This is a genomic window from Pararhizobium capsulatum DSM 1112, from assembly GCF_030814475.1.
GTDB lineage: Bacteria > Pseudomonadota > Alphaproteobacteria > Rhizobiales > Rhizobiaceae > Pararhizobium > Pararhizobium capsulatum.
The window spans coordinates 632,677-689,759 of sequence record NZ_JAUSVF010000002.1 but is presented as its reverse complement, the minus strand read 5'-3'; the positions used below and the strand labels follow the sequence as shown (position 1 = coordinate 689,759).

55 protein-coding genes (2 of these 55 only partly in view) are annotated in these 57,083 nt (G+C 60.2%); 19 read left to right on the top strand and 36 right to left on the bottom strand.

The window, feature by feature from the left end:
* From QO002_RS23585 to QO002_RS23545, 9 genes are all read right to left on the bottom strand, one after another.
* Positions 1–1,566, bottom strand: the 5' portion of a protein-coding gene (locus tag QO002_RS23585) for a FecR family protein (protein WP_307234398.1). The gene continues 1,155 nt to the left of window position 1, outside the view; the window shows 1,566 of its 2,721 coding nt (coding positions 1–1,566); the start codon lies at positions 1,564–1,566; its stop codon lies off the left edge, out of view.
* 11 nt (positions 1,567–1,577) lie between these two features.
* Positions 1,578–2,963: a surface lipoprotein assembly modifier gene (locus QO002_RS23580; protein WP_307234396.1), complete on the bottom strand. Its 1,386-nt coding sequence runs from the start codon at positions 2,961–2,963 to the stop codon at positions 1,578–1,580.
* A 347-nt stretch (positions 2,964–3,310) separates the two neighbouring features.
* Entirely contained in the window at positions 3,311–4,204 is an 894-nt protein-coding gene (locus QO002_RS23575; protein WP_307234394.1) for an SMP-30/gluconolactonase/LRE family protein, read from the bottom strand.
* Positions 4,205–4,227: 23 nt separating this feature from the next.
* Positions 4,228–4,995 carry a 2-oxo-tetronate isomerase gene (gene otnI, locus QO002_RS23570; RefSeq protein WP_307234391.1) on the bottom strand — a complete coding sequence of 256 codons (768 nt, stop codon included), beginning with the start codon at positions 4,993–4,995 and terminating at the stop codon, positions 4,228–4,230.
* Between the two features lies 1 nt (position 4,996).
* Positions 4,997–5,911 carry an L-threonate dehydrogenase gene (ltnD, locus tag QO002_RS23565; protein WP_307234389.1) on the bottom strand — a complete coding sequence of 305 codons (915 nt, stop codon included), beginning with the start codon at positions 5,909–5,911 and terminating at the stop codon, positions 4,997–4,999.
* Positions 5,911–6,891, bottom strand: a complete 981-nt coding sequence (locus QO002_RS23560; protein ID WP_307234386.1) for an ABC transporter permease — start codon at positions 6,889–6,891, stop codon at positions 5,911–5,913. Before QO002_RS23560 ends, ltnD begins: the two co-directional genes overlap by 1 nt.
* Positions 6,888–7,856 (bottom strand): ABC transporter permease, encoded by a 969-nt coding sequence (locus tag QO002_RS23555; protein ID WP_307234384.1) that lies wholly within the window; start codon positions 7,854–7,856, stop codon positions 6,888–6,890. Before QO002_RS23555 ends, QO002_RS23560 begins: the two co-directional genes overlap by 4 nt.
* A complete protein-coding gene (locus tag QO002_RS23550; RefSeq protein ID WP_307234382.1) occupies positions 7,853–9,391 on the bottom strand; it encodes a sugar ABC transporter ATP-binding protein in 1,539 nt (512 codons plus the stop codon). Before QO002_RS23550 ends, QO002_RS23555 begins: the two co-directional genes overlap by 4 nt.
* 48 nt (positions 9,392–9,439) lie before the next feature.
* Positions 9,440–10,561, bottom strand: a complete 1,122-nt coding sequence (locus tag QO002_RS23545; protein WP_307234380.1) for a sugar ABC transporter substrate-binding protein — start codon at positions 10,559–10,561, stop codon at positions 9,440–9,442.
* A 161-nt stretch (positions 10,562–10,722) separates the two neighbouring features.
* Between QO002_RS23545 and QO002_RS23540 the strand changes: the two genes are divergently transcribed.
* Genes QO002_RS23540 through otnC form a run of 3 tightly spaced genes read left to right on the top strand, consistent with a single transcriptional unit; the run spans position 10,723 to position 13,647 of the window.
* Positions 10,723–11,724, top strand: coding sequence for a LacI family DNA-binding transcriptional regulator (locus QO002_RS23540; protein ID WP_307234378.1), 1,002 nt, complete (start codon positions 10,723–10,725; stop codon positions 11,722–11,724).
* A gap of 25 nt (positions 11,725–11,749) precedes the next feature.
* Positions 11,750–13,012, top strand: coding sequence for a 3-oxo-tetronate kinase (gene otnK, locus QO002_RS23535; RefSeq protein WP_307234376.1), 1,263 nt, complete (start codon positions 11,750–11,752; stop codon positions 13,010–13,012).
* On the top strand, positions 13,009–13,647 hold the full coding sequence (gene otnC, locus QO002_RS23530) for a 3-oxo-tetronate 4-phosphate decarboxylase (RefSeq protein ID WP_307234374.1): 639 nt from the start codon (positions 13,009–13,011) through the stop codon (positions 13,645–13,647). Before otnK ends, otnC begins: the two co-directional genes overlap by 4 nt.
* 79 nt (positions 13,648–13,726) lie before the next feature.
* Here the strand turns inward: otnC and QO002_RS23525 are convergent, their stop codons facing one another.
* From QO002_RS23525 to QO002_RS23495, 7 genes are all read right to left on the bottom strand, one after another.
* On the bottom strand, positions 13,727–15,007 hold the full coding sequence (locus QO002_RS23525; protein ID WP_307234372.1) for a TRAP transporter large permease: 1,281 nt from the start codon (positions 15,005–15,007) through the stop codon (positions 13,727–13,729).
* Positions 15,007–15,528, bottom strand: a complete 522-nt coding sequence (locus QO002_RS23520) for a TRAP transporter small permease (RefSeq protein ID WP_307234370.1) — start codon at positions 15,526–15,528, stop codon at positions 15,007–15,009. The genes QO002_RS23525 and QO002_RS23520 overlap by 1 nt, the downstream gene beginning before the upstream one ends.
* A gap of 83 nt (positions 15,529–15,611) precedes the next feature.
* A complete protein-coding gene (locus QO002_RS23515; RefSeq protein ID WP_307234368.1) occupies positions 15,612–16,583 on the bottom strand; it encodes a TRAP transporter substrate-binding protein in 972 nt (323 codons plus the stop codon).
* A gap of 61 nt (positions 16,584–16,644) precedes the next feature.
* A complete protein-coding gene (locus QO002_RS23510; RefSeq protein ID WP_370878571.1) occupies positions 16,645–17,526 on the bottom strand; it encodes an amidohydrolase family protein in 882 nt (293 codons plus the stop codon).
* 1 nt (position 17,527) lies between these two features.
* Positions 17,528–18,664, bottom strand: a complete 1,137-nt coding sequence (locus QO002_RS23505) for a mandelate racemase/muconate lactonizing enzyme family protein (RefSeq protein ID WP_307234364.1) — start codon at positions 18,662–18,664, stop codon at positions 17,528–17,530.
* Between the two features lies 1 nt (position 18,665).
* Positions 18,666–19,571 carry a 5-dehydro-4-deoxyglucarate dehydratase gene (gene kdgD, locus QO002_RS23500; RefSeq protein WP_307234362.1) on the bottom strand — a complete coding sequence of 302 codons (906 nt, stop codon included), beginning with the start codon at positions 19,569–19,571 and terminating at the stop codon, positions 18,666–18,668.
* Between the two features lie 70 nt (positions 19,572–19,641).
* Positions 19,642–20,385, bottom strand: a complete 744-nt coding sequence (locus QO002_RS23495) for a FadR/GntR family transcriptional regulator (RefSeq protein ID WP_307234360.1) — start codon at positions 20,383–20,385, stop codon at positions 19,642–19,644.
* Between the two features lie 169 nt (positions 20,386–20,554).
* Between QO002_RS23495 and QO002_RS23490 the strand changes: the two genes are divergently transcribed.
* Positions 20,555–21,352, top strand: coding sequence for an NAD-dependent epimerase/dehydratase family protein (locus QO002_RS23490; protein ID WP_307234358.1), 798 nt, complete (start codon positions 20,555–20,557; stop codon positions 21,350–21,352).
* Positions 21,353–21,398: 46 nt separating this feature from the next.
* Here QO002_RS23490 and QO002_RS23485 read toward each other — a convergent pair whose 3' ends face one another.
* A complete protein-coding gene (locus QO002_RS23485; RefSeq protein ID WP_307234356.1) occupies positions 21,399–22,325 on the bottom strand; it encodes a helix-turn-helix transcriptional regulator in 927 nt (308 codons plus the stop codon).
* A 465-nt stretch (positions 22,326–22,790) separates the two neighbouring features.
* On the opposite strand from QO002_RS23485, the gene QO002_RS23480 reads away from it, so the two are divergent.
* Positions 22,791–23,702, top strand: coding sequence for an AraC family transcriptional regulator (locus QO002_RS23480; protein WP_307234354.1), 912 nt, complete (start codon positions 22,791–22,793; stop codon positions 23,700–23,702).
* A 1-nt stretch (position 23,703) separates the two neighbouring features.
* On the opposite strand, the gene QO002_RS23475 is transcribed toward QO002_RS23480, so the two are convergent.
* The 6 genes from QO002_RS23475 to QO002_RS23450 all read right to left on the bottom strand — a co-directional run bounded on the left by QO002_RS23475 (position 23,704) and on the right by QO002_RS23450 (position 29,845).
* Complete coding sequence (locus QO002_RS23475) at positions 23,704–25,320, bottom strand: MFS transporter (RefSeq protein WP_307235053.1); 1,617 nt, start codon at positions 25,318–25,320, stop codon at positions 23,704–23,706.
* A gap of 118 nt (positions 25,321–25,438) precedes the next feature.
* Entirely contained in the window at positions 25,439–26,275 is an 837-nt protein-coding gene (locus QO002_RS23470) for an alpha/beta fold hydrolase (protein WP_307235051.1), read from the bottom strand.
* 152 nt (positions 26,276–26,427) lie between these two features.
* Positions 26,428–26,862, bottom strand: coding sequence for a DoxX family protein (locus QO002_RS23465; protein ID WP_307234352.1), 435 nt, complete (start codon positions 26,860–26,862; stop codon positions 26,428–26,430).
* Positions 26,863–26,873: 11 nt separating this feature from the next.
* Positions 26,874–28,856, bottom strand: coding sequence for an amidohydrolase (locus tag QO002_RS23460; protein WP_307234350.1), 1,983 nt, complete (start codon positions 28,854–28,856; stop codon positions 26,874–26,876).
* Positions 28,856–29,131, bottom strand: coding sequence for a XapX domain-containing protein (locus QO002_RS23455; RefSeq protein ID WP_307234349.1), 276 nt, complete (start codon positions 29,129–29,131; stop codon positions 28,856–28,858). Before QO002_RS23455 ends, QO002_RS23460 begins: the two co-directional genes overlap by 1 nt.
* Before the next feature lie 66 nt (positions 29,132–29,197).
* Positions 29,198–29,845, bottom strand: coding sequence for a hydrolase (locus QO002_RS23450; protein ID WP_307235049.1), 648 nt, complete (start codon positions 29,843–29,845; stop codon positions 29,198–29,200).
* A 349-nt stretch (positions 29,846–30,194) separates the two neighbouring features.
* Between QO002_RS23450 and QO002_RS23445 the strand changes: the two genes are divergently transcribed.
* From QO002_RS23445 to QO002_RS23420, 6 genes are all read left to right on the top strand, one after another.
* Positions 30,195–30,449 (top strand): hypothetical protein, encoded by a 255-nt coding sequence (locus QO002_RS23445; RefSeq protein ID WP_307234347.1) that lies wholly within the window; start codon positions 30,195–30,197, stop codon positions 30,447–30,449.
* A gap of 155 nt (positions 30,450–30,604) precedes the next feature.
* Positions 30,605–30,751, top strand: coding sequence for a DUF1127 domain-containing protein (locus QO002_RS23440; protein ID WP_307234344.1), 147 nt, complete (start codon positions 30,605–30,607; stop codon positions 30,749–30,751).
* Positions 30,752–31,224: 473 nt separating this feature from the next.
* Positions 31,225–32,178: a DUF1403 family protein gene (locus QO002_RS23435; protein WP_370878570.1), complete on the top strand. Its 954-nt coding sequence runs from the start codon at positions 31,225–31,227 to the stop codon at positions 32,176–32,178.
* Positions 32,179–32,180: 2 nt separating this feature from the next.
* Positions 32,181–32,876, top strand: coding sequence for an SMC-Scp complex subunit ScpB (scpB, locus tag QO002_RS23430; protein WP_307234340.1), 696 nt, complete (start codon positions 32,181–32,183; stop codon positions 32,874–32,876).
* A gap of 386 nt (positions 32,877–33,262) precedes the next feature.
* The gene (locus QO002_RS23425; RefSeq protein ID WP_307234338.1) at positions 33,263–34,585 is read left to right on the top strand and encodes a type II toxin-antitoxin system HipA family toxin; all 1,323 of its coding nucleotides are present in this window, start codon (positions 33,263–33,265) and stop codon (positions 34,583–34,585) included.
* Between the two features lie 17 nt (positions 34,586–34,602).
* Positions 34,603–34,890, top strand: a complete 288-nt coding sequence (locus QO002_RS23420) for a helix-turn-helix transcriptional regulator (RefSeq protein WP_307234336.1) — start codon at positions 34,603–34,605, stop codon at positions 34,888–34,890.
* Positions 34,891–35,155: 265 nt separating this feature from the next.
* Here the strand turns inward: QO002_RS23420 and pepT are convergent, their stop codons facing one another.
* From pepT to uxuA, 9 genes are all read right to left on the bottom strand, one after another.
* Positions 35,156–36,388, bottom strand: a complete 1,233-nt coding sequence (pepT, locus tag QO002_RS23415; protein ID WP_307234334.1) for a peptidase T — start codon at positions 36,386–36,388, stop codon at positions 35,156–35,158.
* Positions 36,389–36,478: 90 nt separating this feature from the next.
* Positions 36,479–36,985, bottom strand: a complete 507-nt coding sequence (locus QO002_RS23410; RefSeq protein ID WP_307235047.1) for a regulatory protein RecX — start codon at positions 36,983–36,985, stop codon at positions 36,479–36,481.
* A gap of 191 nt (positions 36,986–37,176) precedes the next feature.
* On the bottom strand, positions 37,177–38,253 hold the full coding sequence (locus QO002_RS23405) for an ABC transporter ATP-binding protein (protein WP_307234332.1): 1,077 nt from the start codon (positions 38,251–38,253) through the stop codon (positions 37,177–37,179).
* A gap of 1 nt (position 38,254) precedes the next feature.
* A complete protein-coding gene (locus tag QO002_RS23400; protein ID WP_307234330.1) occupies positions 38,255–40,183 on the bottom strand; it encodes a glycoside hydrolase family 127 protein in 1,929 nt (642 codons plus the stop codon).
* 18 nt (positions 40,184–40,201) lie between these two features.
* Positions 40,202–41,065, bottom strand: a complete 864-nt coding sequence (locus QO002_RS23395) for a carbohydrate ABC transporter permease (RefSeq protein ID WP_307234327.1) — start codon at positions 41,063–41,065, stop codon at positions 40,202–40,204.
* Complete coding sequence (locus tag QO002_RS23390) at positions 41,062–41,973, bottom strand: carbohydrate ABC transporter permease (protein WP_307234323.1); 912 nt, start codon at positions 41,971–41,973, stop codon at positions 41,062–41,064. Before QO002_RS23390 ends, QO002_RS23395 begins: the two co-directional genes overlap by 4 nt.
* Before the next feature lie 123 nt (positions 41,974–42,096).
* Complete coding sequence (locus QO002_RS23385; RefSeq protein ID WP_307234321.1) at positions 42,097–43,335, bottom strand: ABC transporter substrate-binding protein; 1,239 nt, start codon at positions 43,333–43,335, stop codon at positions 42,097–42,099.
* A 41-nt stretch (positions 43,336–43,376) separates the two neighbouring features.
* Complete coding sequence (locus QO002_RS23380; protein ID WP_370878589.1) at positions 43,377–44,411, bottom strand: LacI family DNA-binding transcriptional regulator; 1,035 nt, start codon at positions 44,409–44,411, stop codon at positions 43,377–43,379.
* Between the two features lie 159 nt (positions 44,412–44,570).
* Positions 44,571–45,758 carry a mannonate dehydratase gene (gene uxuA, locus QO002_RS23375; protein WP_307234319.1) on the bottom strand — a complete coding sequence of 396 codons (1,188 nt, stop codon included), beginning with the start codon at positions 45,756–45,758 and terminating at the stop codon, positions 44,571–44,573.
* Positions 45,759–45,961: 203 nt separating this feature from the next.
* Here uxuA and QO002_RS23370 point away from each other — a divergent pair, with 203 nt between their 5' ends.
* The 4 genes from QO002_RS23370 (at position 45,962) to QO002_RS23355 (ending at position 50,567) form a co-directional block, all read left to right on the top strand.
* Entirely contained in the window at positions 45,962–47,437 is a 1,476-nt protein-coding gene (locus tag QO002_RS23370) for a mannitol dehydrogenase family protein (RefSeq protein WP_307234317.1), read from the top strand.
* A 279-nt stretch (positions 47,438–47,716) separates the two neighbouring features.
* Positions 47,717–48,268, top strand: coding sequence for a MaoC family dehydratase (locus tag QO002_RS23365; RefSeq protein WP_307235041.1), 552 nt, complete (start codon positions 47,717–47,719; stop codon positions 48,266–48,268).
* A 5-nt stretch (positions 48,269–48,273) separates the two neighbouring features.
* The gene (locus QO002_RS23360) at positions 48,274–49,434 is read left to right on the top strand and encodes a CaiB/BaiF CoA transferase family protein (protein WP_307234314.1); all 1,161 of its coding nucleotides are present in this window, start codon (positions 48,274–48,276) and stop codon (positions 49,432–49,434) included.
* Positions 49,431–50,567: an extracellular solute-binding protein gene (locus QO002_RS23355; protein WP_307234312.1), complete on the top strand. Its 1,137-nt coding sequence runs from the start codon at positions 49,431–49,433 to the stop codon at positions 50,565–50,567. The genes QO002_RS23360 and QO002_RS23355 overlap by 4 nt, the downstream gene beginning before the upstream one ends.
* A 64-nt stretch (positions 50,568–50,631) precedes the next feature.
* Here QO002_RS23355 and QO002_RS23350 read toward each other — a convergent pair whose 3' ends face one another.
* Genes QO002_RS23350 through QO002_RS23340 form a run of 3 tightly spaced genes read right to left on the bottom strand, consistent with a single transcriptional unit; the run spans position 50,632 to position 52,670 of the window.
* Positions 50,632–51,342, bottom strand: a complete 711-nt coding sequence (locus tag QO002_RS23350; protein ID WP_307234310.1) for a Bax inhibitor-1/YccA family protein — start codon at positions 51,340–51,342, stop codon at positions 50,632–50,634.
* A gap of 22 nt (positions 51,343–51,364) precedes the next feature.
* Entirely contained in the window at positions 51,365–52,144 is a 780-nt protein-coding gene (locus tag QO002_RS23345) for an anti-sigma factor family protein (RefSeq protein ID WP_307234308.1), read from the bottom strand.
* Positions 52,131–52,670, bottom strand: coding sequence for a sigma-70 family RNA polymerase sigma factor (locus tag QO002_RS23340; RefSeq protein WP_307234306.1), 540 nt, complete (start codon positions 52,668–52,670; stop codon positions 52,131–52,133). The genes QO002_RS23345 and QO002_RS23340 overlap by 14 nt, the downstream gene beginning before the upstream one ends.
* Positions 52,671–52,901: 231 nt before the next feature.
* Between QO002_RS23340 and pncB the strand changes: the two genes are divergently transcribed.
* Positions 52,902–54,206: a nicotinate phosphoribosyltransferase gene (gene pncB, locus QO002_RS23335; protein WP_307234304.1), complete on the top strand. Its 1,305-nt coding sequence runs from the start codon at positions 52,902–52,904 to the stop codon at positions 54,204–54,206.
* A 77-nt stretch (positions 54,207–54,283) separates the two neighbouring features.
* Here pncB and QO002_RS23330 read toward each other — a convergent pair whose 3' ends face one another.
* On the bottom strand, positions 54,284–54,538 hold the full coding sequence (locus QO002_RS23330) for a hypothetical protein (protein ID WP_307234302.1): 255 nt from the start codon (positions 54,536–54,538) through the stop codon (positions 54,284–54,286).
* A gap of 157 nt (positions 54,539–54,695) precedes the next feature.
* On the opposite strand from QO002_RS23330, the gene QO002_RS23325 reads away from it, so the two are divergent.
* The 3 genes from QO002_RS23325 to QO002_RS23315 form a co-directional block, all read left to right on the top strand.
* The gene (locus tag QO002_RS23325; protein ID WP_307234300.1) at positions 54,696–55,301 is read left to right on the top strand and encodes a TetR/AcrR family transcriptional regulator; all 606 of its coding nucleotides are present in this window, start codon (positions 54,696–54,698) and stop codon (positions 55,299–55,301) included.
* An 86-nt stretch (positions 55,302–55,387) separates the two neighbouring features.
* Positions 55,388–56,275: an N-formylglutamate amidohydrolase gene (locus QO002_RS23320; RefSeq protein WP_307234298.1), complete on the top strand. Its 888-nt coding sequence runs from the start codon at positions 55,388–55,390 to the stop codon at positions 56,273–56,275.
* On the top strand, positions 56,272–57,083 hold the 5' end (the start) of the coding sequence (locus QO002_RS23315; RefSeq protein ID WP_307234296.1) for a flavohemoglobin expression-modulating QEGLA motif protein. It continues 1,084 nt past the right edge of the window; 812 of the gene's 1,896 nt are visible here — the first part of the coding sequence; the start codon lies at positions 56,272–56,274; its stop codon lies beyond the right edge, outside the window. The genes QO002_RS23320 and QO002_RS23315 overlap by 4 nt, the downstream gene beginning before the upstream one ends.

Below are 57,083 nucleotides of genomic sequence, written 5' to 3'. Positions count from 1 at the left end.
TCGAAATGTGCGGGCAATTTCCGTGGATGAGCCTTTCACACTGCCCCGTCGGCCAAAGTCGACCGTGTAGACACCGTTATTATCGGAGAATTCGCCGACGTTGACGCCGATCTCACTGACCTGATCGGCCCCCTTTCCGCTGATGAGGAGCGATGTCTGCAGGAATTTGATCGACCCAGCGTCTCCCGGCTCTATGACATGGAAATCCGATACGGAAGCAGAACTGTCGCTGATCGGCAAGGCATTGGCCAGTGCGAATGGAATGGCGGCGTTCTGCAGCATGTCCTTGGTGAACGAGTAGGTGCGCACGTCGCTATTGCGCATCACGTTCATATTCTTTGTCGGAGTGCCGGCAATGGCAATGAGCGGGTCGGTGAGGTCGCCGTCTATCGCCATGAGATAAGCGGCAAATCCGTCTGCTCCTCCATAGACCTTGCCACTCAGCGGCACGCCGGCGATGGTATAGCCATCCGCAGCGGAAATGACATGCTCGCTGAAATCGGTCTGCGCATAGACCGGCAGGACCAGATCGCCGTGGGTGCCGGTGCCATCTGTTGCGGAGACGTCGAGAACCACTGTCTGGTCAGCCGTCTCGGAGCCGCCGATGAGGCCAACCTCGCCGGGGTCGGAGACAACGCCTCCGTCCGTATCGTAGGTTGCGTCGGCTGTCAGCACCCTGACGGAAACTGTTTCCGGAAGTGGTTGAGGCGGCGGTTCCTCGGCGTCAATCTCCTCATCGATATTCTTCGTCGCGACATCGCGGCTTCCATCCTGCGTCACCGCATCGGCCTCGGCCTGAGCCGGTCTTGCCACGGGAATAGGTGGATTGGCGATGTTCGGGTTCATGGCCGAATTCGAGGGCGCCATGGTCGCCGCGTCGTCATTTTTTGGCTTGTTGGGAGATCCACCCGAGGTTCCGGGCTTGCCGGTCAAGGCAGCCTGGATGATCGTGCTCGCGCCTTTCGGGGTCTTTTCGACATTCATAGTCCCCCCGTGACCGCCCTGTCCCGACACCACGATGGAATACCCCGGCTCGTAGACCCGCTGGGTGGCACCATTTGGCGCTGTGAGGGTCAGCTCGTTCCCGAAGATCATGTCGACGCGGCTTTCGCCGCCGTCGCCCGGAATCGTGAAATCGGCGACAGCGCCGCGAATGCCGATCGTACCGACTGGCGAATTGAGCTTCACGCCACCGGCAAATTTCGACGTCTTTGCCCCGATGAAGCGGAAGACACCTTTGGTCATGGTCGCTGCGACTTCAGCGTTGCCGGTATCCGGATCGTAGACGAAACGATCAATGGTGAGATCGGAGTTCGGTCCGACCGTAAACGACGTGCCATCAGCAAGAAGTATCTGCAGCAGGCCGACGGAATCGGTTTTGATGCGCTCGTTGAAAATAATATTGTCGCCGAGCGTCAGCGTGCGAACACCGCCGGAAGGTGCAGTGCCTGTGGCTGCCGTATTGACGGCTGAGGCGACGCCGACCGAGCGAGCGAGAAGCGGCGAGGGGAGACCCGTCAGCGCGACGGCACCGATCAGCATCATCATCTTCGTGCGAGATATCATCTGCGATCCCCCTAAAACCGTCTCACCACGCCAAGCGACGCGCTCATATTGTCGTAACTGTAGATATCGTAGTTTGAATTGACGTTGCGGTAGCCAAGAACCGTCTGAAACTCCCAGTTTTCCTTGAAGGGAACCAGAAGCGAAAGCTCTGCATAGGCTTCGTTGTCCTCTTGCTCGGTGTCGAGGCTATAGGTCGGATCCGGGCTGTCGTAGTTTCGGTTGGCGTAGCCAAGCGCGAAACCGAGCGTCCAGGGGTCGGCCTGGGTCGCGATCGGCGAGTCCATGTCGATGCTGAGACCGACATTCAACCCGAATTCCTGGTAGCTCAGGTAACTGACATCGGCGAGCCGCCGATCGGCAAGCAGCGAAGCCCACAGGGCAACATTACCCGAGAGGAAATGCTGCAGGGTGAGTGAACTGCGGTATCGATCACCAGTCCGATCAGAGGCTGTCGGTCGGTCGAAGGAATCCTGGAAGGCTTCGCGACGGTATTCATTACCGAAGACGAGCCGTGTAGTGATGGAAAGATCGGTAATCAGCGCCGCGCCGACGCCACCCGAATAAAGATAGGAGTCGCTGTCGATGTAATAGCCACCGGCAATTCCGTAGACGGCAAGCGAAGTGTCGTCCAACCCGAAACGTTCGAGGTTGAAGCGGGGCCCGACCTGCAGTTCAGCGTAGCCGGTGTTGATTTCGGTATGCTCGGCCTGCAATGTTCCGTAGCTCTGAAACGTGGCTTCGATCTTGTCGCCCTGTGAGGCGAGATCGTAGCTGTATCTGAGGTTCAGGGCCGCATAGGCGTTGAAATCGCCGTCGCCGCGAGCGCTGTCGTTCAGGACAAGCGGATCCGGAAAGAAGGTTGTTTCGATGCTGCGGGCATCTGTTGCGGCCGTAGCATTCGACTGCCAGCGAATGCCGGTTGAGAAGCTGCCGGAAAACTGGCTGTCGCTGGAGCGGGCATCGATGGCGGCGATATAGGTATCGATCTTGGTTCGGACTTCTTCCGGAACAGCGGGTGCGGCGAGTGCTGCATTGAAGTAGGTCCGCGCCATGTCATAGGCGCTGAGGCGGAAATAAAGCACGCCCAGTTCCAGTTGCAGCCGGGGCAGGCCCGGAGCGTAAATCAGCATTCGCTCAAGGGTCGAAATCGCCGCTTCCAAGTCGCCGGCCTCGGAGGAAAGCGCAGCATAACGAAAGGCGACGTCGAGATTGGAGGGATCGGCCAACATCTGCTCGAAGAGTCGGGCGCGTTCCGCCTCGATGCTGGAAAGAGAGGCCGAGACTGGGCGGGGCGTAACCGTGCTCTTGCCTGTGACCTCCTGCGCTGAGGCGGTGCCAAGCGCTAAGGCCGTAAATACAGTTGAAAATAAAACGATATTCCTAATTGGATAACGCATGAAGGCAACCCGTGGCGCGATCGTCGCATCACAGTATCGCACTTATTTATTACCACAAGGGTGTATTATAAATTAGGAGTGTAGTTTTCAAGATTTCACGACAAGTATTCTATGGCGAGGCGTATTCAGTGATCTATGATTAAATTGTGTGCAATATGCGTGGTTATGACCCGTATAGATAATTCCTGGTTGAATAAATTCAATCTATCAACGTCCGTGTAATTCTAAATTTTACATCGCGCCAATATAATTGTTGCGGCGCAGTATAATTCGCTGCAGATGTGAATTTTCGCGATAAGGATGAGCTGAAATTCTTCGGGTTGACGCGAAGGGTTGTAGTGTTGCGGCTAGATTTGGGGTGCAGTGGTATTGAGATAGACGGCGTAAAGCGTGCGGGTCGCGCAGATATAGAGCCTATTTCGGTCCAGGCCTCCGAAGCAGATGTTGGCTGCGGCTTCCGGCAGCCTGATCTTGCCGAGCAGCGTGCCGTCGGCGGCGAGGCAATGGACACCGTCTCCGGCGCCAGCCCAGATATGGCCGTGGCGGTCGATGCGAATGCCGTCGTAGATACCTTTCGGACACTCGGCGACAAGCTTGGGATTGGCGAGCGAGCGGCCCTCCACGACATCGAAGGCGACAATGCAGCCGGGTTTGCTGCCACTATCGACGACATAGAGAACCGATTCGTCGAGGGAGAAGGCAAGGCCGTTTGGCTGGACGAAATCGGTCAGCACCGCCGCAATCGTGCCATCCGGGGTGACACGATAGACATTGCGCGAGCCGATCTCGCTATCGATACGTGCGCCCTCGTATTCGGTGGAAATGCCGTAGGTCGGGTCCGTGAACCAGACCGAGCCATCGCGCGCTTCCACGACATCATTGGGCGAGTTGAGCCGTTTGCCCTCGAAATGGCTCGCGATGACGGTGGTACTGCCATTGTGTTCTGTACGCGTGACGCGACGCGTGTAGTGCTCGCATGAAATAACCCGTCCGGCGCGATCCAGCGTATGACCGTTGGCGAATTGCGAGGGCTGCAGGAATGGTGAGACGACATCGCCGATCTCGTCATAGCGCAGCACCCGGTTATTTGGGATATCGGAAAAAAGAAGCTGCCGGACGGCCGGAAGATAAACCGGCCCTTCCAGCCATCGCCCGGCCGAATACAGCGTATCAACATGTACATTCGGCAAGATGAGGCTTTCGAAGCGAACATCTCTCACTTCAAACCAATCCGTAAACATCGCGATCCTCCCAAATCGTCAATTTATACTTTATCGAGCCAGTCTAGGCCTTCCAAGGTGCCTCCGGCCGGCCGGTATTCGCAGCCGACATAGCCTTGATATCCCAGAGCATCCAGAGCTGCGAATATGCGGTAGTCGTCGAGTTCACCGGTGCCCGGTTCATGCCGTTTCGGCACGGATGCGATCTGCACGTGGCCGATGATCGGCATCATCTGCTCCAGAGCGACGAGGACATCGCCGTGGATGATCTGGCGGTGGTAGATATCGAACTGCAGCTTGATGTTTGGATGGCTGAGATCGGCCATCAGATCGGCCGCACGGTTGAAATCGTTGAGGAAATAACCCGGCATGTCGCGACTGTTGATGGGCTCGAGAACAAGACCTATGCCGGCCACACCTGCGGCATCTGCGGCGAAAGAAACCGAATCCCGGTAGCTCGCAATGGTAGCGGGGTCGTCATGCGGCGCAATGCCAGCCATCATGTGCAAGAGCGGCGTGCCGATGATCTGGCCGTAGTCGACGGCCTTGGCGACGGACTGGCGGAATTCGTCTCTCCGCTCGGGCAAGGCGGCAAGGCCACGCTCTCCCTTGGCCCAATCTCCGGGCGGCAGGTTGAAAAGTGCTTGGGACAAACCGGCATTGCGAAGTTGCTCTGCAACCATCTCAGCCGGGAAATCATAGGGGAAAAGATACTCAACCGCAGTAAAGCCAGCCTTCGCGGCCGCATCGAAGCGATCGAGAAAATCGACCTCGTTGAACATCATCGAGAGATTGGCGGCAAAGCGGGGCATGTCAGTCCTCGTCCTCCATGCCAGGCAGTTTCAGGCCGGTGATCCGAGCGAGCAGTCGCGCAACGGAGGCATCGTCGTCGCGGCCCATGCCGGCGGCTTCGGTCATCAGGAAGAGCTGCAGCGCTGCCGATGCGATCGGCAGCGGAAATTTCTGGGCGCGGCCGAGATCCGAGACGATGCCGAGATCCTTGGTGAAGATCGAGACGGCGCTGTGGGGCGTGTAGTCGCCAGCCAGCACATGCGGGATGCGGTTTTCGAACATCCAGCTATTGCCGGCCGACTTCGAAATCACCTCGAAGACCTTGGAGATATCGAGATCGAGGCTCTTGGCAAAAGTGATTGCCTCGCAGGCCGCGGCGATATGAACACCCGCCAGCAACTGATTGACAATCTTGAAGGATGAGCCGATGCCGACGGTATCGCCGAGCCCATAGACCGTGTCGGCCATCGCATCGAGCGCTGGTCTTGCGGCTGCAAAGGCTTGCGGCGTGCCGGAGGCCATGACCGTAAGCTTCCCGGCATCGGCTTTGACCGAGCCACCGCTGATTGGCGCATCGAGATAGAGGACGCCTTTCTGGTTGGCGCGTTCGGCAAAGCTCTTTGCCTGGGTGGGCGAGACGGTGGCGGAGGAGATGATGACGGCGCCGGACTTCATTGTCGAAAAGGCACCCTGCGCTCCGTAAAGCACCTCTTCCGTCTGGGCGGCATTGACGACGACGACGACGACGATATCGGCGCCCTCTGCAGCTTTGGCGGGCGAGGTCGCGACCTCGCCGCCGGCGGATGCGAGGCTTTCGCGCGCGGCTTCATTGATATCGCAGCCGGAAACGATATGCCCGGCGCGGATCAACGAGCGGGCCATCCCGAGGCCCATGGAGCCAAGGCCGATGATTGCTACATTTTGGGGTCCGGCCATCAGAGGCTTCTCCTGTCGAATCTGCGGATGCGCAGCATAGTAAGAATAATAACGCCAAAAACGATTTGCCGCAGCGCTTCCGGCATCTGCAGCACGGAAAGGATGGACGACAGAAGGGTTATGAACAGCGCGCCGACGACCGTACCGGCATAGCTGCCGCGCCCGCCGAGGATGGAAGTTCCGCCGATGACAACGGCGGTGATGACCGGCATGAGATAGGAATCGCCCATGCCCTGATAAGCCTGGTTTGCATAGCCGGCGAGTAGGATCGCACCGACGGCGGTGAAGAGGCCAGCTGCGACGAAAGTCAGGACGGTCACGAGACGCACGCGCACGCCGGAGAGAAAGACGGCCTTTTCAGAGCAGCCGGTGGCAAAGAGATACTGACCGTAGATTGTTCGGCGCAGGAGCAGGCCGACGAAGATCATGATGGCGAGCCAGAAGAGGAAGACATTCGGAATGCCGAGTGACCGCTCCAGCGCAATGGTCGCGGAAACCGGCGGGATCACGCCCCTCGGCTTGAAGCCGCCGGTGACGAAGACGAGCACACCCATCAGCATGGAATTGACCGCAAGCGTCCAGACCATGGAGGGCAGGCGGAAGATCGCGACCCCCAGCCCGTTGACAAGGCCGATCAAGGCACCGCCTGTAAGGCCGATGGGGATGGCGAAAGCCGCGACCTCGGGCGAAGCCGAACCGGCAACCGTTGTTGTCAGCACCGCAACCGCGGTGATCGCGGAGGGGACGGAGAGGTCGATATGTCCCAGCAGTATGACCAGCGTAGCACCCGCGGCGATGATGCCGAGGAAGGAGGCGATCTGGAGTTGCTGCAGCAGATAGCCGGCAGAGAGGAACGGCGGAAAGATGAAGCCGCCGATGGCGAGCAGCAGAATGCAGCCGACCGAGACGACCATGATGGCCGGATCGATGCGCAGGCGCACACGGGCAGGTCTCGGGAGTGTGGTTTCGATGGGTGTCATTGGGCAAACAACTTCAAGCGGTTGCGGACACGCAGCAGAGCCAGCGAGCCCAGCATGATGGCAAGCGCCAGGATCAACCCCTCAAAGAAGGGCTGCGCCAAGGGCGGCAGGCCGGAGAAGAACATCAGGGCGGCGACCGTTTTCAAGAGCAGCGCACCGATAACGGCGCCGATCGGGCTGCCGATGCCGCCCGCCAGCGACACGCCGCCGAGCACGATCGCGGCAATCGAGTTCAGCGTGTAGGAGGGGCCGATGCCCGCATCGCCGGTCAGCGTGACCATGGCGACATAGAAGCCGGCGATCCCCGCACAAAGGCCGCCGAGACTATGGGCGGCAATGCGTGTCCTGGTAAGCGAAATGCCGGTCAGCTCCGCCGCATGCTCCGAGGAGCCGACGCCGTAGAGCGAAAGGCCGAAGGCCGTTCGTTTCAGGAGGATGGCGATGGCGATCAGAAGGATTGCGATCAGGATCAGCGACGTCGGGATGGGGCCGACGGCATAGGTCATGGCATCCGAGAGATCGGAATTGACGTCGCCGCCCGGTGTTGGTCGGAGAAACAGCGCAATGCCGGAATAGATCGCGCCCGTTGCCAGTGTCGCGATGATGGGCGGGATGCGGCCGACCGCGACGACCACGCCATTGACGAAACCGCAGGCAACACCCGTGGCCAGCACGGCGATGACGCCAAGCCAGAGGGAAAACCCATCACCGGCCAGGAGATAGGACGCGACCACGTTGCTCAGCGCGACCATCGGGCCGACGGAAAGATCGATGCCGCGCACCAGCACGACGAAGAACTGGGCGAAGGCGGCAAAGACAAGCAACGCGCTTTGGTTTGCCCAGATGGTCACGACATAGGTGGAAAGACCGCGCGGATGCGTGCCGATATAGAGCGCGAAGAGCAGCACGAAGGCGGCGGCCGGAAAGAGCGTGCGTAGATTGCGGCGCAGGAAATTGGCTGTCATGCCCGTGCCTCCATTGGATGATGATCCGGCGACGAGGACAGGCCCATCGCAGCGGAAATGAGGTTTTCAGGCGTAAGCGATGCGCCGGCAAGCTCCCGTGCGATGCGGCCATGGTAGAAGACCGCGACGCGATTGCAGAGGTGGATTAGCTCTTCGTAATCTGTCGACTGCAGCACGATCGCCATGCCGGCATCGGCGAGATCGCTGAGAAGCTGATAGATCTGCGCCTTGGTCTTGACGTCGATGCCGCGTGTCGGATCGAGCAGCAGAATGCAGCGCGGCTTCAGCGCCAGCCATTTGGCCAGCAGAACTTTCTGCTGGTTGCCGCCGGAGAGCGAGGAGACGGGATCGTCGATGCTGCCATAGACAAGGTCTAGCCGGTGGAGCAGGGCCTTGTAATGTTCCTCCCGGTCGGGGTCGCGGCCGGAAAACAGCCTGTCGCGGCCGAGGCCGGCAAGGCGCATGTTGTTGGCGATGGAAAGGCTCGGTATCATGCCTTCCGTCTTGCGATCCTCGGGAATGAAGGCAATGCCGCTTTCTTCCGCCTTGGCGCGGAAGGGCGTGCGGTTGCGGAAGGGTTTGCCGGCGATCTCAACCGTGCCCTCGACACCCTTCAGGACACCGAAGATGGCTTCGAGAACACGCTGCTGGCCTTGGCCTTCCAGCCCGCCCAGCCCATAGATTTCGCCGGGACGGACATCGAAGCTGATACCGTCAAGTTCGCTGTCCCACGCCATGTCGCGTACCGACAGAAGCGGTTCGACGGTCGAGGGCACGGCAGGACGCGGCGGTGGAAAGAGCTGTTGCAGCGACTGACCGATCATCAGGGAGACGATGCCTTCATGATCGATGGTTCCAGCTGAAAATGTCCTGACGTGGCCGCCATTGCGGAAGACCGAGATTCGGTCTGCGAGCGCGTGGACCTCGTGGAAACGATGCGAGATGAAGAGGATGCAGACACCCTCGTCGCGCAGCTGGCGGACGACGAAAAAAACCTTCTCGACGGCTTCGGCGCCCAGCGCCGAGGTGGCTTCGTCGAGAATAAGCAGGCGCGGCTTCTGATAGAGCGCCTTGGCGATTTCGACCAACTGGCGTTCGGCAAGGGTCAGTTCGCTGACGGGCCTATCAGGCGCGATATGGCCGGCGCCAATGCGGGCAAGGCAGGCCGTGGCCTCCAGATAAGCTTTGCGGCTGAGAAAACCGGCGATGGTGTGGGGGCGTGACAGCACGATATTATCGCCAACCGTCAGGCTCGGCATCAGCGACAGTTCCTGGAACATGCAGACGATGCCGGCTTGCGATGCCTGGCGTGTGCCGGAGAAGGCGACGGGGCTGCCGTCAAGCGACATGCTGCCGGCACTTGGCGAAATGACGCCCGAGAGCAGCTTCATCAGCGTCGATTTACCGGCGCCATTTTCACCGAGAATGGCGTGGATGGTGCCGGCACTGCAGGAAAAATCGACATCGCGCAGCGCTGTTACCGCGCCATAGGTCTTGGTTATGCCGGTCAGCTGGACGAGGGGAGATTGGGTCATGGCATGTCCTGGGACCGGAGCGGCGTGTGCCGCTCCGGTCGCTTCACCTTACGTATTGTCCGGGGTCTGGCCAAGCAGCTCATCCGGCGAGAAGACCGGGAAGCAATTCGGATAGCCCGTGGCCGTGTAGAAGGTGTCAGGCAGCTTCGGGAAGAAGTCGGTGCCTTCCTTGAGTTCCGCATTGTCCTTGCTCGGGATCGGCAGGAAGATCTTTTGCGGCAGGGCGTTGCCCTCCAGCAGCGAGACGATCGCTTCGAGCGAGATCGAAGACATGACCGGTGCCTGGGCAGCGGTTACGCCCGGATACTTGCCTTCTGCGAGCAGCCTGCGGGTGCCGTTGCCCGCATCGCCGCCGAAGGGCACGACCGGGTGGCCGGCATTCTTCATGGCGTTGAGCGCGCCGATCGAGCCTTCCTGAACCATCACGCCATCGAACTGGCCGTTGGTGGCGATCGCATCCGCCGTCACCTTCTGCACCGTGCCGGCATCCCAGTTGCCGACGACCTGGACGACCTTCAGGCCGGCTTCGGCATCGAGAACCGAGCGCATGCCTTCGTGGTTGTCACGGTCGGTCGCGTTGCCCGGCAGGCCGGAGACTTCAAGCACAGTGCCTTCGACCTTGCCCTTGGCCTTCTTGATGCCGTCAATGACTGCCTGTGCCTTCATCTTGCCGAGTTCGAACTGGTTTTCGTTGACCTGCACGATCTGGTCCGTGTCCAGCACGTTGTCGAAGGGAACGAGCACGGTTCCGGCCTGTTCGGCGCGTTTGATCACGGCCTTGAAGGCCGTCGGGTTCACGGCGATGAAGCTGATGCCGTCATAGCCGGCCGCGATAAAATTATCGATGGCAGCGATCTGGGCCGCGCTATCGTTACCGACGGAAACGACGGTGAATTCGGAAAGCTTGGCCTTGTTATCAGGCCGCGCGGCCCAGGCCTTGGCCCCCTGGATTGCGGTCACACGCCAGTCGTTGCCGGCAAAGCCGTTGACGAAGGCGATCTTGTAGGGGCCGTCGCGCTTTTCGTACTTGATGACCTTGGCATTGTCCGGCGCCGACGAAAAGCATTCAGGGCGATAGGTGTCTTCGGCATAGGCCATGCTGCCCGACAAGGCTGTGAACGTGCAAAGGCTCAGGGCTGCCGCAGCGACAGCCTTTCTGTGGTATTTCACGGTGATTTCCTCCCAAAAAAGCGTAAAATCTCTTCCCAAAGCGCCAATGACAGCGCTAACATAAAAATAATAAGCACAGGCTCTGGCTGCGCGCAAGCAAAATATGTTAGCGCTGTCATAAGACGTTTTCGGGCAGGAAGATCCGTATGGGAGGGACGCAGATGTTGCAGGACATGCCGACGTTGACGGATGTTGCGCGCCTGGCCGGCGTCAGCGAAATCACGGTCTCGCGTGTCGTGCGCAACAAGGGGCCGATTGCAGAGGCGACGCGGAGCCGCGTGCTGTCTGCGATCGAGACACTCGGCTACGTGCCGAACCGGGCAGCGGGTTCGCTCGCTTCTTCCGGATCGCAGCTGATGGGCGTTCTCCTTCCGTCGCTTTCCAACATCGTGTTTCCCGAAGTGCTGCGCGGTATTCATACCGCGCTTGCCGCCACAGGCTACCAGCCGCTAATCGGCGTCACCGACTACGATCCGCTGGCCGAGCAGAGCATCCTGTCGTCGCTGCTTTCCTGGCAGCCGGCAGCGATCATCATGACCGGCTTCGACCACACCGATGCAACGCGGCGCATGCTGGCCAACAGCCGTGTGCGGGTGGCCGAACTGATGGATATCGATGCCGATCCGATCGATATCGCCGTCGGTCTTTCCCATCGCAAGGCGGGATATGATGCGGGGCGTCATCTGATCGAACGTGGCTACAGGCGCTTCGGCTATGTCGGCCACGACTGGGATGCCGACCGGCGCGCGCGGCTGCGTTACATGGGGCTTTGCACAGCACTCGCGGAGGCGGGGTTAAGCCTTCATGCGGAAAAAAGATTTGCCGGGCCGAGTTCGACGATTGCCGGGCGCGATACGTTGGCGGCATTGGTTGCGGCGAAGCCGGATGTCGATGTGGCCGTCTTTTCGAACGACGACATGGCAGTCGGCGGCTTCTTCCATTGCCTGACGGCGGGTATCGCCGTGAAGGAGAAGCTGGCGCTGTTCGGCTTCAACGGTCTCGATATCGGCCAGTCCCTGCCGCAGCCGCTCTCCACCGTGCGTTCCAACCGTTTTCTGATCGGCAAGATTGCCGTGGAAAAACTGCTGGAGGGCGGAGAGCGCCCGGCAGAAAAGCTGATCGTGGACACGGGTTACGAAATCATCACGGGCGCGACCGCCTGAGTTCTATTTGGGGAGTGAGTGGACAATGCTTTTGGGAGCAATCGCGGATGATCTGACGGGGGCCGCCGATCTTGCCCTGACGCTGGCGCGCGAGGGAATGAAAACGGTTCAGGTTGTCGGCGTGCCGGAGAAAGGTTTCGATTTCGGGGATGCCGAGGCCGTCGTCATCGCGCTGAAATCCCGGACGATCCCGGCTGATGCGGCGATCGACCTATCGCTTGCGGCCGCGCGTTGCCTTCTGGCAAACGGGGCAGAACAGCTGCTGTTCAAATATTGCTCCACCTTCGATTCCACTGATGACGGCAATATCGGCCCGGTGACGGATGCGCTGCTCGATCTTCTGGGCGTGCCGTTGACGCTTGCCTGCCCGGCCTTTCCCGCCAATGGTCGCACGCTCTATCGCGGCCATCTCTTCGTCGGCGATCAGCTCCTATCGGATAGTCCGATGAAGGATCATCCGCTCACGCCAATGCGCGACGCCAACCTGGTGCGGGTGCTGCAGCGGCAGAGCCGCAACAAGGTGGGGTTGGTTGCTTACAATGCTGTCGATGTCGGAAGCAACGCTGTTGCCGAGGCCTTTGAAAGGGCCGCAGACGCGGGGGAGCGTATCGTCATCGTCGATGCCGTGACCGACGAACATCTGCGGGCCATCGGCCGGGCCGCGGCCGGCTTCAGGTTGATCACCGGCGGTTCGGGCATCGCGCTTGGGCTGCCAGAAAATTTCAGGCGGGCTGGCAAACTTTCCGGCTCCGTCACGGAAGGGTTTTCGCCACCTCAGGGGCCAGCGGTCATGCTGGCCGGTTCGTGCTCTGCGGCGACGCGACGCCAGATTGCGGCGGCGACGGCTGCAGGTGTTCCGGTGTTGAAAGTCGATCCTCTGGATATCGCCGAGGGCAGGACCAAGGCGGATGACGTCGCCGCCTGGGTGCGTGCATCCGGCACGACGGTGCCTCTGGTCTATTCGAGCGACGATCCCGCGGAGGTGAAAAAGGCACAGGACGTATTGGGCCGTGATCGCGCCGGTGAGGTGGTGGAACATCTGCTGGCGAGCGTTGCTGTGAATCTGAAACGTGGCGGCTACAACCGCTTTCTCGTTGCCGGCGGCGAAACCTCCGGGGCCGTGGTCAACGCGCTGGGCGTACAGGCCATGCGTATCGGCCCGGAAATCGATCCGGGCGTGCCGTGGACGCACAGCATCGGCGATGAAAGGCCGGTGGCGCTGGCGCTGAAATCCGGCAATTTCGGCGCCGATGATTTCTTTCTCAAGGCATGGGGTATGCTGGCATGACGGCGGTTCTTTCCGAGGAAACAAAGCTGCGCGACCAGATTGCTGCCGTCGGCAAATCCATCTTCGATCGCGGCCTGACCTTCGGCTCGACGGGCAATATCAGCGCGCGTCTTTCGACCGGCGAACTCCTGATGACGCCGACCAACGCCTCGCTTGGAAGCCTTGAACCGGAGCGGCTCTCGCGCTTTTCAGCGGAGGGTGTTCACAGCGGAGGCGACAAGCCGACCAAGGAAGCTTTCCTCCATCAATGCATGTACTGCCAACAGAAAATGAGCGGCGCCGTCGTGCATCTGCATTCAACCTATGCCGTGGCTGCCAGCATTCTTGCAGATGTCGATCCCGAAGACGTCCTGCCGCCATTGACCGCCTACTACGTCATGCGGGTCGGCTCGCTGCCGCTGGTGCCGTATTTCCCACCAGGAGACAAAGCATTGGCCAAGGCGGTCGCGGAGAAGGCGAAGTCGAGCCATGCAGTGCTCCTCGCCAACCATGGTCCTGTCGTCGCCGGCAAGACCTTGCTTGATGCGCAGTATGCGACGGAAGAACTGGAGGAGACGGCAAAACTGTTTCTGCTGTTGCGCGGGCACGCCCTCCGGCCTTTGACGCCAGAACAACGTGCGGTGCTCAAGTCGTAGACACGAAACAAGTTCCTCCGGACATGGAAAAACCCCGGCTCCATTGGATTGAGCCGGGGCTTTGTTGTCTATCGGAAAACTACCTGAACAGCGCCGGCAGCCAGAGCGACAGACCCGGTATGTAGGTCACCAGCATCAGCACGAAGATGCTGGCGCCGAAGAACGGCCAGATCGTGCGCATCGCTTCCCGGATCGAGATGCCGCCGACGGCGCAGCCTACGAAGAGCACGGTGCCGACCGGTGGTGTGTTGAGGCCGATGCCGGCATTGAGGATCATCACCACGCCGAAGTGCACGGGATCGATGCCAAAGGCCTTGACCACCGGCAGCAGGATCGGCGTGCAGATGATGACCATCGGCGCCATGTCCATGAAAGTCCCCAGCACCAGTAGGATGACATTGATCATCAGGAGAACGACGATCGGATTGTCAGAGATCGCACTGATGATGCCGACCAGTACCTGCTGCACCTGTAGGAAGGACATCAGCCAGCCGAAGGATGCCGCGGTCCCGATGACCAGCAGCACCATCGCTGTCGTGCGCACAGCCTGCAGGACGGCTTCGATGAAACCGTTCCAATCGAGCTCCCTGTAGACGAGGACCGCCACGAGCAGTGCGTAAAAGACGGCGATGCAGGAGCTTTCGGTAGCTGTAAAAACGCCGGAACGCACGCCGCCGAAGATGATACCAATCAGAAGGAGCCCTGGGAGCGATGCGAGCAGGAAATAGCCGAGCTTGCGAAAGCCGGGGAAGGGTTCTGACGGATAGCCACGCCGGCGCGCCACGATATAGGCGGTGACCATGAGCGCCGCAGCGAGCAGGAGACCCGGCAGGATGCCAGCGGTGAACAGATCGGCCACGGAGACATTGCCACCGGCTGCGATCGAATAGAGGATCATGTTGTGAGATGGCGGGATCATCAATGCGATGATTGCCGCGTTGACGGTGACGTTGACGGCATAGCCGCGGTCATAGCCGCGTGCGGCCATCTGAGGGATCATCAGGCCGCCGACCGCCGAAGCGTCGGCGACCGCCGAGCCGGAAATGCCTCCGAACAATGTCGAGGCGACGATGTTGACCTGACCGAGGCCACCGCGCAGATGGCCGACGATGCCGGCTGCGAAGCGTATCAATCGGTCGGCGATGCCGCCGCGCACCATCAGGTCGCCAGCGAAGATGAAGAACGGGATCGCCATCATGGCGAAGACATTCATGCCGGAATTCATCTGCTGGAAGACCACGATCGCGGGAATGCCGAGATACATCACGGTTGCGACTGATGCGATGCCGAGGCAGAAGGCGATCGGCATGCCGATCAGCATCAGGGCCGTGAAAACGCCGAAGAGGATAGTATAGGCCATTATGCAGCCTCCTGCAGCACCACATCGGCGGCGATTTCGGCTCCGAGGCAGGTGTCGATGAAGCGCTCGGCGGCGAAAAGCGAGATCAGCAGGCCACCGACGATCATTGGAATGAAGTCCACGCCGCCCGGCCAGCCGAGCACGGGAATTCTGGCGCTCCAGGTGCCGGCGGCAAGCAGGATCGAATAATAGGTCATGGCAATTCCGAAGAGCACGATGAGGCCGAGGCTGACGAGATCCATGGCGCGCTGCATGGCGGGTGGTGCGCCGTGCCGGACGAAGTCCAGCCCGAGATGCACGCTTTCGCGCACGCCGACGGCGGCGCCGAGAATGATGAACCAGGACATCAGATGCAGCGAGAGCGGCTCCGACCAACTGGGCGTGTCGTTGAGAACGTACCGGGCGAAGACCTGCCACCCGACGGCGGCGGTCATGACGAGAAGGCCGACACCCGAGAGATAAAGTGAAGCCCGGCTAAGCCCGGCCAGGACAGGCCGGACGGCCTGCATGAAACGCCACATTGCCTTTTCCTCCATAGGCTCCGGTGCGTTCGATACACCGGGAATGCAAAGGCCGGCCGGGCATGACCCGGCCGGCCCCGGGCTTATTTGGTAGCGCGGATGCGCTCGAGCAGGTCTTTCATCTTCGGATCGGTGATGAATTTGTCATAGACCGGCTTCATCGCGTCCGAAAATTCGGCCTTGTCGACAGTGATGACATTGACGCCAGCGGCGCGAACCTTCTCCTCGGAGCTTTTTTCACGGGCGCTCCAGAGTTCACGCATCTTGACGACCGATTCCTTGGCCGCTTCCTTCAGGACCTTCTGATCATCAGGGCTCAGCTTGTCCCAGCTGATCTTGGAAATGACCAGAATTTCCGGGTTCATCGAGTGTTGGGTCAGCGTGTAATTCTTAGCGATTTCGAAGTGGCGGGCGGATTCGTAGGACGGCCAGTTGTTTTCGGCCGCATCGACGACGCCGGTTTCGAGCGACGAATAGACTTCACCCATCGGCATCGGTGTCGGATTGGCGCCGAAGGCTTCCATCATGGCGATCCAGAGATCGGACTGCTGCACGCGCACCTTCATGCCCTTGAGATCTGCCAGCTTCTCGATAGGCTTCTTGGAATAGAAGGAGCGGGCGCCGGAATCGTAGTATGCGAGGCCGATCAGGCCGTGCGGCTCGAAAGCCGCAAGGATTTCGTCGCCGATCGGGCCGTCGACCGTGTTGTGCATGTGTTCGGTCGAACGGAACAGGAAGGGCAGACCGAGAACGACAGTCTCCGGGATCAGGTTGTTGAACGGCGCCGCATTGACGCGGTTCATGTCGATGACGCCGAAGCGGGTCTGCTCGATCGTATCCTTCTCGTTGCCGAGTGTACCGTTGTTCTGGACCTCGATCTTGATGCGGCCATTGGTGCGCTGGGAGACGAGTTCACCCATATACTTGACGGCATCGACTGTCGGATAACCGTCCGGGTGGATGTCGGCTGAGCGGAGTGTGATCTCCTGGGCATGCACGGATACGGCGCTGAGCGCAACGCCCACAGCCAGGCACAGCATTTTGGCAATTTTCATTGGTTCCTCCTCCTTTTTAAAATTTCACCCGTGACCTCCTCGTCATGGGCGCATGCGTCAGTCAGTCGTCTCCGCTCTTGAAGCGGGGAAGGCGGTAGAGCTCCTGCGGGTTATCGAGCAGCGCGCGCCTGCGGGCGGCATCGTCGGCAAACCAGCCGAGCACCGTGTCAGCGAGACCTGCATCATCGGGATAAGCCTCGGTCGTCTTTGCAAGGTTGTGCGGCCAGTTGCTGCCCCAGACGATGCGCTCCGGTGCGTATTTGGCGATGTGACGGGAAAAGTTGGCGACATCCTCGTAGCCGGGCGCCCCGGATTTTGAGGATTCGTAGACGCCCGCAAACTTGAACCAGCACTTGCCGCCGTCGATCAGTCGTTTGACTGCGGCGATTTCCGGGCCGTCGATGGCGGCGCCGGCAAAGAACTTGCCGTGATGATCGAAAACCCAACGCGATTTCAGCCGGGCGAGACGGGGTTCGAGCTCGACGATCCGGTTGCCGTCGAATTGTACCGCGATCATCCAGCCGCGAGCATTGGCACGATCGTCGGTTGCTTCCAGCGCATCAAGGCCAACAGCGCCGCCGGGCAGGTCCATGATGCGTGCGCCGATAATCCCGGCTTCGGCAAAGGCGTCGAGTTCGTCATCGCCGATATCAGGCGAAAAGGCTGCCACGCCGCGGGCGGTGTCACCCATTTCCTTGAGGCAGGCGACGAGATTGTCGTTATTGCGCTGATGGGCATTGCCTTGCGTGATGATCACGCGGTCGATGCCGAACCATTTCATGAAGCGGCGGTATTGTGCAGCATCCGGCAATGCGCCGGCCGGTAAATCCGGGCCGCCCGGCAGGGATGGGTAGCCCGGCAGGTACATATGCATCTGGCTGTCGACCGCGCCTTCCGGCAGCGGATATTTCAACGGGCGGCCTTCGAGCGGACGAACCAGCATGTCACTCATCCTTCATCCGGAACTCGGCAAGCGCATCGCGATCGATCTCGATGCCGAGGCCGGGTCCATCGGGGATTTTGACCACCCCCTGGATGTGTTCGATGGGCGTCTTGACGATCGCTTGACGGAAGGGATTTTCGGTCCGGTCGAATTCGAGGATCGGCTCGATCGGATTGACGCGCACCGGGCTCGGGATCATCGCGGCCATGAACTGCAGGGCCGCGGCGATATGGACTGCGGTTCCCCAGACATGCGGCACGACGCGCGCGCCATGCAGCGCCGCCATGTCGGCCACGCGCTTGGCCTCGGTGAAGCCGCCGACGCCGGCAAGATCCGGCTGGATGATATCGACGCAGCCGGTCTCGATCGGCTCGCGCATGCCAAAGCGGCTGTGCCAGGTCTCGCCACCGGCCACCGGGATCGGCTGGTTAGCGCGCACATGGCGATAGGACGCGAGCTGCTCGGGAATGACCGGTTCCTCGAACCAGTCAATATCGAATTCCGCAGCTTTGCGGCCGAGTTGGACGGCCTCCAGCGGATCGTAACCATGATTGGCATCGATCATCAGCCGCATCTCGGGGCCTACTGCGTCACGCACGGCCTTGATCACGGCCAAGTCTTCCTTGATGCCGAAGCCGATCTTCATCTTGCTGGCATGGAATCCTTCGGCCCGGTAGCGCGCGGCTTCCGCCGCATTATCCTCGACACGATTGACGCCGTCGCGCTTGAAGCTGCCGGTCGCATAGGCCTTGATTTCCTCGCGGAACCGGCCACCGAGCAGGGTGGAGACGGGCACGCCAAAGTGCTTGCCCTTGATGTCCCAAAGCGCGATGTCGATGCCGGAAAGGGCGGTGACGGGGAGGCCACGCTGTCCCTGGTCGCGAAGGGCGTTGTAGAGCCGCGCCCAGATCTTTTCCGTTTCAAGCGGATCGGCCCCGATCAGCCAAGGCCTGTAGGCCGCGACGACGGCAGCATTCGGCCGGGCCGGGCCGAGGCATTCGCCCCAGCCGGTCGTGCCGTCGTCGCAGACGATCTCCACCAGCACATGAGCGCGGCGATCGAAGCGCATGGATGCGCTTTCAAACGGCACGGCCAGCCGGTATTCGAGCAGATGTGTATGGACGGCCGCGATCTTCATGTCAGCGCTTCCAGGGAGCGATGAGCTTTTCGAGGATTGCTTCTTCTTCCAATGTCAGGTCGTCTAGCGGCGGACGAACCTTGCCGGCGGCGAAGCCTTGCAGGCGCACGCCTGCCTTGACCGCGGAGACGGCATAACCTTTGCGGCGGGCGCGCAACGCCATGAAGGGATAGAAGAAATCCCTCAGGATTTCCTCGCAACGCGCTCGGTTGCCACCGCGCAGGGCCGCGTAGAATTCAACCGCAAGCCCAGGCACGAAGTTGAAGACGGCGGACGAATAGGTGGTGAAGCCGGCGCCAAGATAGGCTTCAGCAAAGAGTTCGGCCGTCGGCATGCCGCCAAGATAGGTGAGGCGGTCGCCCATGGTGGCGGTGATCTGGCGGATGAGGCCGATATCGCCGGTGCCGTCCTTGAAGCCGACAAGGTTCGGGCATTCGTCGCAGAGGCGCTTCAGCGTATCGACGCCGATAATCGAGTTGTCGCGGTTGTAGACCATGACGCCAATGCCGACAGACTGGCAGACGCGCTTGATATGGACATAAAGCCCTTCCTGCGGCGCATCGATCAGGTAGTGTGGCAGGAGCAGGATGCCATCGGCGCCAGCCTTCTCCACCGAGCGAGCAATCTCGACGGCCACTTCGGTGCCGTAGCCACAACCGGAAACGATGGCAGTCTTGCCAGATGCTTCCTTGGCGGCCTTGACGACGGCAGGAATTTCGCCGGGTGCCAGCGAGAAGAACTCGCCCGTTCCTCCGGCTGCAAACAGCACGGGTGCATCGAAGCTCGACAGCCATTCGACATGGCGCTTGTAGCTTTCGGGCGCGAATTTCCCCTCAGCGTCGAAATGGGTGACAGGAAAGGACAACAGGCCAGCGCCGAGCGTGGCCTTGATTTCTTGCGGCGTCATTTATGATTTTCCTCCGTCTGCCTCCTCAGGCAAACTTGTCGTACATGTATGATGAGATTGAGTCAAGCACTCATCGTACATGTTGACGCTGTTCGCGTAAAAGCGCGCGATACCGTGCCTGGCTGCCGCGCAGATGCCGTCGCATGGCGTCCCGCGCACCGTCTTCATCGCCTGCGGAAATGGCGGAAACGATATCCGCGTGCTCGTCGTCCAGCATGCGGATATAGGCCTGCTGATCGGCTTCCTTGTCATCGTTGCGGAGTGCTGCGCGGGGAATGACATTCTGGCCGATCATCGCCAGGAACTCGCGGAAGCGCGGATTGTTGGTGGCTTCAGCAATCGCCAGATGCAGCGCAAAATCCGCTTCCGCGCTCGAAACGCCGGCGTTAAGACAGGCGCGCACCGCATAGTGGCGTTCAATGATGACCTCTTCCTGGGCGGGGGAGCGGCGAAGCGCTGCAAGGCCGGCAGCCTCGACTTCTACAGCGGTTCTAAGCTCCAGAAGCTCGATCATCGAGGAAACCCGGGCCGGATCGATATCCTGCAGGGAAAGGGAAGGTGCAGGGGCGGCCGTCGGTTCCAGTACAAAGACGCCGGCACCCTGGCGCGCCTCTACGAGCCGATCGGCGCGGAGTGCTGCGATTGCTTCGCGCACGACGGTGCGGCTCACACCATGGGCTTGCGAGAGGCGGGATTCACTCGGCAATTTCGTGCCGGGCGGAAACTGGCCAGCAGCGATCGCGCGGCGCAACGTATCGCCGAGCCGCATCGTCAACGTACCGGATGGCGCTTCCTGCTTGGCTTGAACGCTCATGGGCCTCCCTCTCGGCATCCGCGCGTGTGTTGCGTGACTATGCGCCACGTCCGTGCCGGACCTGTTTTCAAGCTATATGCCACTTATTGACGGTGGTTTGTCAACCTGTATGATGAGTTTGAGCATGGGGCATTCGCGTTGTGCCCTGCGAAGAGTGGAGGAATTGACTTTGAAACGTTTGCTGATCACAGGGGCCGCAGGCGGCCTCGGCCGTGCCATGCGACCACGCCTGGGTAAGCTGGCAGAAATCGTGCGGGTATCCGATATTGCCGATCTCGGCGCGGCCGCCGCCCATGAGGAAGTGGTGCAATGCGATCTCGGAGATGCCAATGCCGTCGACCGTCTGGTGGAAGGGTGCGACGCGATCCTGCATCTCGGCGGCATCTCGGTCGAGGACAAGTTCTCGAAGATCCTGAACGCCAATTTGCTCGGGCTCTACAATCTCTATGAGGCCGCGCGCGCCCATGGCCAGCCGCGCATCCTGTTTGCAAGCTCCAATCATACAGTCGGTTTCTATCGCCAGGACCAGCATATCGATACGACCGCGCCGATGCGGCCGGATGGTCTGTATGGCGTCTCCAAATGTTTCGGCGAGGCCTTGGCGCGCATGTATTTCGAGAAGTTCGGCCAGGAGACGGCACTGGTGCGGATCGGTAGCTGCATGGAGCGGCCAAGCAATCACCGCATGCTGTCGACCTGGATGTCCTATGACGATTTCGAATCCATGATCGATTGCGTCTTCCGAGTGCCAATGCTCGGATGCCCGATCATCTGGGGCATCTCCGACAATGACAGCCGATGGTGGGACAATTCCGCCGCCGCCTTTTTGGGGTGGAGACCCAAGGACAATGCCGAGCGCTTCCGTGCCGAGCTCGATGTATCACTAGGACGACAGGCGGCAGATTCTCCGCTTTCCGTCTACCAGGGTGGGATGTTCGTAAGGGACCCGATCTTTGAGGACGGGTGATCAATTCGCAGCTGGCTGAGCGATGCCATGGCACCGGTCATCGCACTCAGAGGAGGGCGCCGCGACGCCAATTCCCCGGCGTGGCGCCGATGATATTGGCGAAAACGCGGGTGAAGTGGCTTTGGTCGGCAAAGCCGCAGGCAATCGCCACCTCAGCCAATGGCATTTCAGGCTGCTGCAACATTTCGCAGGCGCGGCGGATGCGCTCGTTCAGCAGCCATTGATAGGGTGTCTGGCCCGTGGTCTCGCGAAAAGCCTTGATGAAATAGCCGCGTGATAGCCTGCAGGCACCTGCGACCTCCGAGATTGAAATATTCCCGTCGAGATTTTCTAGCAGAATGTTTTTCGCCAAGCTTTCGTGGGAACGGGAAAGCTTTCGGCTCCGGGCACCGAGCGCGGGGTGCTTGCCACCATACTGATGTACCAGATAGGTGCCGATGGCCGTTGCCATCTGGTCGATGAAAAGCGCACTTGCCTCTTCCGGCCGCTCGAAGGCCGGGATCAGGGCGCGGGCAAGATTGGCAAGGACCGGATCCTTGCTGCCGGTCATTCCCGAAAGGCCGTTGATCTCACCGGAAAAGCCGTTGACGCTGCCGAGATCGGCTTCTTCCGCGATCCTGGTCAGCGCCTTCGGTGATATTTCCAGCAGCAGGAAATCGAATGGGCCGCTAAGATCAGCCCGGTAATCCTCGGCAAGATTACGGATGTAGATCGAGTTTTCCTCGAACTGGTGATCGACCGCGTGATGTTCGTGGAAAATGCGCCGCGAATGGCCGCCTTGGGTGGAAATTCCGACCAGAAAGCCGCGGTCGCTGGCGGATGTTTCGACCTGTTCGAGACGCAGGTCGAGCGTACCCTTCCGAAACAGCTTCAGATTACCGCCGCTAAGCGTCTGATCCTTGTATAACTTGCTGAAAGGGCAGCCAAAACTGTCGCGAGACGATGCTGGCCCTTTAGTCGATACCGTCACCATGAATGCAGCCTTTCTGTATCGGAAAACCGAGCAGGGCGATCCTAGTGGAAGTACGTTTTTTATCAATAGCGCGGCGCCGCACCGAATTTTGAATGGTAGCGTCGTGGGACCTTGAGCAACGGCTCGGGAATAGGCGGGTGGTGATGGATTTCAGGTGGCTTACATCTCGAAAAAACGCCCGGTTTTCGACAATCACAGGCTTTATCTTCAATCGTTTCGCACCAGCGCGTCATAAAGTTGAATTTTACGATCGCAGAGGGGCAGTATGCCGACATTTGTCACGGGAGTCGGAGAACAGGGCGCGATTGAATATTTCCGCCCCAGATCGTCGTTCCTGAAGGTCGAACCGTCGCCCAGGTCTCTGCGATTGTGGATGCGGCGGCACGTGGTAGCGCGCGCGTGCGGGCATATTCGGATTAACGTTGCTCTCCGGTCCGAGGGCAACGGGAGGAACAGGCAGAGCAGATGCAGATGAATGAAATGAGCGGCCCCGGCGATCGCATCGCGGCATGTTTCGGCGTCAAGCAGGCGAGGACATTGACAACGACTCCGCTTCACACGGCAAAACTTTCTATCACCCACCTTGCGGGAAAGGTCCAGGAGGGCGGTCGGAGCGTTACGCTTCCTGCGGACGACGCCTTTCTGGTGATGCTTTATCTGGTCGATGTTCGTCACTGCGATATTCTCCCCGATGCTTCGACGACCCTGATCAAGACATATCCGAAGGGCTCGATCTGCCTTATCAGCCTCAAGCACGGCGCCGCGATCTGCATCCGCAGCGATTTCGACGCTCTGGCTTTTCATATTCCTAGCAGCCTGCTCGACGAGGTAACCGATGAAGCAGGCGAGCCGCTTCTCGAAGGCCTGCTCACCTGTCGCGGTGTGGACGATCCTGTCATCAGCAATCTGGGCGCAGCGCTTCTGCCGATGTTCGATGCAGCCGATGCCTTCGCCACGCCTCTGGTGGCGCAGGTCAGTCTGGCCTTTAACGCCCATATCGCCCATCGCTACGGATGTCTTCCCGGGCGCAACAGGATAAACGGAAAAACGCTCTCATTCGTCCAGGAAAAGCGCGCCAAGGACTTCATGATCGCCAATTTCCAACGGGACCTATCGTTGGCCGAGGTCGCCCTTGCGAGCGGGCTTGCCGAGGAGGATTTTGTCGATGGTTTCGAGGCGAGCACCGGGCACGACCCGATGTCCTGGCTGCTTGCCTACCGCATCGACCGGGCAAAGGATCTCCTAAGCGGTACAGGCCTGCACCCCGATTATATCGCCAGAAAATGCGGCTTCATCGACGAGCATCACATGTCGGAGATCTTCTCCCGCGAGATCAACATCACCGCGTCAGCCTGGCGCTTGCGCGATCGGCATTGAGCTAGCGGGTTCCGCTCCGATGCCTGTGACGATGTTCGATGGTCAAGAAATGCCGGACGACAGGCTTGTCCGGGCCGATATGGTAACGAACGACCTCCTGCTGCAGATCGGCATCGGCCTTTGACACACGCCTGTGCTGGCGCAGGTGCTCCGCCCAGGATTCGACCATGAACCATTCGACGATCTTTTCAGGATCGGCGGAATCCTCCGTCATGCCCCAGCCATACGCGCCGTCGCGGCGACGCTCTTCCGAAAGGCGGGTAAGAGCGTCGAGGAAGGCGCCCCTGCTTTCGCGGGCGATACGATATTCGATCAGGATCAGGACCGGGCCGCGGTCATGTTCGACCGGTTCGGCTACGAGCGGCTCGGGCCAATGGTTTGACGGCACGAGGTCTGCATCGCCGCTCGGAAGCTTGATACGGTGAAGGACGAGCGCGACAATTAGAAGCCCAGCGCCGCTGACCAGGAGCGCGATCGGCACACCGATCTCCTGTGCGATCGCGCCCCAGCCGAGACTACCGGCCGTCATGGCACCGTTGAAGACGGTGAGATAGACGGCGAGTGCGCGCCCCCGCACCCAATTTGGCAGAATGGACTGCGCTGCACCATTGAAGGTCGTCAAAGCGGTGATCCAGGCGCCGCCGAGCAGCAATAGGACGAGGATCGCCAGCCATTGTGGCGGGGCCAAAGCAAGTGATGCCATGACGATCGCGGTGATGATCGCCGAGCCCAGAAGCAGCGCATCCGAATCGAAGCGCTCCCGAAGCTGCGGCATGACGATTGCGCCGAGAATGGCCCCGGCGCCAACAGCGCCCAGAAGGATGCCGTAGAAGCCGGCATCGCCACCCAGCAGATTGCGGGCAACGAGCGGCAGCATCGCCCAGACGGCGCTGGAGAAGATGAAGAAAACCGCGGCGCGCATCAGCACGATATGAAGCGGGCGGCTTGCCCTGGTGTAGCGCAGGCCAGCCCGGAAGGCCCCCATAAAGCGCTCCGACAGCGCATCGTCAGCATCCTTGGCGCGCGGCCACCAAAGCAGGGCAGAGACAACGAAGACATAGCTGATGACATCAACACCATAGGTCAACGCCGCGCCGAATGCGGCGAGCAGCAAGCCGCCGGCCGCCGGGCCGATCGAACGGGCGATGTTGATGCCGAGAGAATTGAGGGCGACGGCACTCTTGATATCTTTCTTAGGCACGAGTTCCGGCACGATGGCCTGCCAGGTCGGCCCCATCAGCGCCGCCCCGATACCGCCAACGAAGGTCAGGCCGACGAGCAGGCTGATCGTCAGCATCCCGCTATAGGACAGGATCATCAGGGAGATGCTGACGCTGGCGAGAAGCAGCTGGATCGCGATCAGGAATTTGCGGCGGTCGAGAATGTCCGAGAGCACGCCGGCCGGAATGGCGAGTAGGAAGATCGGCAGCGTGCCCGCCGCCTGGATTAGCGAGACCGCCGCTGGCGAGGCTGAAAGATCGGTGACCAGCCAGGAGCTTGCGACATCGCGCATGAAGCTACCGGTATTGCCAAGCACGGTTGCTGCCCACAGCACGGCGAAGACGGTCTGGCGAAGTGGCGCAAATCCGCTTGACGACGTTTTCGTTGGCGGTGTCAGCGTAGGCTCAGGATCGGCGTGTTGATGGGTCAATACAGGTCTCCGACGGCTGCCTGCCGTCCCATGTCTTAAAGAGGCGCCGCCGCGGGCGAGTGTGCTTCCGCGGCGGCGTTGAAAATCAGGCCTTGATGAAGGCCAGAAGATCGGCGTTCAAGACATCGGCATTGATGGTCAGCATGCCATGCCCGAACTTCGGATAGGTTTTCAGCGTGCCGTTCTTCAGAAGCTTGATCGATTTGAGAGCCGCGTCGGCGATCGGCACGATCTGATCGTCTTCACCATGCAGAACGAGCGTTGGAACGGAAATTGCCTTCAGGTCTTCCGTCTGATCGGTTTCCGAGAAGGCCTTGATCCCGTCGTAGTGGGCCTTGGCGCTACCCATCATGCCCTGACGCCACCAATTCTGGATCACACCCTCCTGTATCGTGGCACCCTCGCGGTTGAAGCCGTAAAACGGACCGCTCGGCACGTCGCGGAAGAACTGCGCGCGGTTTGCTGCGAGCGCAGAGCGGAAGCCATCGAACACTTCGATCGGAAGACCTTCCGGATTGGCGTCGGTCTTGAGCATCAATGGCGGGACGGCGGAGACCAGAACGGCCTTTCCAACGCGGCCGGAAGGTTCGCCGTGCTTGGCGACATAACGAGCGACTTCGCCGCCACCGGTGGAGTGGCCGATGTGGACGGCATTCTTGAGATCAAGCGCTTCGGCCACAGCGAAGGCGTCGGCCGCATAGTGATCCATATCATGGCCTTCGGAGACCTGAGACGAACGACCATGGCCGCGACGGTCGGCGGCAATAACTCGGTAGCCCTTCGAGAGGAAGAACAGCATCTGGCCATCCCAATCGTCGGCGCTCAGCGGCCAGCCGTGATGGAACATGATTGGCTGCGCGTCTTTCGGACCCCAGTCCTTGTAGAAAATATCAACGCCGTCCTTGGTGGTTACGAAGCTCATGCGGGGTTCTCCTTTTTGTGGGGTTGCAGAGACCTGAGCCTCTACGGTGGAAACGGGAATTGCAACAACGGCGGCAAGCGCTGCACCGGCAAGAAGCACGTCGCGGCGCGTCAAGGCGAGATCTAAGGGACGGGCAGATGACATGATTGCTCCTATCGTTGGTCGGGGGAAGTGAGATCGACCCAGGCGACGATGAAAAATCCGCCGACGAGGCCGAGGTGCTCAAAAAAGGCATTCGTTGCCATGAAGCGTTCCTGTCCCGGCGCCATCTCCCAGAACCGCAGGGCAACGAAGGTCGCCATGACGGTGAAGCCCGCCAGTCCCAAAGCGCCAAGCCAGCGGAAGAAGCCAGTCAGGATCATTGCCGAAGCGGCGAGTTCGAAGGCGATGACCAGAACTGCGAAGACCGGGGCGGGCGAGAGCCCGAAATGGTTCATCTCGCCGATCGCGGACTGAAAATCGAACAGTTTCATCAGGCTGCCCTGGAGATAGGCAGCGCAAAGCCCGAGCAAGGCCAGCCAGTAAAGGACGGCCGGGCGGACGATCGGTCGGGCGGTATCAGCAAATTTCCGTTCAAACTCGGTCATGACAACTCTCCTCACACGGCCCAGCAGGCGCAGCCAAGCGCACCCCAGAAGCCCTTGAGATCGGAGATCGGCAACTTGCTCGACCAGGCGGTGGCGTGATCATGGTTGTGGACATTGCAGCTGTTGGCGCAGCCGCAGAGCGACGCCGCTTTCATGCGCAGCGAGTTCTTGCCAGCGCCCTGTGGCTCGCCCCAGCCTGCGTACCCACCGAAGGTACGTACCGGCGACCAGTCCGGCATGGCTGGCGGAACGGGATTGTCATCGAGATCGGCAAAGTCACCGGCCCCCCAGACGATCTTGCCGCCCACCATCGTCAGCTCGGAGCTTACATGGCTGATTTCGTCCTCGGGGCAGGAGAAAAAGTCGCGATCGGGAATGACCAGGTCGGCCAGCTGGCCCTTCTCGATCCTGCCCTTCTTGCCTTCCTCGTTGGAAAACCATGTGACGTTCTCGGTCCACATCCTCAGCGCCGTTTCCCGGTCGAGGCAGTTGCGCTCGGGATAGAGACGCATGCCGCCGAGCGTGCGACCCGTGATCATCCAGGACAGCGAAACCCACGGGTTATAGGAGGCGACGCGGGTGGCATCCGTGCCAGCCGAGACCTTGGCGCCCTTGTTGAGCATCCGGGCGATGGGCGGGGTGGCTTCAGCAGCACCTGCGCCGTAGCGCTCGACGAAATATTCGCCCTGAAACGCCATGCGGTGCTGTACCGCGACACCGCCGCCGAGCGCCGCGATCCGGTCGATCGACTTGTCGGAAATGGTTTCGGCGTGGTCGAAGAACCAGTTGAGGCCGGAGAGCGAGGTATCCTTGTCGACCTTCTCGAACACATCGAGGGCGCGGGAGATGGTTTCGTCATAGGTGGCGTGCATGCGCCAGGGCCAGCGGTTTTCCGCAAGCACCCGTACCACGCCCTCCAGATCGTCCTCCATCTCGGCGGGCATATCCGGCCGCGGCTGGCGGAAATCCTCGAAATCGGCAGCCGAAAACACCAGCATTTCACCGGCTCCGTTGTGGCGGAAATAATCGTCGCCCTGCTTGTATTTCGAGGTTGCCGTCCAGTTGAGGAAGTCGCTCTTCTCTTCTTTCGGCTTCTGGGTGAAAAGGTTGTAGGCGAGGCGGATGGTCATCTGGCCTTCGTCGGAAAGCTTCTGGATGACCGCATAATCCTCGGGATAGTTCTGGAAGCCGCCCCCGGCATCGATCGCGCCGGTCACGCCGAGGCGGTTGAGCTCGCGCATGAAATGGCGGGTGGAGTTGACCTGATAGTCGAAGGGCAGCTTCGGACCCTTTGCAAGCGTCGCGTAGAGAATGGCAGCATTCGGCTTGGCAAGCAGCATGCCGGTCGGGTTGCCATTGGCATCGCGGGTAATCTCGCCGCCATGCGGCTCAGGCGTGTTCCGGTCGTAGCCGACGGCGCGAAGAGCTGCACCATTGAGCAGGGCGCGGTCGTAGAGATGTAGCAGGAAGACCGGTGTATCGGGGGCAATGGCATTGATTTCATCAATGGTCGGCAGGCGCTTTTCGACAAACTGGTGTTCAGTGAAGCCGCCGACCACGCGCACCCATTGCGGCGGCGGGGTAATCGCCACCTGTCGCTTCAGCATGTCCATGGCGTCGGCCAACGAACGGATGCCGTCCCAGCGCAATTCCATGTTGAAGTTCAGGCCACCCCGGATGATGTGCAGATGGTTGTCGATGAGGCCAGGCAGGGCGCGACGGCCCTTGAGATCGACTACCTTTGTCGTGTCCGATTTCAGCGGGACAACCTCTTCATCGCGCCCGACGGCAAGGAACGTCCCATCCTTGATGGCAACGGCTGTTGCGGTCGGATTGGTGCGATCGAGGGTCGTGAAACGGCCATTGTGGAGAATGAGATCAGGGGTCATCGTGCTGGCTCCGGTAATCGGATCATTGGCAAGGGCCGGCGAAAACAGGCCGGGTAGAGCGAGACTGGAGGCGGCGGCTCCAAGGAAACTGCGGCGGGTCGGCATCACCCCTTACTCCGCTCGGAGGACGTATCGTCCTGTGGCTTGGAGGCCTTTGGCAGGTGGCCGAACATATGCGGCTTCACCTGCTGCAGCCAGGAGACTGCCACGGGTTCCTTGTTCCAGAAGTGCTTGATCAGGGGCGGGATCTGCTCGCCGACGAGAATGCCCAGGAGCCCGATAAGCGCGACAATCGGCGGCGCCGGAGAGCGGACGTTGAGGAGGCCATAGATCACCCCGACCAAGAGGCCGACGGTCAGCGAAAGAATGTAGATCTTCATCGGAAACCTCACCTGCAACAAAAACGGAAACAGCGGCGGAAACCTCCGCCGCTGTCGTGGGGACGCTCAGCCTTCGTGAGCACCGAACATGGTCTTGGCGTAGATGATGCCGAGACCATACGCGCCGCCGAACTTCTTGGCGATCCCGGTGGTCATGTCGTAGGTCTCCGTGCGGGCCCAGTCGCGCTGCAGTTCCAGGATGTATTGCAGCGACGTCATCGGCTGGGCGCCGGCCTGAACCATGCGGTCCATGGCGCGGTTGTGTGCCTCGTCGGAAACGTCGCCACAGGCATCGGCGATGACATAGACCTCAAAACCCTGATAGATCGCCGAAAGCGCCGGACCAACGATGCAGACACCGGTCCAAAGGCCCGCGAGCACGATGCGCGTTTTACCGATGCGGTTCACTTCATCGATGACCGCGGCATCTTCCCACGTGTTCATCGACGTGCGGTCGAGCAGTTTCTGGCCGGGAAATGCCAGGGTAATTTCCTCGAACATCGGGCCGGAAAAGCTCTTTTCAGCAACCGTGGTCAGGATGGTCGAGACCCCGAAGCCGGCTGCGGCGTGCGAGACCAGAGCCGCGTTGTTGCGCAGGTTGACTGCATCGATCGATTTGGTCGCAAAGGACATCTGCGACTGGAAGTCGATCATGATCAGGGTATGGTCCTTCGGCGTAAGAAGCTTCGGGCCTGGCGTGGGCGTTGCTTTGATAGACATGAGTTCTCTCTGCGATGATGGTGCGGCGCTATTGATCACGAGGGAAGATTGCGCAGAGCAGGGGGGCAGGTCTTGTCACAAAGGAGGCACTTTTGGACAAAATGCCTTCCGTGTTGTGCCGGCCCTAAAATCACCGGGTTGGCGAGGTATGAGAACTGCAGCGCCTTCTCGCTGCATTTGTCGTCGAAGGGTGCAGGATTAGGAAGGTCTGGGGCAAGATTCGCCCCTTATGATCAGCTTACTGCACCGCAAGGTGTGTAGTGCCGGTATTTCGCTCTGGTGACCGAACCCATCCTGGAGCAATCGCCGTTTATTGCGCGTTATGCGCAACAAGAGGGTTCAAATGCACGCTTCCTTTCAGTCCGATCTTCCGCTCGAAGCTGACGATCTCCATCTTCTACAGAGGTTCCTCGAAGCGTGGTGCGCCGAAAACGGTGCGGATATCCGCAGCGAAGAAGCAAATCAGGTCGCCGTTGGCCTGATCTCTTGGTACCAGTCGGGCGTCAGCGATCGCACGCAGCTGCGGCATATGTTCATGAATGACCATGCCTTGCCGGAGCGAATCGATGCCCTGCTGAAGGAATTGGCCTTCCTTTAGGTGATTCTTTTACGCGACCCTTGCATTGCGTGCATGGGTGACCTGACGCTTTGGCGCTGTTTGTTCGACGTTCAACCGATTATATTCCCCTCATGAAAACGACGGGAGCGCACAGGGTGCTGACGTCGGGACTGCCTCAGGAAAGGGGATTTATCATGAACGTAACACGTGCACTGAACAACTGGCGCAAGTATCGTCAGACGATTAGCGAACTCGGCCGGATGACCAACCGCGAACTGCAGGACCTCGGTATCGACCGGGCAGACATCCGCAGCGTGGCTCGCGCCTCGATCGCTCGTTAATACCAGCACCTCTCAATGCTGTTGCAGACGCCCGCTGTTTCGCGGGCGTTTTTGCGTTCTGGGGGCTGAAACCCCGGTGCCGCACGGGAAACCAAAGCCTGCCTACAAGATCTGCGTTTTGTGCATAGCTGCACTGCAACATAATGCCTATCAAATAAGCGCCGTCAGTGTATGATGATTTTTATCGAAGCAATGCACCTCCTCCCGCAGAGCTTCGTGTTTCAGACGCCCCGCTCCTCCTCCCAGGGGTGTCTGTAGGAGCGGCGGCACTCCTCCTCCCAGTCGCTGCTCGGTTCTTTTGGAAAAGCCTGCCGCACCTCCTCCCGCGGCGGGCTTTTTCGTTTCTGGAGGCTTCCCTGTCGATTTGAGCGAAGCGGCGGGGGCGTTTGAAGCATGTCCCGCAGTCATCAATATTCTGTGCGGTTTTACTAGAGATTGTAGGCGATAGCGCCCCGGTCATCTATGCTGCGCCGATGGAATCGCTTGTTTCCTCAAATTCATCCGCCGTGCCGCCGTCCTTGCTCATCCCTGGATGGGCCTTGCCGCGTGGTGGAGTGACCACCGAGGCCGACGCGGCCTTTGCCGCCGGCTGTGCGCTGGGTCTGCTGGATGGTCTTGTTCGCTCCGACCCTATCTGGGCCGGGTGCTGGCGCCAGCGTCTTACCCTGAAATGTGCCGTATCGGCCGTCAAGCTGCTCGGCTGGAACGAGGAAGAGGCCGCCCTGCGGGATGCGGTGCTTCTGACGTCACCGGGAGACAGTCCAGGACCCGCGGGCAGTGTGCTAGTGGCGTATCGACGACTTGCCGGCGGAACGCGGGTAATCGATACGAAAACCCTGCGCGAACTCTGCACGCTTCTGTCTGTGGGTTGGGATGAACTGCTCGCGGATATTCCAAGCCTTGTCGACGATCTGCTGCAGGCCAACAGGGCGGCTCCATTCATCGTTGCTGATCTTGCTACCCGGATTGTCACTCTCCGCCCCGACGCAGAGGTTTTGGCGTGGTGGCTTGCGGACTGGGTGCTGGCGCAGAAACTGCGATGGCCGCGCCCCGTGCCGTTGTTGATGGCGGAACGCTATGGGCCGGCCTTCCGCACGATTGGTGGGCGCGGGCGCATGCTCCCGGGGGATGACGGCTTTCACCGCGCCGTCTGCATCGCCTTGGCCCAAGGGACAAGCGAGGCCCTGCGCATGGCCGGCGAAATTGAGCGACGCGCCGATCATATGCTCAAAGTGTCTGGAAAGGTGCGGACCAAGGGCGCCTCCGCCGTGATCCGCCAGCTTCTCGATGACGATGCGGTGGTGGTTTCGGCACCGGGTACCAATCTGTCGCGATGGGCGAGCAGGCGGCTTTTCGAGCGGCTGGAAAGCCTGGGTGGCGTGCGTGAGCTCTCCGGCCGTCAAAGCTTTCGTATTTTTGGGCTGTAACGATGGCTGCACCCGGCACAGCGCGTATGGAAAACCGCAAGCGACAGCAGCGGGCAGACAGCGAAGTTCTTCTCGATCGTGATCTGGAAGATTTGCCGCCCGATCTGCGCTGGCGCGAATGGATGATGCGGGTCGAGGCGGTGATCTTTGCCTCCAGGGAGCCGGTCAGCCGCGAAGTGCTGGCGCGTGTAGTTGGTAAGGATTGTAGTATCGACCTTCTCGTGGACGACCTCCGGGAAGAGCTGCGCAATCGGCCTTACGACATTGTTTCGGTCGCGAGCGGCTGGCAGCATCGCACGCGTCTGGTTTATGGCCAGGCGATCCGCGCATCAGCTGCGCCGACCCGCCATATTTCCGCGAGCCTGTCGGATCACGAGGCGGCCGTCCTGATGACGGTTGGCTATTTCCAGCCGGTAACCCGAACGGAGCTCACGAAGATTTTCGGCAAGGAGGTCAGCCGCGACACAATGGCAGGCCTTCGCGAGGCCGGTTTTCTTGCCTCCGGCCCCCGCAGCCCCACGCCGGGAGCGCCCTACACCTTCGTGACGACCCCGCATTTCCTGGCATCCTTCGGTTTCGATACGCTGCGGGACCTGCCGAACATGGAAATGCTGGAAGATGCCGGCCTGCTCAGTAGGCATGACATGGCGCAGCCGGATGAGGTCGAGGATTCGACTTCGGATGAAATGGAAGAATGACAACTGCAATTCAAGCGCGATCAACTGGCATCCGAAAAGCGAAAGTTAGCAAGGCAATTGCGCTATGCCCAGCATTCGGCCCGGCTCACGAGCCTTTCAAAGCAATACGATTTCGGGATGGTCTTCTTCGCAGCAATCGGAGCTGTCTCGCTCATCCTGTTTACTGCAAGAGCGGGCCCGATGCTTGGTTGACGCCGGTGCTTGGCTTTTCAATGATGCTGTTTGCGTGTGGTAGTGAGCTGAGAGGCCTAAAGATGATCAGCCGGATCAGGTGCTTCCCTACCCGTTTCGGTAGCTGGCAGTTCAAGTGGCAGTTATTCAACCCACTTTGATGGGTTGAATAAATTGAAAAAATGCATTATTTGAACCATTGAAAGGGTCAATTAGTGCGCCTAACGCTTCAAACCCATTTTAATGGTGAGTGGCATCACGCCGCGACACTAGAACTCACGGACGATGCGGCCGGCTTTCAGAGCGCGTCGATCGTCGACTACGATCTCGATTATTTCGTCACGATGGCAGCGGCGGAATTTGCGGCCGGAAAGACGGTATGCAACCATCGCGCCTTGTCAGTCTGTTATCCTGTTGACCTCGAAAATCGATATAGCCGCAGCTGGCCGCCGTTCGTCTTGGATCTCATGCCCCAAGGCCATGCAAGGCGAAAGCTTGCCGATCACCTCGGCCTTGCTGAAGGCTCGCGCGCTTCCGATCTTCCGCTGCTTCTGCGATCGGCGACAGGTGGCATTGGCAATATCCGGATCAAGGAAGCAGCAGAGGCCGAGACGGAACGCCTGCGCGGTGTTGAGCGCCAAGGGGTTACAGAAGCGGAAATCCTTGAGCGGTCGGATCGTTTCATGGAAGTCGCCGATCGCTTTGGAATGCTCGCCTCCGGCTCCAGTGGCCTGCAAGGAGAATGGCCGAAGGTCTCCATGACCCAGGCGAATGACGGGCTATATTATCCTGACAGCTTTGTGACCGATGATGAGGCTCTGCGCCACGCCATCGTCAAGCTGGTACGCAGCAACGAGCCTGTAGACCGTCTGATTCTCGAAGGCGAAGCCCTTTATTCGCGGATCGCTCAAGAGATCGGTCTTGATGTCAACGAACCTTCGACCTATGCCGAGGGCGTCCTGATCATTCCCCGTTTCGACCGGAAGAAGGAAGAAGGCGGCGGAACCGTCCGGCTGGGCCAGGAAAGCCTGGTGTCAGCGATCGGCGTTGCTGATTTCGGCCATGTCGGCACCCATGAAGCCTATATCGACGTTCTGCGCCAATATTCGGCCGATCCCTTCGCGGACATCGTCGAATACCTGAAGCGCGACATCGCCAACCTCGCACTTGGCAATCCCGACAATCACGGCCGGAATTCCGCTCTCAGCAAGCATCAGGACGGCACGATCCGCCTGTCTCCGCTCTTTGATTTCGCACCAATGCGGCTCGCCAAAGAGGGAATCGTTCGTTCCACCCGCTGGGCCATGATGCGTGACGGTGGTCGCGATCATCTTCCCGACTGGAAACGGATTTGCGCCGAACTGATGCCTGATCCTGCAGAACAGAAAGCGCTCGCGGCTAAGCTTTCCGAGTTTGCCGAACCTCTGCGCCAAGCTCCGACCATGGCGAAAGACATGGGTGCGACCCCGGAGATTCTGGAGCGCGCAATGGGACGCTCCATTGAGATCGCGGATAGCGTTCTGGCGGCGTGCCAGTGATGCCGGAGGACAGCTAAATGGCTCGCTGGAAAAAACCCACGAAAGAAGAGATTCTCGAAAATCGGCGAACACTGGCGGAGCGCGCTCGAACCGGTGATCTAAGGCTGCCCGAAGCAGTTGCGGAGATCCGTAGGGGGTTTGGCATGACGCAGGAGGAATTCGCAAAGACGTTGTCACTTACAAGGCGCCAGATTGCGGAAGTCGAAGCTGGAACCGCAAATCCCACATTGGAAACGTTGGAGAAGATTGGTCGACTGTTCGGGTTTATGGTTGGGTTTGTGCCGAGAACAACGAAAAAAAATTAGCAGGACACATGAATCTTATGCGGTGAAGAACAGGTTACACCAATCTCCATTGTGACAATGCCTGCCGATTTTCAGAGAACTCCGCCCGCATTTAGAAAAATCTCAGATTTTCTTAATTCTTGTACTTCTTGTCGTCGAGCCCGTGAGCCACGAAAACGAGACAAACGGCTCGCCGCGTCTCGACGCGCGGCGAGCCTGGCCATCCGACATGGCCGAGGAGCGGGATTTTAAATTGGCCCCACGGAGTGACTTCACTTTTTAGGCATCAGCTGCGCTCTTCCCACACTCTCGCGAGCTCCACCAGGGTCGTTACAGCCTTTTCCATATCCTGTCGGCTCACCCATTCGAGCGGGGAGTGGAAGGCATGGCCGCCGGCGAAGACGTTGGCGCAGGGCAGGCCCATGAAGGATAAACGCGAGCCATCCGTGCCGCCGCGGATACTGCCGCGCACCGGTGTCATGCCGGCGCGTCGGATGGCTTCCAGCGCGTTTTCGATGATTTCCGGGTTGCGATCCAGAACCATCTTCATGTTGCGGTACTGTTCTTTCACCGTGAAAGAGAAGGTCGAACCGGGGAATTCAGTCATGACGCCCTCGACGATCCGGCGCAGCACTTCCTTCTCCTGTTTCAATCCCTCTTCATCGAAGGCGCGGACAATGTGGCTGATGCTAGCCTTTTCCATCGTGCCCTGAAGGTTCGTCGGATGCAGGAAACCTTCGCGACCCTCAGTCGTCTCGGGCGCCATATGCGGGGGCAGGCGGTCGATGATCCGGCTGGCGATCTTGATGGCATTCTCCATCCTGCCCTTGGCAAAGCCGGGATGAATGGCGACGCCCCAAATAACGATCTCGACGCCGTCTGCCGAAAAGCTTTCGTCCTCGATATGCCCGGCCGTTTCGCCATCGACCGTGTAGCCGAAGGCGGCGCCAAGCTTGGCGATATCAACCTTATCGACGCCCCTGCCGATTTCTTCGTCGGTCGTGAAGAGGATGCGGATCGTGCCGTGCGGAATTTCGGGGTGCGAAAGCAGGTAATCGGCAGCAGTTACGATCTCGGCGAGGCCGGCCTTGTCGTCAGCGCCAAGCAGCGTCGTTCCGTCCGTGGTGATGATGTCGTTGCCGATCTGGTCAGCGAGTGCCGGATGCTCGCTGCGGCGGATAACGAGATCGGTGTTGCCAACCAGACGGATATCATTGCCGTCATAGTTTTTGACGATCTGCGGCTTCACATCCGTTCCGGTGAAATCCGTGGCGGTATCCATATGCGAGCAGTAGCAGATGACCGGAACAGGCTTGTCGACATTGGAGGGAATGGTGCCGTAGACATAGCCGTGCTCATCGAGATGGGCGTCATTGACCCCGATCGCCAGCAGATCCGCCACGAGAACGCGGCCGAGATTTTTCTGTTTTTCCGTCGATGGCTGGGTCGGAGAAGCGGCATCCGACTGCGTATCGATAACGACATAGCGCAGGAAGCGATCGACGACTGTCTGGGTCATTCTGTTGAATCCATTCTCTGTTTCTGCGGATATTTATAACCGCTGCTGTTTCCGGCGGGAATGTGGTGGGGTCATTTTAAGAGCATTAGCCTATGGCATCTGCGACAAAATCTCTTCTGCCTCCTCGCGGGACATCGCCGAAACCCTCTTGACCAGTTCGAAGACGAAACCTTGCCGCACCATCGCGGCAAGCTCCTTCTGTCTGCGCGCATCATCGACTTCCGCGCGCCGAAATGGCCCGAAAGCCCGACGGCGGGAGAGTGCCACTGCAGCGGTCAGATCATCCGCCTCGGCCAGAGCTGCCTGAGTTGTTTCTTTGTCGATACCCTTTCGCGACAATGCACGGGCAATCATGCGCTGCGACTTGCCGCCGCGGACGGCTGATCGCGTCTTTGCCTGGGCAAAAGCATCGTCATCCAGCGCCCCGATCGAGTCGGCAAAAGCAACGGCCGTGGCGGCCAGCGTCTGTGCGTCTTCGACGCTGATGTCGTCAAATTTCTCGCGCGCCTTGCGCAGTACGGCATCATGAAGCTGCCGGCGGGACAGCATCTGGCGGCTCACCCTGTAGAGCGCGGAATTTTGCGCCCATTTCAACATGCGGGGTGTCAGGGTTTTGGGCTGTTCGGTATCGTCCACGCAAACCTCACTGGAGATCTGTGTTTTAGACAATACCAGCGTTGGCGCAACCCGATCTGACGACACAATGATAGTTAGCGTTGACGAATGTAGGGCGTTCTTTAGCGCGAATAGGCCGGATTTTTCAAAGCTCCCGACCCATTCATTGCAACTCACCGGAGCCTCAGTCCCGCGGTATCGAAGAAGCGCCGGTTGCCGAGATCACAGGCCAGTTCGACGACCTCGTCGTCCTTGACTGCGATCGGTGAACGATGCTCGGCAACAACCGCCTGTCCGTCCTCAAGCTGGCAATAGAGAAACTGGGTGCCGCCGAGATATTCGAAGAAATCGACTTTTGCGCGCAATGTTTCACTCGTTGCTGCCTGGGATACGCTCAGGTGTTCCGGGCGGATGCCGAAGGTGAGCTTTTCGCCCGACTTCATCGCCGTGGCGTGGAGCGGCGAGCTGATCTGGCGTCCGCCGACGCGTACCGAGCCGTCGCCCGCCCATTCCGCAGTCAGCAGGTTCATCCGGGGCGAGCCGATGAAACCGGCGACAAAAGCGTTTGCCGGGTTCTCGTAGACCTCGCGTGGGCTGCCGGTCTGCTCGATGCGGCCATCGCGCAAGACCACGATCATATCGGCAAGCGTCATCGCCTCCGTCTGGTCGTGGGTGACGTAGATCATTGTGTTGCCGAGCTCACGATGCAGCCGGGCGATCTCGATGCGCATTGAGACGCGCAGTTCCGCATCGAGATTAGAGAGCGGCTCGTCGAACAGGAACACGTCCGGCTTGCGCACGATCGCCCGTCCGATCGCCACGCGCTGCCGCTGGCCGCCGGAAAGCTGCCCCGGCCGCCGATCGAGCAGGTGATCAATCTTCAGGATGGCGGAGGCTGCCTTCACGCGGGTTTCAATTTCCGAAACAGGCGTGTTAGCCATCTTCAGCCCGAAGGCCAGATTGTCGCGCACACTCATATGCGGATAGAGTGCATAGGACTGGAACACCATGGCAATGCCGCGATTGGAGGGATCGAGATCGGTGACGTTGCGTCCCTTGATCTCGATCTCGCCGTCCGTGACTTCCTCAAGGCCCGCGATCATCCGAAGCAGCGTCGATTTTCCGCAGCCGGAGGGGCCGACGAACACCACGAAGGAACCCTCCGCGATCTTCAGGTCAATGCCATGGATGACCTCGAGGTTACCAAAGCTCTTGCGGATATCCGTCAGCAGAACACCGGTATCGGTCATCTCATTCCCCACTGGCTGCCCCCGTGCGAACCCAGACCAGCATTTCGCCCGGCGTCCGGTTGTCCCAGAAAGGATAGGGCACGAAGCGCGCCGTTGTCTCCTCCTGTTTCGGCGGCGATGTGCGGTAGAGCGCGGTTCCCCAATCGGCGGCATCGCGTTGTGCCGGCAGATCAAGCGCCACGGCACCGCGAAGTGCATCGACAGTGCTGGTCTTTGCCTTGCCGAGATCTCCGGTAAGCGTCAGCCGATTGAGGCCTTCGCCATTGTCGGTCGCCTCGACGCAATAGACGAGCGGGCCGCGCATCAGCGCGGTACGGCCGGCATCCTGTCGCACCAGCGGGTTGGCGAAGATCGCGCGCGGTGCAAGCGGAATCTCAAGGTCGATCGCGTCGCCGGATTTCCAGTCGCGTTCAATGCGGGCGTAGCCATCGATCGTCACCGATGCGATATCGATCGCCTCGCCATTGACCTTGAGCGTGGCTCCTTCAGCCCAGCCGGGGACGCGCAGTGTAATTGCAAAGCGTGCCGGCTTGTCGGCCTTTACGCCGAAATGGATAGCCCCTTCCCAGGGGTAGTTGGTCTTCTGGGAAAGCTCGATCTTCGCCCCGCCGATCTCGAAGCGCGCCTGGCTCTCGCCATAAAGGTGCACGGCGATCTCGTTGTCGGCGACGGCATACATATAGGAACCGATGGAGGCTAGAAGGCGAGCGATGTTTGGCGGGCAGCAGGGGCAATGATGCCAGACCCAGCGGTGGTGCTTGCCGCCGCTTTCAAGCGGGTTCTCATAAAAGAAGGTCTTACCGTCAAGCGAGAGGCCTGCCATCGCCCCATTGTAGAGCGCCTGCTCCATGATGTCGGCATAGCGCCGGTTGGGTCCTCTGCCGAGCATACGATTTGCCCAGAAGACCAGTCCGACGGAGGCGCAGGTTTCCGCGTAGGCGGTTTCGTTCGGCAGGTCGTAGTAGTCGGTAAAACCTTCGTTCGCCGCTGCCGGGCCGATGCCGCCGGTCACATACATCTGCTTGGTCGTCAGGTCGTCCCAGAGGGTTTCGAGCGCTGCCGTCAGGCTGTCGTCCTTGTATTCCGTGGCGATGTCGGCCATGCCGGCATAGAGATACATGGCGCGCACCGCGTGACCCACGACCTTGGTCTGCTCGCGCACCGGAACATGCGACTGGCCGTATTCGTAGGTCTTCTGGTGGAAGTCGGCGACATCGCGGCCATCGCGAAGGGCCTCGTCCGTGAAGAAATGCGGCTCGGTGCCACGCTCGTCGACGAAGAATTTCGACAGGTCCAGATACTTTTTCTCGCCGGTGACGCGGGCGAGCTTGACCAGCGCCAACTCGACTTCCTCATGGCCGCAATAGCCGGGCATCTGGCCCGGACCCCGGCCAAAGACCGTGATGAGGTAATCCGCATAGCGGCACATGATGTCGAGCAGCTTCTTCTTTCCGGTTGCCTGATAATAGGCGACGGCGCCCTCCATCAGGTGGCCGGCGCAATAGAGCTCGTGGTGGTCGCGCAGGTTGGTCCAGCGGCGCTCCGGCTGGACGCGCTGGAACCAGGCGTTGAGATAACCGTCCTCGTTCTGCAGCTTCTCATACAGATCGATGATCGCATCGACACGGGCTTCGAGTTCGGGGTTGGCGCGGCGATAAAGCGAGTAGGCAACGGTCTCGATCGACTTGCCGAGATCGCTGTCCCAGAACATCTGCGTCGTGCCGCCCCAGGGCTGGATCGGGATGATCACCCCCGGACTCGGGATGCTGGTGTCGATCGCCTTGACCATACCGGCCTCGACGCAGCGGTCGAGCAGTGTTGCGGCGGTGGAATCGCAGATGGCATCCTGGCGATCGCCGAACAGGCCCTGCACATCGACGCTGGGCACGGGGAGGGGGCGGAACTGGCGGTCTCTTTTCATCGTGTTCATATCCGTTCTTTCTTCAGATCATTTCACGGCGCCGGCCATCAGCCCGCGCATGTAGTAGCGTTGCAAAAGCAGGAAGACGATCAGGCAGGGGATGGTCATGACGGCGACGCCCGCCTGCACCGCACCCCAGTTGATGGCCCCGAGGCGCCCTGCGCGCACGGCCATCATGAGCACGGGCAGCGTGTATTTCTCATTGCTCGAGAGCAGGATCAGGGCCGCGAGAAACTCGTTCCAGGCATTGAGGAAGGCGAAGATCGCGACGGTTGCCACCCCCGGCAGGACCAGCGGCAAGAGCACGCGCACGAGAAGCTTGAGGTCGCGGGCGCCATCGATGCGCGCCGCTTCCTCGATCTCCTTCGGCACGGCATCGAAGGCGTTGCGCATCATGAACACCGAGAAGGGCAGTTGCAGCGTCACATAGACGAGGGTCAGCCCGAGCAGCGAATTATTGAGCCCCAGCTTGGCGAGGATGATGAACAGCGGTGTCAGGATCGACTGGAACGGGATCATCAGCGTGGCGATGATCAGCACGAACAGCGCGTTCTTGAACGGGAAGCGATAGCGCGAGAAACCGTAGCCCGCGAGCAGGCTGACAATGACGGTCAAAACCACGGTTGCCAGCGACACCAGCAGCGAGTTCAGCGTGTGCTGCCAGACGCCGGCGCCGAAGGTATCGAGCGACCGGTAGGAATCGAAGCTGATGCCGCTTGTCGGCCATGGCGGCAGCGGCGGCAATCGGGCTTCGGTGCCGTGGCGGAAGGAGGCGAGCAAGGTGATGACGAACGGCGCCAGGAAAAACAGGCAGATGGCGATGCCCGTCGCGTGGTAGGCCGCATTGCTGCGGAAATTCCGGCGTGCGCGCAACTCTTTCGACGTGCTCATGCCCGTTCCTCCCCGACCCGCAGCAGCCAGAGCTGAACAATGCTGATCGCGACAAGGATCGCCAGCAGCACGATCGACAGCGCTGCGCCATAGCCGAGATTGAAGGACACGAAGGACTGGTTGAAAATGTAGTAGACGACGGAAATCATCCGGTTCTGCGGCCCGCCTGAGGTCATGATGTAGAACTGGTCGAAGGCGAGGATCGAGCCGGTGACAGAGATGATCAGCGCCAGCGCGATCGTCTTGCGCATCAGCGGCAGGGTCAGGTGCCGGAACCGCTGCCATCGGCCGGCGCCATCGATACGGGCGGCCTCCGTCAGTTCAGCGGGGATCGCCTGAAGGCCGGTCAGGAGAATGATCATGGTGAAACCGGCGATCTTCCAGACCACCATGACGATGATCGTCAGGAACGCGCTATCGAAGGTGGCGAGCAGGTTCGGAGCCTTGTCCACGAGGCCGAGCGCCCGCAGCACGGGACCGATGAAGCCGCTGTCGACATTGGCAAGCCACACCCAGAGCAGCGAGGCGGTGGCCAAGCCGACGACGACGGGCAGGAAGATGATGGTGCGATAGGCGGAGACGAAGCGGCGTTGCTTCTCGACGAAGATCGCCAGCGGAAAGGCAACCGCGAAGATCGCGATGGTGACGATGACGGTGTAATAGGCTGTGAACTGCAGCGCCGACAGGAAGCGGCCATCATTGAACATGCGGACGTAGTTCTTGAAGCCGATCCAGCGGGTTCCGCCCATCAGCGGCCAGTTGTGCAGGCTCATCCAGCCCGTGAAGATGACGGGCATGACGAAGAAGAGGATGACGAGCGCCATCGCCGGCGCGATATAGGCAAGGCCACGCCACCCCGTCCTGCGCCGTCGCTTGCGCGGACGCATCTCGGTCATCGAACTGGTCATTCTCATGCTCCGCATGAGCATGTCGCGCAAAAGTGTGAAGCGGTTTTGCGAAAACGACATGCATAGAAAGAGAAAAATCGGCCGGAAGGCGGGCTTTGCCCTCCGGCCGCAGCAGCCGGGAGATTACTGGCCGCTGTCGATGATCGACTGCATCTCGTCCTGGGCGGCAGAGAAGGCGCCATCGACGTCATCGCCGAAGATCGCGGCGTTGGTGAAGGTGGCCCAAGGGCCGTTGGCGCTGTTGATCAAGTCGTTGAACTGCAGCGTATAGGGCGTCTTGGCAACGGCGATGGCTTGGATGCCCACCTGAAGGCGCGGGTCGAGACCTTCCAGCACCTTGTCGGCAATATCGCCGCGCGTCGGCAGGCTGCCGTACTTAGCCATGATCTTCTGGCCATCCTCGGAATAGACGTATTCGAGGAACCTTTTGACAGAAGCCATTTTGGGCGTGCCCTTGGTGATGACGAAGTTGTCGCCGCCGGCAAAGGAAGAAGTGCCGCCCGTCGCACCCGGGATCAGCGAGACGCCGAAATGGATGTCGGGATGCTCGGTCACCAGCGAGCCGATGGCGAAGGCGCCGAGGCTCTGTTGGCCGATCTTGCCGTTGGTGAAGCTCAGGAAGTTCGCGCCGTTGTCGCTGGCGGCACCGGCAGGCACGAGATCGTTCTTCACCATGGTGCGGTAGATATCGACGGCCTTGCGCATTTCCGGCGTATCGAGTGTCGCCGTCTTGCCGTCGGCGGACAGGATGTCGGCACCCGAACCCCAGATCAGCGGGGTGAAGGTGAAGATCATGCAGCCGCCGCAACCGCCGCCGGAGAAGTAGAAGCCGTAGGTGTCGTCGCCGAGCGCGCGGATCTTGGTGGCGTTGGCGGTGATCTCATCCCAGCTGGTCGGCGCTTTTTCGGGGTCGAGGCCGGCCTTCTTGTAGAGATCCTTGTTCCACGCGAAGACGGAGGTTTCGACCGAGAGCGGCAGACCGTAGATCTTGTCCTGATAAGTGCCGAGCTTGACATGCGACGGCGAGAGAGAGCTGAAATAAGGCAGCGACTTCGCCCAGTCCGTCAGGTCTTCGAGCTGGCCCGCGGCGGCGAAAGCCGGATTGTAGATCAGGTCCATGGACAGCGCGTCCGGTGCCTGACCGCCGGCAATGGCGGTTGCGTATTTCTGTACCAGTTCCGAGAACGGCACCTCGGTCATCGCGACCTGGTTTTCGTGGCTCGAATTGTAGCTCTCGACGACTTTCTTGAAGCTGTCGCCGATCCCGCTTCGGACCCACATCTGGATCGTTTCGGCAGCTTGCGCGCCGGACATCAGGCAAAGGGTAGCGATACCAGTCGCTGCCAACAGACGTTTCATCATGACATTCCTCCCAAATAGGCGCGTCTCCTCGCGCCGTTCGTTTATCGCTCGGGGGTATGACCCCCGCATGATTGCCGGACGACCAGCCGGCATGGCAATTTCCTCACTCCCGGCTCGACGGGCCGTCCCTCCGCGAGCGCCAGGACAGTCAAACCGGCCTGCCGCCCGAGTTCCTTCAGTTCCATATCCACCGTCGTCAGCGGTGGCCGCGTCTGGGCTGCGACAATCTCCCAATTGTCGAAGCCCACCACGGAGACATCCTGCGGCACCTTGATGCCCCGCTCGCGCAGGGCATCGACGGCCCCGCGCGCGATCTGGTCGTTGCCGCAGAACAGCGCATCCGGTTTCTCTCCAGCCTGCGACCAGATTTTCTCGACCGCGTCATGGCCCCAGCTTTCGGACCAGACGCCGTACATGACAGCCTCAGCGGTGCCGGCCACCTGCTGATAGGCTTCGGCCCGTTCGCGAACCGAAAAGAACTCCTGTGGTCCGGTGACGTGGACGATTTTCTGGCGGCCGGACTGACGCAGCCATTCCACGGCGAGACGCGCGCCATGGGCATCGTCTGATCGGAAGGTGACGCTGTTCAGTGCTCCCTCGGTAAAAGCGTAGACCACCGGCACCGGCAGATTGGAAAGGTCTACCGGTAGCCGCTTGTCGAGCCGCTTTCCAGTCGCGATGATCCCATCCACCTGCTTGTCCAGCATGGCTTCGACATGGATCTGACCGAGCGCCGGATCGTCCTCGATGGCGCAGAGGAAGACCGAGACGCCATGATCCAAAAGTGCCTCCGACACGCCTGCCATGACCGGCAAAGTGAAGCGACCATAGGTATCGTTCGTCAAAAGCCCGATGGTGAAACTGCGCTTGCTGAGCAGCCCCCGCGCCAGCGCATTCGGTCGAAACTCGATTTCGCCGGCAACACGCTTCACGCGCTCACGGGTCTCTTCCGACATGCGTCCGGTGTTGTTGAGTGCCTTCGAAGCGGTCGAAATGCTGACGCCTGCCGCAGCTGCGACGTCATGGATCGTGATCCGCTTCTTGTTTCCTCCGATATCCAGTGTCGCCTCCCACAGCTGCGATGAGAAAACCTTTTACCAATGTCATTGTCAATTGGAAAAACGTTTTCTCATTTCATTTTTTGGGTTTGCTTTAAAAGCAACGGAAAACACAACACGCGCCAGCTCGGTCGCGCGATGTCGGTTTCGCCGGTTCAAAGTTGGCGGATGTGCCGATCAGGTCGGCGGAGCGCCGAGGGCAAAGAGGATGCCGCGAAGTTCTGCAAGGCCGCGCATTCTGCCGATGGCGGGATACCCGGGCGTCACAGTCTTATTCAGGTCATCCAGCATGCGATGACCATGATCGGAACGGAAGACGATGGTGTTTTTCGACGTTCGTTTGCGGTCTTCCGCCACCAGTTCTTTCAGCACGGAAACCATATCGACATCGCCTTCGAGGTGGGCGGCCTCTTGGAAGCTCAGGCCATCCCGCTCGCGGGTCGTCGCGCGCAGATGGGCGAAATGGATGCGCGAGGCGAAGCGGCGGGCGATGGCCGGGAGATCATTGTCGGCACGGACGCCGAGACTGCCCGTGCAATAGCACATTCCATTGGCGGGCGAGGGGACTGCGTCGAACAGGGCGGCGTAGTCTTCTTGCGTCGAGGCGACACGCGGCAGGCCGAAGAGCGGTCGCGGCGGATCGTCGGGGTGGAGCGTCAGCTTGACGCCGCGCGCTTCGGCGGCGGGTGTCACGGCTTCCAGAAATTCGATCAGATGCTGGCGAAGCTGTGGCGCGTCAATGCCGCTATAGGCAGCGAGCTTTTCGCGAAAGGCTTCAATCGTCAGGGGTTCCGTGGTGGAGCCCGGCAGGGCGGATGTGATGATCCGGGCGACCTCTGCCACTTCCTCCGGCGGTGTGTTTTCGAAGCTTTCGCGGGCGCGGATGCGTTCGTTCTCCGAATAGTCCTTCTCCGCGCTCGGACGTTTCAGGACAAAGAGATCAAAGGCGGCGAAGCGATCGTGATCGAAGCGCATGGCGGTGGCGCCCGTCGGCGTGATGAAGTCGATCTCGGTGCGCGTCCAGTCGACGACCGGCATGAAATTGTAGCAGATGATGTCGATGCCGCAGGCGGCAACGGCTTCGAGGCTGGCGATCCAGGCCTCGATCTCGACTTTGGCCGCGCCACCCCTGCGCTTGACGGCATCCGGGATCGGGATGCTTTCCACGACGGACCATGTGAGCGGCGTGCGGCCCGGTGGTGTCGTCTCGATCAAGGCCTGATGGTCGCGCACCTCGAGTTCGGTCCAGGCCTGCCCGATCGGAATGCGATGCAGCGACGAGACGATATTGGTTGCACCGGTCTGGCGAACGTCCTCGAGAGTTACCGGTGTATAAGGGCCGAACCATCTCCATCCTTGCCGCATGTCATGCCTCCCAAAAATGTTTTTATCAGCAGAAATAATCCGGATGCGGCAGAGATGCCGGATCACGGGCCGCATGGCGTCACGGATCATTTCTCTATATTCAACTAGCGCTATAGAGAAGGGGCGTGGAAGATGAGCGATGCCGTTAGCGTCCATCGCCGTTGTTAACCTGTGAAGTGACCGGGCCGGGGAGAGGCCACACCATGACCATACTAATCAAACAAACGCTTTCCCATTTGCCCGAATCTGTCGAGCGGCCGGACTATGACCTTGCGCAGGTGACGGTCGGCATTGTGCATCTCGGCGTCGGCGCCTTCCATCGTGCCCATCAGGCTGTTTTTACCGATGCAGTCCTTTCCCGCGACCAAAGCTGGGGCATCTGCGGGGTGTCACTGCGCAGTCCCGAGACACGCGATGCGCTCGCGCCGCAGGATGGCCTTTATACACTGAAGGTACAGGACGGTGGCGGCGAGCGATTGCGGGTTATCGGCAGCGTGGTGGAGGTGCTCGTCGCCCCGGAAGATCCTGAACTGGTGTTGGCGCGGATGGCGGCGGCGCAAACGCGGATCGTCTCGCTGACAGTGACGGAGAAGGGGTATTGCCACCATCCCGCAACCGGCATGCTGGACGAAAACCATCCCGATATCCGTCATGACATTGCGCATCCCGGGCGACCGAAATCAGCCGTGGGTTTCGTCGTCGAAGCATTGGCGCGACGACAGGCGGCGGGACTTGCGCCCTTCACTTTGCTCTCCTGCGACAACCTTCCCTCCAACGGCCATGTACTGAAGCGTGTTGTCGAGCGCTTTGCAGCGTTGCGCGATCCGGAGCTTGCCACCTATGTCGCCGGTGTCGCGTCCCCATCTACCATGATCGACCGCATCGTGCCGGCAACGACCGATATGGATCGCGCCTCGGTCGCAGCAACGCTTGGCGCCGAGGATGCCTGGCCGGTGGTGACGGAACCGTTCAAGCAATGGGTGCTGGAGGATGATTTTCCGCTGGGACGACCGCGCTGGGAGGACTACGGTGCCGTTTTCGTCCACGACGTCTCTGCCTTCGAGATGATGAAGCTCAGGTTGCTGAATGGTAGCCACTCCACACTGGCCTATCTTGGTTATCTCGCCGGGGCGGAAACCGTGTCGGATGCCATGCAACTGCCGGGTATGGAAGAGCTCGTCGAAGGGCTGATGCGCGAGGAGGCGACTCCGACACTGCCGCCGCTTCCCGGTATCGATCTCGCGCAATACCGCGCCGAACTGGTCGCCCGTTTTAAAAATCCGGCGTTGCGCCACCGTACTTGGCAAATCGCGATGGATGGATCGCAAAAGCTGCCACAGCGGCTGCTCGGCACGATCCGCGACCGCATCGCGACGGAAATGCCGTATGATCGGCTGGCGCTCGGCATTGCTGCCTGGATGCGCTATGCGCGCGGCATCGACGAGAGCGGCAAGGCCATCGATGTCCGCGATCCGCTGGCGGGAAAAATCGCGTCGTTGACCGAGGCGCTTTCCACTCCGGGAGAGATTGTGGATGCCTACCTCGGATTGTCGGACGTGTTCGGGCAGGAACTCGCGGACGATCGTGATTTTCGGGCTGCGGTGATCAATGCGCTTTCGACGCTGATGACGCATGGCGCGGCCGTCACTTTATCCTCCTACGGCCGCTCACCGCTGTAGCGCTTTCTCCTCGAATTCTGATGTCGATTGGTGGCGTGCCCTTCCGTGGCACGGCACACGGCTATGCCTATAAGGGAGGTCGTCTGCCACGACGACCCGGCGCCCCGAAAACTGCAAACGCGCAGCACTCACTCTTGCAAAATAACTCCATATGTGAAAACTGTATTCACATAAGAAAACTGAATTGAACTTGTATGGACGCCAAAAGCGGGACCGGGAGGGTTCGGTTGCTGGGGATTGGAACAAGGCAGGGTTTGGGAGGAATTGACGATGCAGGACGTGGGTGAGTTTCCCCCGACGGTTGGAGTGTCTTCGACGCATCCCAAGACGATGCCGGAAGATCATGCGGCTTTGCCGGTATGGAATGCTGAAAACTGGTTCTATGAAGATTGGCCGGTCGGCCAGAAAATCAGGTCTTTGCGCCGTACAATCGGCGAAAGCGACAGCCATCTGTTCAACACTCTGGTCACCGACATTCATCCTTATGTGCAGGACCAGATGTTTGCGGAAACCGAGGGCATTTTCGGCCGCAGGCTTATCGCCGGTGCTTTCGTGTTTTCCGCGGGACTGGGGCTTGTTGCGACCAACTGCGTCAATGCCTTTTCCTATGGCTATGACAAGCTTCGATTCATAAAGCCTGTCTTCATAGGTGATACGATCTACACGATCCGCACCAACCTCGACAAACGCCCGCGCTATGCCGAACTCGGCCTCATCCGCGCGAGCTACGAAGTCTTCAAGAACGAAGGCGAACTGGTGCTCTACTGCGAGCATATCCAGACCGTCAAATACAAAAATGCTGCCGATTTCGTCGGCAAGACAGAGAAGTAGTCGACATGCCAGAAAACAATGTTTTGCCGCTCGACGGGCTGATTGTCGTGGACATGAGTCAGTTCCTTTCGGGGCCTTATTGCTCGCTGCGCCTGCAGGATCTTGGCGCTCGGGTGATCAAGATCGAACGGCCGGATGGCGGCGATCTTTCCCGTCGCCTCTATCTCAGCGATACGGAAATCGGCGGCGATTCCACCATCTTCCACGCGATTAACAGGGCCAAGGAAAGCCTTGCGATCGACATGAAGAACGAGGCCGACATGGCGGCGCTGAAGGTACTGCTGTCAAAGGCCGACGTGATGATCCAGAATTTCCGGCCCGGTGTCATCGAGCGCCTGGGCCTCGACTATCAATCCGTGAAGGCGATCAATCCGCGCCTCGTCTATGGTTCGATCAGTGGCTATGGCGAGGAGGGGCCATGGGTCAAGCGGCCGGGGCAGGATCTGCTGGCCCAGTCGCGATCCGGTGTCATGTGGCTGAATGGTGACGAGAGCCAGGGGCCGGTGCCCTTTGGTCTGGCGATTGGCGATATGCTCGCGGGTGCGGCGCTGGCGCAGGGGGTGCTCGCAGGCCTGGTTCGCCGCGGCATCACCGGAGAAGGTAGCCTCGTCGAAACCAGCCTGATGGAAGCACTGATCGACCTGCAGTTCGAAGTGCTGACTACCCATCTCAACGACGGCCGCCGGCTGCCGAAGCGTTCGGATTTTCGCAGTGCCCATGCCTATCTTTCGGCGCCTTACGGTGTCTATCCGGCGAAGGACGGCTACCTCGCCATCGCCATGACGCCAATTCCCAAGCTCGCCGATCTGCTCGAGATGCCGGAGCTTGCACCTTATCGCGATACCCCCGCCTCGTGGTTCACCGGCCGCGACGCGATCAAGGCGTTGATCGCGACCCGTATCGCCACCGGCACCATCGATGAATGGCTGGCGATCCTGGAGCCCGCCGATATCTGGTGCGCCAAGGTTCTGGACTGGAACGAACTGCTTGGCAGCGAAGGTTTCCAGGTGCTCGACATGCTGCAGACCGTAACGCGTGAGGATGATGTCACCATCCACACGACCCGCTCGCCGCTTCGTGTCAACGGACTTCGACCCCGCGTCGATCGCGCAGCACCCCGTATCGGCGAACACAGCGAGGCGATCCGCGCGGAGTTCGGGCTATGAGCGTCGCGTTGAAGGGGATGACCTGGAGCCATCCCCGGGGCTACGATCCCATGGTCGCGTGCTCGAAGCTCTGGCAGGAAAAGACCGGTGTGACGGTAACGTGGGAAAAGCGCTCGCTGCAGGATTTCGAGACCTATCCAGTCGAGGAACTGGCCAAAGCCTACGACCTGATCGTGATCGATCATCCCCATGTCGGCCAGATCACGGCGGAAGGCTGCCTTGCGCCGCTGGACGTGGCCGGTCGCGAGGCCGAAAGTGCCGCGTTACTTGCGGCCAGTATCGGCGGCTCCTATCGCAGCTATGAATGGCAGGGAAAGCAATGGGCATTCCCCATCGACGCTGCAACGCAGGTGCAGGCGGTTCGACCCGATCTCGTCGATGGAGTGCCGACCCATTGGTCGGAAATAATCGATCTGGCGCGGCAGGGAAGGGTGCTCATTCCACTCAGACCACCCCATTCGCTGATGACCTTCTATACCCTCTGCGGCAATCTCGGATCGGCCTGCCGCAGCGAGGGCAGGGGCGCGTTGGTCAATAGAGAAATCGGCGAGGCCGCCATCGGCCTGATGCGCGAAGTTGCAGGGCTGGTCGATCCGGAATGCTTTGCAATGGACCCGATCGCGGTGCTGGAACGCATGGCCGAACCTGGTTCGAAGATCGCCTGTGCGCCGTTGATCTACGGCTATGTCAGCTATTCCGTCTTCGGCTTCCGGCCGAATACCGTGCAGTTCACCGATATTCCCGCGGTGGGTGGCCATGGACCGGCAGGCTCCGCGCTTGGCGGTACGGGCATCGCCGTCTCGGCATTTTCTGAAGCGAAGAACGAAGCGATCGATTTTGCCTATTGGATCGCCAGCGGCAACGTCCAACGCGGGCCTTACGCGGGAGCGGGTGGGCAGCCCGGCCATGCTGCGGCATGGGAGGACGGCGCGGTCAACGCGGCAACAGTCGATTTCTACCGCGGAACGCGACGCACGCTGGAAGCCTCCTATGTCCGCCCGCGGCATAATGGCTACATGGCATTCCAGCAGGCGGGCTCGGATTGCATCAACGATGCGCTACGCGGCACGATGGATGCGCAAGCGGTGGTTGGGGAGCTGAACAGGTTGTTCCTGGAGAGCTTCCGGGCTTAGCGCGGTACGCGTGATGAAAAAATGGAGTGACGACAGGGGCCGCGATGCAGCCCCTGTCTGTTTGTTATTCGCGCTCGCCTGTGAAATTCAAGAGCAGCTGGAAGATGTTGACGAAGTTCAGGTAGAGCGAAAGCGCCCCGAAGACAGCGATCTTCTGCTGGGATTCCTCGTCGAAATTCTCGGCATACTGTTCCTTGATGTTCTGCGTGTCCCAGGCGGTCAGGCCGACGAAGACGACGATGCCGATCACCGAGATTGCGAACTGCAGGGCGGAAGAGCCCAGGAAGATGTTGACGATTGAGGCGATGACGACGCCGATCAGGCCCATCATCATGAACGAGCCGAATTTCGACAGGTCACGTTTTGTCACATAGCCGTAGAGGCTGGTGGCGCCAAACATGGTCGCGGCGATGAAGAAGGTGCGGGCGATGCTGGTGCCGGTGAAGACCAGGAACACCGAGGCGAGCGACAGGCCCATGACGGCGCAGAAGGCCCAGAACATCAGCTGTGCGGTGCTTGCCGACATCGTCTGGATCTTGAACGAGAAGAAGAACACGAAGGCGAGCGGTGCCAGCATCACCACCCACTTCAGCGGCGAGGAGAAGATCGGCACGTAAAGCGCCGGCGTCGAGCCGACGATGAAGGCGATCAGGCCGGTGATGACCAGGCCGGCGCCCATGTAGTTGTAGACGCGCAGCATATGCTTGCGCAGGCCCTCGTCGAACTGGGCGGCCGATTGGGCGCCGTAGCCGAAACGGGAAGGGGAGGTGTTCATCGTTTACTCCTTGGGTTTACGATCAGTAGAGCGTGCGGGAAAGCCGCCGCGCTGTTTCGGTGAGATCCTTGGCGCCCTGCTTGTCGGAGACGAGCGCATAGGCGACGTCGCCGATCTGCCAGTAGGCGGCGCTCAGTCCCCCGTCTTCTGCCTGAAGGACATGCTGGACGTTGAAACTGCCCGGCCGCACCGCAAAGAGCGACAGCCGTTCGCCCTTGTCGGGCGTTACAACGAGCTCGACACTCGGGCCGAAGGCGGACGGAAAGACCTGGATATCGAAGACGTCCCAGTCTTTCGGGAGTTCAGGCATGACGATCGCCGTCGCCGAACGGATGTCGGCCGGGTCGTAATTCACGACTTCATGCTGGGATGGCATGCTCTCGCGCAGCATCGTGGTGCTGTGCGCCCTGAGCGCTTCCTCAACAAAAGCAGGCGGTGGAACGGAAGCCACAACCTCGGTCGCGCTGAACGGACCGAGATAGGCATTGCCGAACCAGCCCGCGGTCACCAGCGCCGCGATGGCGGCGATGCGCTGGAAGGCCGTGATATAGCGCCCAGTTGAAAGCCGCTGTGACAGTCGGCGAGCGGCCTCGCGGGTGTCATGACGGCCGGTGCTTGTAGCTTCGCCATTGGCAAGCGCGAGCCTGAGCTCGCCGCGAATGCGCAGATCCGCCATCACCTGGGCAGCGCTTTCAGGATGTTCGGACAGATAAGCCTCGACTTCGATGCGGCGGGCAACATCGAGCTGGTCGTCGACATAGGCGTCGAGATCGCCGGGCAGGATCGGATCAACGATTTTCATCGCCGGTACCTCCGATGAGTTTGAGATGGGGTGGGCTTCGCACTTCACTCTCGAAAGAGCGAAGGCGAGCGCGGGCGCGCGAAATCCGCGACATCAGCGTACCGACGGGGATACCAAGGGCATCGGCCGCTTCCTGGTAGGAGAGCTCCTCGATCGCCACGAGATGCAGGGCCTCCCGCTGCTCTTCCGGCAGATCGAAGAAGGCCGCCTGAACCTGGCGCAACCGGATGGAATGCTCCTGGTTTGCCGCAAGCGACGGCTCGGCCAACTCGCCGGCTGCTTCGTGGCGGCGCTCGACCGAACGGGCATGGCGCAGACGGTCGATATGGGTATTGTGAACTATAGAGAGCAGCCAGTTGCGGATGTTGGCGCCCGTGCGGAACGTGCTCTTGCGCTCGTAGGCACGCACCAGCGCGTCATGCACGAGGTCTTCCGCATCGCTTTGATTGCGCACGAGCGAACGGGCATAGCGCCGAAGCGTCGCCAGCTGCGCAATCACGTTGAAGGGATGGCTTTGGGTGTCCATATCTCAGTATACGCGCGCCGGTGAGGGCTCATTCCATCGCAGCGAAAATTTTTCGACGATAAAATTCCGGGTGAAAAACGAAGCGTGTTTCCTACTTTCGACAGGACAACAGGCTTTCTCTTTTGTCGCAGTTAAATCGTCTGTCTTGCTGTTGCGGGAATCCGGCCGCCCGTGTCATGACTGCTGTCCCCGAAAGCGGTACGTACTGCAAGGGGATCTCGGAGGAAGTGCATGACGAAGACCGATATTGCCCGCCGGGTCTATGACAACGCCTGGAAGCTCGATCCTGTGGTGCGCAGCCTTCTGGACACGGATTTCTACAAGCTTCTGATGCTGCAGATGATCTGGAAGCTCTATCCCGATGTCGATGCGACCTTCTCGCTCATCAATCGCTCCAAGACAGTACTGCTGACCGACGAGATCGATGAACAGGAATTGCGCGAACAGCTCGATTACGTCCGCAATCTCAAGTTCACCAAGAAGGAGATGATCTGGCTCGCCGGCAACACCTTCTATGGCAACAAACAGATCTTCGCGCCGGACTTCCTCGCCTGGCTCGCCGATTTTCAGCTGCCGGATTACGAGCTTTCCCGCCGTCACGGCCAATACGAGCTGACCTTTCCCGGCAAATGGACCCACACGAGCATGTGGGAAATTCCGGCCCTCGCGATCATCAACGAGCTACGCTCACGCACGGCCATGAAGGAGATGGGGCCTTTCGCACTTGATGTGCTCTATGCCCGCGCCAAGGCGAAGATGTGGGACAAGGTAGAGCGGCTGCGGGAATACCCGGACCTGCGTATTTCCGATTTCGGCACCCGACGTCGCCATAGTTTCCTCTGGCAGCGCTGGTGCGTGGAAGCGCTGAAGGAAGGCATCGGCAAATCTTTCTCCGGCACCAGCAACGTGCTGCTCGCCATGGACACCGATCTCGAAGCGCTTGGCACCAACGCCCATGAACTGCCGATGGTGGCGGCAGCTCTCGCGAAAACCGACGAAGAGCTGGGTCAGGCGCCGTACAAGGTCCTGCAGGACTGGAACCGGCTTTATGGCGGCAACCTGCTGATCGTGCTGCCGGACGCCTTCGGCACGGCTGCCTTCCTACGCAACGCGCCTGAATGGGTCGCCGATTGGACAGGCTTCCGTCCCGACAGCGCTCCCCCAATAGAAGGTGGAGAAAAGATCATTGCCTGGTGGAAGAAGACGGGCCGTGACCCGAGGGAAAAACTTCTGATCTTCTCCGATGGTCTTGATGTCGATACGATCATCGAGACCTACCGCCATTTCGAAGGGCGGGTACGCATGAGCTTCGGCTGGGGCACGAACCTTACCAATGACTTCGCCGGTTGCGCGCCGATTGAGATCAGTGGCCTCAACCCGATCTCCATCGTCTGCAAGGTGGTCGATGCCAATGGCCGGCCGGCCGTCAAACTTTCCGACAATCCGCGCAAGGCAACCGGCGAGCCTTCAGAGGTCGAGCGCTATATCCGCTATTTCGGTACCGAGGATTTCACCGAGCTCGCCGTGAAGGTGTGAGAACAAAAAAGCCCAGCCGGGCAGGGAACCGGCTGGGCTTCATGCGATCGGGAGGTGGATCGCGGGGAAAGGTGAGGTCAAGCTGCCATGCAGGGGCCGCTTGAGCGCACCGCAAGCGGGTGCACCATCGAAAGCAGCCGCCGTTTCGGCGCGGCGAGGAGTTTTGCGGCATGCGCCTTGGTGCCGTTCGAAGGGGCGGCATGGCGTAGCGCATTGGCGGCAGAATAGAGCAGCGTCTTGAATTCGGAAGACGTCACACCATCCGCCCGCATGACCGCGCGGATTATCGGGTCGCTCAAGACCTCATCAATGGTTAAATCGGCCTGGTTCATGGCGGTCTCCTTCATCATTCGGTCCTCAAGCCGGCCCGGTGGCATCAACTTGACTCGGCACTCTAATGGTGTTACCGGTAAGTAACATCTGCATAGTTACCGACCGGTCACACCCATGTCAATAACCAGTCTGAATAAAAGTGCAAAACGTGGCTCTATGAGGGCCACGGAAGAAAATTCCGGCATCCCCTCGCGGCCAGCACCGCGCGAGCGGATTGTATCGTCGGCTTGCGAACTTTTTCGCCAGCACGGCATACGTGGCATTGGCGTAGACGCCATCGCGGAGGCTGCCGACACCAATAAAATGACGCTTTATCGTCACTTCGGCTCCAAAGATGATCTCATCTGTGAAGCGCTGCGGCATACATCCGAGAAAGCCGCAGCCATGTGGGAGGAACTGGAGGCCGCCAATCCCGGCGACGCCCGTTCCCAACTCGAAGGATGGGTCGAAGCCCGCGCCCGCTGCCTGTGTGAAGAGCCCTTCGGTTGCGATTTTGCCAATGCCGCTGTCGAGCTGAAGGAACAGGGACATCCTGCCCATACAGTGATCGAGAACTTCAAGAACCAGCAGCGCCAGCGTCTTTCAGACCTCTGTCGCAGCGCCGCTGTCGATGAACCCGAGGTGCTCGCCGACACTTTGTCCATGCTGCTTGAGGGCGCCCGTGTCAGCAGGCTGGCGACCGGCAGCGAAGGCCCGTCCATGCGCTTCGTTAGGGCCTGTGAGGCGGCTATTGTGTCTTTTGCGGGGCCACGCAAGGCGTGATGGCAACGCCCACCGGTAACGGGTCGATGCGCTTTCCACATGGATGGAAATGGAACCAAAGCAGGTTTCATTTCATTTAGCGGGTGATGGATCGAACCCGCGCCCACCCAGGATACACCTTTACTCTCGACCAGACCGCCGAACGCTTTATCGCGGCCGACGATGATCTGGCTATTCCCGTGCATCCGCAAGAATGGTGGACAACCCATCGCGGCGGACCTTCCCCCATCGTGGGAACGGCAATTCACAATGGACACTCCCTTCGGGAAGACCTCGTTCCATTCATGGCTCTCGACCGTGAGGATCGGCTGCGCGAGGAAGATCCCTATACGGAGTTTTTCATCCGTGATCTCGACAACCGGATTGTCTTCCATCGTTCGCGATTTGAAGTGGACATCAATCGCGCCCGAGAGGGTGCCATCTACCTGAAGCCTGCGCAGGCCTGGGGCCTGAACGTGTGGCGTGATGGCCTGGAAGCGGAGGCAATCGAGACGTCGCTTGGGGTCCATGACGCCTATTACGAGATGCTGAAGGCCTATCTGGCCGGCGTTGAGGCAATGCACGGCGGGTTCATTGTCCTCGACATTCACAGCTACAACCATCGTCGCGAAGGCCCCGACGGGCCGGAGATGCCTTTCGACAAGGCGCCGCAGATCAACATCGGCACATCCTCAATGGATCGGAAGCGCTGGGCGCCGGTGATCGACGCCTTCATCAAGGAGGCGTCGCGCTTCACGTTTCGGGGGCGGCCGCTTGACGTGCGCGAAAACATCGCCTTCCAGGGCAAGGGCGAGCAGACGCGGTTTGTGCATGAGCATTTCCCGCAGAAAGGCTGTGCGATCGCCATCGAATTCAAGAAGTTTTTCATGGACGAATGGACTGCCGAGCCGGATCTCGTTGCACTGACAGAAATGCGCGCCATGATCGCCGGCATGGTCCCCGTGCTTGAGGATGCGCTTCGGGGGATGAAATGACGCTCGCCAGAAAGAAATCCTCCCCTGCCATCAATCCACCGCCCGACTGGCTGGATGAGGCGCTCGAATGTCTCCTGCAGGACAAGGCTGTGCGAAAGGACTTCGGCGCGGATGAGCGGCTTCACATAGATAGGCCACTGCCATTTCTGGCTGTGCACATCACAGAAGGAGCGGGCGGTTCTGCGGCGCGCGACGTTGCAGCAGCCCATGCCTCCTACTTGATCGCCCACGACGAAAAGACTGCGCGCTCCATCATCGGGTCACTCGGACCTCTGCTCGAAAAACGGTTCGGTTCCTTTCTGCTGATCGATATCGGCGAACTGGAGCGGGATTTTCTTGTCAGTGACGATGCACCCTTCCTGCCACCCTTCGAAATTCGGATTGCTGAACAAGGTGGTGCGGCAGCGACCAAAGCCGCCGATGCGATGGCTGGCGGCGTCGATATCAAGTCCGTCAAGTTTCGCACGCCGCAGGTCGAACGGGGTAAGCTGGATGGTGATTTCCTCGCCGCTCCGGTCGCCCGGAAGGCTGGCTTTGCCAGCGTGGCCGTTCGCTTTGCGCCCATCTACCGCCAGCCGATGTCGCAGACGATCTTTCCCGATCTGCGTGAACGGCTGGTCGCCAATATCTTCGATGCATGCCTGAAGGCTTGCGCCGCCTTTGTCGAGACTTCGGGTGGCCAGAAGTTGACAACCCACCGTGCCCTGGGGCGCAAGGCGTTCGTGGACGCGGTGAGCCGTGCCGACCGCAGCATGGATGACGTCGCATCCAGTTTCGATTTTCTCCTAGCCGTAACCCCGATCAACGC

Bases quoted from the DNA above. Each gene is read 5' to 3' on its own strand.
- QO002_RS23580 (WP_307234396.1), bottom strand. From the start codon at position 2,963: ATGCGTTATCCAATTAGGAATATCGTTTTATTTTCAACTGTATTTACG.
- QO002_RS23575 (WP_307234394.1), bottom strand. From the start codon at position 4,204: ATGTTTACGGATTGGTTTGAAGTGAGAGATGTTCGCTTCGAAAGCCTC.
- otnI (WP_307234391.1), bottom strand. From the start codon at position 4,995: ATGCCCCGCTTTGCCGCCAATCTCTCGATGATGTTCAACGAGGTCGAT.
- ltnD (WP_307234389.1), bottom strand. From the start codon at position 5,911: ATGGCCGGACCCCAAAATGTAGCAATCATCGGCCTTGGCTCCATGGGC.
- QO002_RS23560 (WP_307234386.1), bottom strand. From the start codon at position 6,891: ATGACACCCATCGAAACCACACTCCCGAGACCTGCCCGTGTGCGCCTG.
- QO002_RS23555 (WP_307234384.1), bottom strand. From the start codon at position 7,856: ATGACAGCCAATTTCCTGCGCCGCAATCTACGCACGCTCTTTCCGGCC.
- QO002_RS23550 (WP_307234382.1), bottom strand. From the start codon at position 9,391: ATGACCCAATCTCCCCTCGTCCAGCTGACCGGCATAACCAAGACCTAT.
- QO002_RS23540 (WP_307234378.1), top strand. From the start codon at position 10,723: ATGTTGCAGGACATGCCGACGTTGACGGATGTTGCGCGCCTGGCCGGC.
- otnK (WP_307234376.1), top strand. From the start codon at position 11,750: ATGCTTTTGGGAGCAATCGCGGATGATCTGACGGGGGCCGCCGATCTT.
- otnC (WP_307234374.1), top strand. From the start codon at position 13,009: ATGACGGCGGTTCTTTCCGAGGAAACAAAGCTGCGCGACCAGATTGCT.
- QO002_RS23525 (WP_307234372.1), bottom strand. From the start codon at position 15,007: ATGGCCTATACTATCCTCTTCGGCGTTTTCACGGCCCTGATGCTGATC.
- QO002_RS23520 (WP_307234370.1), bottom strand. From the start codon at position 15,528: ATGTGGCGTTTCATGCAGGCCGTCCGGCCTGTCCTGGCCGGGCTTAGC.
- QO002_RS23515 (WP_307234368.1), bottom strand. From the start codon at position 16,583: ATGAAAATTGCCAAAATGCTGTGCCTGGCTGTGGGCGTTGCGCTCAGC.
- QO002_RS23510 (WP_370878571.1), bottom strand. From the start codon at position 17,526: ATGCTGGTTCGTCCGCTCGAAGGCCGCCCGTTGAAATATCCGCTGCCG.
- QO002_RS23505 (WP_307234364.1), bottom strand. From the start codon at position 18,664: ATGAAGATCGCGGCCGTCCATACACATCTGCTCGAATACCGGCTGGCC.
- kdgD (WP_307234362.1), bottom strand. From the start codon at position 19,571: ATGACGCCGCAAGAAATCAAGGCCACGCTCGGCGCTGGCCTGTTGTCC.
- QO002_RS23495 (WP_307234360.1), bottom strand. From the start codon at position 20,385: ATGAGCGTTCAAGCCAAGCAGGAAGCGCCATCCGGTACGTTGACGATG.
- QO002_RS23485 (WP_307234356.1), bottom strand. From the start codon at position 22,325: ATGGTGACGGTATCGACTAAAGGGCCAGCATCGTCTCGCGACAGTTTT.
- QO002_RS23480 (WP_307234354.1), top strand. From the start codon at position 22,791: ATGCAGATGAATGAAATGAGCGGCCCCGGCGATCGCATCGCGGCATGT.
- QO002_RS23470 (WP_307235051.1), bottom strand. From the start codon at position 26,275: ATGAGCTTCGTAACCACCAAGGACGGCGTTGATATTTTCTACAAGGAC.
- QO002_RS23465 (WP_307234352.1), bottom strand. From the start codon at position 26,862: ATGACCGAGTTTGAACGGAAATTTGCTGATACCGCCCGACCGATCGTC.
- QO002_RS23460 (WP_307234350.1), bottom strand. From the start codon at position 28,856: ATGCCGACCCGCCGCAGTTTCCTTGGAGCCGCCGCCTCCAGTCTCGCT.
- QO002_RS23455 (WP_307234349.1), bottom strand. From the start codon at position 29,131: ATGAAGATCTACATTCTTTCGCTGACCGTCGGCCTCTTGGTCGGGGTG.
- QO002_RS23445 (WP_307234347.1), top strand. From the start codon at position 30,195: ATGCACGCTTCCTTTCAGTCCGATCTTCCGCTCGAAGCTGACGATCTC.
- QO002_RS23440 (WP_307234344.1), top strand. From the start codon at position 30,605: ATGAACGTAACACGTGCACTGAACAACTGGCGCAAGTATCGTCAGACG.
- QO002_RS23435 (WP_370878570.1), top strand. From the start codon at position 31,225: ATGGAATCGCTTGTTTCCTCAAATTCATCCGCCGTGCCGCCGTCCTTG.
- scpB (WP_307234340.1), top strand. From the start codon at position 32,181: ATGGCTGCACCCGGCACAGCGCGTATGGAAAACCGCAAGCGACAGCAG.
- QO002_RS23420 (WP_307234336.1), top strand. From the start codon at position 34,603: ATGGCTCGCTGGAAAAAACCCACGAAAGAAGAGATTCTCGAAAATCGG.
- pepT (WP_307234334.1), bottom strand. From the start codon at position 36,388: ATGACCCAGACAGTCGTCGATCGCTTCCTGCGCTATGTCGTTATCGAT.
- QO002_RS23410 (WP_307235047.1), bottom strand. From the start codon at position 36,985: ATGTTGAAATGGGCGCAAAATTCCGCGCTCTACAGGGTGAGCCGCCAG.
- QO002_RS23405 (WP_307234332.1), bottom strand. From the start codon at position 38,253: ATGACCGATACCGGTGTTCTGCTGACGGATATCCGCAAGAGCTTTGGT.
- QO002_RS23400 (WP_307234330.1), bottom strand. From the start codon at position 40,183: ATGAACACGATGAAAAGAGACCGCCAGTTCCGCCCCCTCCCCGTGCCC.
- QO002_RS23395 (WP_307234327.1), bottom strand. From the start codon at position 41,065: ATGAGCACGTCGAAAGAGTTGCGCGCACGCCGGAATTTCCGCAGCAAT.
- QO002_RS23390 (WP_307234323.1), bottom strand. From the start codon at position 41,973: ATGACCAGTTCGATGACCGAGATGCGTCCGCGCAAGCGACGGCGCAGG.
- QO002_RS23385 (WP_307234321.1), bottom strand. From the start codon at position 43,335: ATGATGAAACGTCTGTTGGCAGCGACTGGTATCGCTACCCTTTGCCTG.
- uxuA (WP_307234319.1), bottom strand. From the start codon at position 45,758: ATGCGGCAAGGATGGAGATGGTTCGGCCCTTATACACCGGTAACTCTC.
- QO002_RS23370 (WP_307234317.1), top strand. From the start codon at position 45,962: ATGACCATACTAATCAAACAAACGCTTTCCCATTTGCCCGAATCTGTC.
- QO002_RS23360 (WP_307234314.1), top strand. From the start codon at position 48,274: ATGCCAGAAAACAATGTTTTGCCGCTCGACGGGCTGATTGTCGTGGAC.
- QO002_RS23355 (WP_307234312.1), top strand. From the start codon at position 49,431: ATGAGCGTCGCGTTGAAGGGGATGACCTGGAGCCATCCCCGGGGCTAC.
- QO002_RS23350 (WP_307234310.1), bottom strand. From the start codon at position 51,342: ATGAACACCTCCCCTTCCCGTTTCGGCTACGGCGCCCAATCGGCCGCC.
- QO002_RS23345 (WP_307234308.1), bottom strand. From the start codon at position 52,144: ATGAAAATCGTTGATCCGATCCTGCCCGGCGATCTCGACGCCTATGTC.
- QO002_RS23340 (WP_307234306.1), bottom strand. From the start codon at position 52,670: ATGGACACCCAAAGCCATCCCTTCAACGTGATTGCGCAGCTGGCGACG.
- pncB (WP_307234304.1), top strand. From the start codon at position 52,902: ATGACGAAGACCGATATTGCCCGCCGGGTCTATGACAACGCCTGGAAG.
- QO002_RS23330 (WP_307234302.1), bottom strand. From the start codon at position 54,538: ATGAACCAGGCCGATTTAACCATTGATGAGGTCTTGAGCGACCCGATA.
- QO002_RS23325 (WP_307234300.1), top strand. From the start codon at position 54,696: ATGAGGGCCACGGAAGAAAATTCCGGCATCCCCTCGCGGCCAGCACCG.
- QO002_RS23320 (WP_307234298.1), top strand. From the start codon at position 55,388: ATGGATCGAACCCGCGCCCACCCAGGATACACCTTTACTCTCGACCAG.